This is a genomic window from Catenulispora sp. GP43, assembly GCF_041260665.1.
Lineage (GTDB): Bacteria > Actinomycetota > Actinomycetes > Streptomycetales > Catenulisporaceae > Catenulispora.
This window is the reverse complement of the sequence record NZ_JBGCCT010000006.1, coordinates 56,889-111,627: the sequence shown is the minus strand read 5'-3', so window position 1 is coordinate 111,627 and position 54,739 is coordinate 56,889. Positions and strand designations below refer to the sequence as shown.

Here is a 54,739-nt window from a genome sequence, read left to right as displayed (position 1 = left end):
GTACGACGTACAGTGTACAACGTACAACTCACGATGCGGGAGGATTGTTCCCGTGCCGACGGAACGAACCAGTGCCGGTGATCCGGCCCAGACCCTGCGGCTGCTCTGGCACGCCGCCGAGGACCCGTCCGCGACCCCCGGACCGCGCCGCGGACCCCGGCGCGCGCTGAGCGCGGACGTGGTGGTCACGGTGGCGATAGCGCTCGCCGACGCCGAGGGCCTGGAGGCGGTGACGATACGGCGCGTGGCGCAGGAAATCGGCGTGGTGCCGATGTCGCTGTACACCTACGTGCCGGGCAAGGCCGAGCTGCTGGACCTGATGATGGACACCGCCTACGCCGCGATGCCGCGCCCGGACACCGCCGGCCGTCCGTGGCGCGAGCGGGTCGCGGCGGTCGCCGAGGAGAACCGCGCGCTGTTCGAGCGGCATCCGTGGGCCGCGGAGGTCTCGACCGCGCGGCCGCCGCTGGGCCCGGGCCTGATGGGCAAGTACGAGCACGAACTCGCGGCCTTCGACGACATGGGGCTCGACGACGTGGCCCGCGACGACTGCCTGACGCACCTGCTCGCCTTCGTCCAGGGCTGGGCCCGCAGCGCCGCGGACACGCGCGCCGCGCAGGCCGAGAGCGCGATGAGCGATCGGCAGTGGTGGCAGGCGAACGCTCCGTTGTTGGAGAAGGTGTTCGACGCCGAGAAGTACCCGACGGCCGTGCGGGTGGGCTCGGCCGCCGGGGAGGCGCATGGGTCCGCGTACGACGCGGACCACGCGTACGAGTTCGGGGTGGAGCGGGTGCTGGATTCGTTCGAGGCGCTGGTCGGTTAGAGGGGCTGGCGGGTTAGCGGCCCTGGTCGGTCAGAGGATCAGTTCCAGGTCAGCTCGTCGTGCAGCTCGATGCCGTAGTCCCCGATCAGGGGGATCGTCGGCTTAAGTCGGCGCGCCCCGTCCACCGCGCCGGGGGCGACACCGACGATGCGCAGGCCGCGCCGCTGGTAGAAGCGCAGCGCGTCCAGGTTGTCGTTGGTGGTGATCAGCCAGAGGCGACGCGCACCTTCGTCGTTCCCCAGGAATCGGCCAGCAACTGAGTGACAGCCTCACGATCGGCGGCGGTGGCGCGGCGGACGATGATCTCGTTCATGGCCGCACATGCTAAGCGCGCCGCCGCACCGCCGCCGCAGGATTTTCAGCCGGTCCCGGCCAGCAGCTCCAGGTCCTGCGGCGTCAGGCTAACCGCCCCGGCGGCGATGTTCGCCTCCAGGTGCGCCACATCTCCGGTGCCGGGGATCGCCAGGACATGCGGGCCCTGAGACAGGGTCCAGGCGATGCGGATCTGTTGCGGGCTCACACCGTGGGCTTCGGCCACCTTCGCCGCGCGGTCTTCCTCGGGCTGGGCCGACTGGTCGGGTGCGGGCTCGGCTGTTTCCGCGCGGGCGCCGGCGATGGCATAGAAGGGGACGAAAGCGATGCCGAGGTCGCCGCAGGCGTGCAGGAGGTCCAGGGAGGCGGTGTCGTCCAGGCCGAACTTGTTCTGGACGGACACCACCGGCGCGATGGCGCGTGCCTCGTGCAGTTGCGCGGTGGAGATCCCGGACACGCCGAGGTGGCGGATCAGGCCCGCCTCGCGCAGCTCGGCCAGGGCGCCGAAGTGGTCGGCGATCGAGGCCCAGCGCATGTTGCGCAGGTAGACCAGGTCCAGGTGGTCGCGGCCGAGTTCGCGCAGGTTCTGTTCCACGTCGCCGCGCAGGTCCTCGGGGCGCGCGGCGGTCTCCCAGCCGCCGGCGCGGTCGCGGCGCGGGCCGACCTTGGTGGCGACCAGGACTTCGTCGGGGCCGAACGGGGCCAGGGCGGCGTTGACGATCTCGTTGGCGGAGCGCAGCGTGGAGAAGTAGAAGGCCGCGGTGTCGATATGGTTCACGCCGAGTTCGACGGCTCGACGGACCACCGCGATGGAGGCGTCGCGATCGCGGGGCGCGCCGTGGTGGAAGGCACCGGTGCCGGTCAGGCGCATGGCGCCGAAGCCGAGGCGGTGGACGGTGCGGTCGGCGAGCTGCCAGGTGCCGGAGGCGGCGGCGTTCGGGGATTCGGCGGTTCGGTCTGCGGTTCGGTCTGCGGTTCGGTCTGCGGTTCGGTCTGCGGTTCGGGCTGCTGCGTGCGGCGGGGTGTGCGGTGCGGTAGTCACAGTGACATCTATCAGATCGCGGGAGCCGGACGCCAGCCACGGAAGCGATTCCGGCCTGGAGCGAAGATGATCATGGCGGTGTGATCCCCTTGTACGCCCCTTGGCGTGGCCCTTTTCCGCAGTCGCCTGACATGGGTCTAGACCTAATGGACTAGACCAAGGTGCCGGAAACCCTTGACGCGGTCTGCGCACAGCAGTAGACCTTCCATGACGAAGGGTTCTCCGCATCACAAAACCCGTATATGCGGATCTTCACCACCTCGCCTTTCCACGTGACGTGCGGGCGACGGCGTGCTCCCTCACTGCGCGGCGCCGTCGTGGGACGTGGGGCGGCTGTCAGCGCTCTGTCCCGCTTCCGGGGCACCGCGCCATGCCATGGCACCACCCCGGTTCCCGGCATGCCGGCCGGGACCGTCCTGATTGCAGAAGGGACTCCCGCATGCAACGCATCTCCACCAGACGGGGCCTGGCCGCGGGCCTGGCCACGGCCGCGGTCGCGGCCGGGATCGCCGCGCTGGGCACCGGCGGCAGCGCGGCCGCCGACAGCAGCACCACCTCGGCGGTCTCCGCCGGGCCGGCCACGTACAGCCAGGCGGTGCCGACCGGCCAGCCGTCGCAGTACAGCTCGCCGCTGGAGCGCTGCGCCACCGGCGTGGACCACCCGATCAGCGGGGCGAACCCGGTCCTGAGCGAGCCGCTGACCACGCAGTTCACCAGCAACGTCGGGCTGTCCGAGGCGGTCTCGTACAGCGGCGACCAGTGGTACGGGGACTGGACGTTCACGTTCACCAACACCTCGTCCGAGACGCTGGCCACCGACTGCGCGGTGTTGATCTGGCGCGCGCCGTCGAGCTCCGACGACCACTCGTACACCGCTTCGGTGGCGTACGGGCATCCGCAGCAGGACTACCTGGAGGTGCCGCGCGGCGACGGAACGTCGTTCTACATCGCGCGGCTGGGCTTCCACGACGTGCCGCTGGCGCAGCGGCAGGTCGGCCCCGGGCAGACGTTCACCTACACCTGGGGCGGGGCGCCGAGCACGGCGATCACGAACCAGCAGATCCGGGACTCGCTGCGGTTCACGGCGGACCTGGACCTGAGCGGGAACCAGAGCATGGTGCTGCACTACGGCACCAACCGGCTCACGAACTGAGTGCGCGGCGGGGTGGCGGCAGCGCTCAGGGCTGCCGCCCCGCTTTCCGCTGTAGAGAGGGAGGGACTGATGCGCGCTGCGCGCCTCGGGTTGCGCGGTCGGGCCGCCGGGTGGTGGGTGCTGCTGGCGGTGGCGATCGGGGTGGTCGCGGCCAATTCGGCGTTGGCGGACTGGTCGCGGGGGTCTGCTTCGCACGAGGGCTCTGCGGGGGCGGGGGCGGCAGGCGAGTCGGGGCCGTCAGGGCCGTCAGGGCCGTCAGGGCCTTCGATGGTGCGCGCGCGGTCGGTGGCCACCCAGGAGTTCGGGCTGTTGTCCGGCGGCGGGTGGGCGCAGGCATGGGGACTGTGGTCGGCGGCGGGACAGGCGGCGCTGAGCCAAGCCGATTTCGTGCTGCTGAACACGCAGTGCCGGCCGGCCTTGGGTGAGCCGTACGTCATCGGCACGGCGACGGATGTGAACGCGACGACCGTGCGGCTGATCTGGCATCAGGGTTCGACGGCCGGCAACAGCACAGTGGTCTACGAGGGCGGAGCGTGGCGGTTCCAGCCGGACGCGGAAACGCTGGCCGGGTACCGAGGCGGGGTCGCGGCACTGGTGGCGGAGCGGAAGGCGGCGGGGGAATGTCACTGAAGCAGTCGCTGGGACGGCGGATTCTCACGGTGTGCGCGGCGGCTTTCGCGGCACTGGTCGTGGTGGCGGGGCCGGCTTCGGCACACGCGGAGTTGGTGGGGTCGACGCCTTCGCAGGGTTCTGTTGTCGCGAGCGAACCGGCGCAGATGACGCTGCGGTTCTCGGAGGAGATCGTGCTGCGGCTCAGCGCGGTGAAGGTGATCGGCCCGGACGGCCGCCGCCTGGACGCCGGGAGCCTGGACGCCGGGAGCCCGCACGCCGGCCCGTCCGGCGCCGACAGTATGGCGGTGGACTTGGCAGCCGACGCGCGGCACGGCACGTTCGTGGTGGTGTGGCAGGTGACGGCGGCCGACGACGGGCACGCCAGTTCCGGCACGGTCATGTTCGCGGTCGGCGCGGCGAGCACGCCGGCGAGTGTCGCGGGGCTCGGGCACAACCGGCTGACGAGCGCGGTCTACGACGCCGGGCAGTGGCTCGGGTTCGCCGGGCTGGCGATGATCGGCGGAGTTGCGGGGCTGCATTCGTTTCGGCAGCGGAAGCAGGACGAAGATGCGGCTGGGGACCCGCCCACCACAAACCGTCCCGCTCCTGAAGCCTCGGCCCCCACATGGCCGGCAGCATTCGGCTGGTCCCTCCTGCTCATCGGAACCCTGATCCAGGTCCTCGCCTACGCACCGGCGGCGCGCGGTCTGCCGCTCACGCATCTGCTGGACCGGTCGCTCTGGTCCGTGACACTCGCGACCCGCGAGGGCCACGCGTTCATGGCACGCCTGGTCCTGCTGGCGGTGGCGGCGGTGGTCGGGGACGCGGTGCTGCGCCGTGCCACGGGGCCGGGGCTGCCGTTGGCGTTCACCGTCGCGGTGGCGGCGACGTGGGGGGCGACCGGGCATGCGGCCACCGGCGGCGGGGCACCGGTGGCGATGGTCGCGTTGACGCTGCATGTCGCCGCGATGGCGGTGTGGGTCGGCGGGTTGTTCGTGGTGGCGGTGTTGTTGGCCGGCCGGGGTGCGGCGGTGGGTACGGCTGTGGCCTCGGCGGTGCGGCGATTCTCGCGGCTGGCGCTGGCCTCGGTCGCGCTGTTGGTGGCCACCGGGCTGTATCAGGCGTGGCGGGAAGTGGGCAGTGTCAGTGGCCTGATGGACACCACCTATGGCCGCCTCCTCCTGGCGAAAGTCGCGGTTCTGCTGTGTGTGCTCGGTGTCGCCCGGGGCTCGCGCGGGATCGTCGCGACGTGGCGCGAGGCCGGCGGGAGCGAGGGTGCGCTGCGGCGGAACGTCACGGTGGAGTTGGCGGGCGCGTCGGTGCTGCTGCTCTTGGCCGTGCTGTTGGGTGGGAACGCGCCCGCGCGGTAGGCCGGGCTCACTGCATCCGCAGCACCGTCTTCCCCGACCGCTCCCCCGCCTCGAACGCCCGGTGCACCTCGGCCACCTGCGCGATCGGCACCAGGCTCGGCGCCTCGTACGGCAGCTCCCCCGATGCCAGTGCGGCGAGCGCCGTCTCCAGGTGCCCGCCGATCGTGGCCGGGGCGCGGCGCGCCACGTCCCCGATGTTGAAGCCGCCGACCGACTTCGTGGTCTTCCACAGCTGCCACAGGTCCTCGCTCCAGTCGCCGTGCAGGCCCTGGTCGCCGAACATCACCACGCGGCCGAACGGCGCCAGCACCTCCAGGCTGGCCTTGCGCACCGGCCCGCCGATGGGGTCCAGGACCAGGTCCACGCCGCGGCCCTCGGTGGCGGCGAGGACCTGGTCGGCGAAGCCGTCGCGGGGGAAGATCGCGTCGTAGCCGGGCGGCTGCTTCGCCGGGGAGCCGACGGTGCCGAAGACGTGGCGGGCGCCGGCGGCCCGCGCGATGCGTGCCGCCGCTCCGCCGACGCCGCCGGAGGCTGAGTGGATCAGAACACTGTCTCCCGCGCGCAGCCGTCCGACGTCGGAGACGAGCCCGTACGCGGTCGGGTAGACGCAGGGCACGCCGGCTGCCACCTCCAGCGGCAGCGCGCCGACCGGCCGGACGAAGTCGGCGGAGGTGAGGGCGTACTGCGCGTACCCGCCGAACGACGGCAGATACGCGGCGACCCGCTCCCCCACCCGCAGCCCGGCCACGCCGTCGCCGACCGCGGCGACCCGCCCGGACACCTCCAGCCCCGGCACGTCGTAGCCGCCGGGGCCGTCCGGCGCGCCGAACTCGCCGCGCCGGTGCTGCACCTCGGCGAAGTTGACGCCGGCGAAGGCGACCTCGATCAGGACACGGCGATCGGCCAGGACCGGAAGCGGCAGGTCGATCTTTTCGAAGACCTCGGGGCCGCCGTTGGAGCTGAAGGCGTAGGCGCTCATCGTCGCCGGCAAGGGGTTCATGACCATTCGGCAACGAGTCGCCGGCGGTTGGTCATTCCCGGGTGGCGATGACGTGCAAAAGCGCTGCGACGTGGCGGTACGGATCGGTGCGGCCGGCTCGTTCCTCGGCGCTGAACACCGCCTGCAGCATGGCCTCGTCGGGCAGTTCCGCGTCTGAGGCGACCGGGTCGGTGAAGACGCGGACCCCGTACCACTGCGACACCGCCAGCTCTCGCCGCTCCAGCTCCGCGGTGAGCTCCTCCAGACGGTCCGCACGCGCGTCCACGCCGATGCGGTTGTGATAGCCGGTGCCCTCGAAGGCGGCGTTCGCCGTCTCCCAATCGCCGAGCAGCCCGGGGCGCATCGCGAGCGCGTCGCCGTTGCGCACCAGCAAGGACACCAGCCCGCCGGGCGCCACCACGTGGGCGATCGCGTCCAGCAGCGGTGCCGGATCCGCGAAGTACATCAGCACGCCATGGCACAGCACCACGTCGAAGGCGTCCGGCCCGAACAGCTCCGCCAGCGCCACCGCGTCGCCGCGCACCAAGTGCACGCGCGCGCGGACGTCCTCGGGTTCGTCGGCCAGGACGCCGCGGAAGTGGTCGAGCAGCTGCTCCGACGAGTCCAGTCCAGTAACCGAATGACCACGCTGTGCCAACAACAGCGCCTGAGTCCCTTGTCCGCAACCGATATCCAGCACCCGGAGGGCCGGCTGATCCGGCACATGCGCGGCGACCTGGCGGGTCACCAGTTCCTGGCGCACCACCTGCCGGAGCGTTCCTAAACGCGCGCGCCACTGTTCGGACGGAAACTCCCCGCTCATGCCAACTCCCTCAACGTCCCCGGGCTCGTTATGGTCGCTGGAACCTATCGCATGCTCTCCGCTACTACTCTCTTTAGGAGTTCTTAACGCCGTTCTTACCAAGCGGACGGCCATAATGGGACGAGCATGGCCGGTCGCGTCGCCACCCGAGGGCTGCCGGGCCTGACGTCATCAACGGCTACGACGACTCGAGAAAAACTTCATGCAACCCACCCAGGACACGGTCACCACCATGCCCCTCGGGCACCTCCTGCCGGCTTCACCAGCCTTCGCGACCGATACAGCCCATGCGGTCTGGCCGGTGGCGGGAGCCGCGCCGGCGCGGACCCTGGTCGACGTCCTCGATGCGACGGCATCCCTTCACCCCGAAGCGCCGGCTCTGGAAGCGGCGGGCTCGGCGCTGACCTACCGCGCGCTGCGCGGCGCGGTCGCGGCGCTGGCCGACACACTGCGCGGGCGCGGCATCGGGCCCGGCGACAAGGTCGGCGTGCGCGTTCCGTCCGGGACCCTCGACCTGTATGTGGCGATCCTGGCCGTGCTGGTCGCCGGGGCCGCCTATGTGCCGGTCGACGTCGACGACCCGGACGAGCGCGCGGACATGATCTGGCAGGACGCCTCGGTGTGCGCGGTGCTCGGCGAGGGCCGCTCGATCCGTCCCGGGCCCGGGACGCCCGGGCGCCGGCCGGGGCCGCCGGCGCTGAGCGACGACGCGTGGGTGATCTTCACCTCGGGGACGACCGGGCGGCCCAAGGGCGTCGCGGTCTCGCACCGTTCGGCCGCCGCGTTCGTGGACGCCGAGGCGCGGCTGTTCCTGCGCGAGCGTCCGCTGGGTCCCGGCGACCGGGTGCTGGCCGGGCTGTCGGTCGCCTTCGACGCCTCGTGCGAGGAGATGTGGCTGGCCTGGCGGCACGGCGCGTGCCTGGTCCCGGCGCCGCGTTCGCTGGTGAAGGCCGGCACCGACCTGGGGCCGTGGCTCGTCGAGCGCGGCATCACCGTGGTCTCCACGGTGCCCACGCTGGTGGCGCTGTGGCCCGCCGAGGCCCTGGAGCGGGTCCGGCTGCTGATCGTCGGCGGCGAGTCGTGCCCGCCGGAGCTGGTCGAGCGGCTGGCGGTGCCGGGCCGGGAGTTCTGGAACACGTACGGCCCGACCGAGGCCACGGTCGTGGCCTGCGCCTCGCTGATGCGCGCCGGGTCGCCGGTGCGGATCGGGACGCCGCTGGACGGCTGGGAGCTGGCCGTGGTCGACGCCCAGGGCCGGCCGGTGCCGTGGGGCCAGACCGGCGAGCTGCTGATCAGCGGTGTCGGCACCGCACGCTACCTGGACCCGGCCAAGGACGCCGAGAAGTTCGCGCCGCACCCGGCCCTGGGCAGCCCGCGCGTCTACCGCACCGGCGACCTGGTTCGCGCCGAGCGCGAAGGGCTGATCTTCGTCGGCCGGGCCGACGAGCAGGTGAAGATCGGCGGCCGGCGGATCGAGCTCGGCGAGGTGGACGCGGCGCTGCAGGCGCTGCCCGGGGTGCGCGCGGCCGCCGCGGCGGTCAAGGACAGCCCGGCCGGCGGGCAGGTGCTTGTCGGCTACCTCGTCGTCGACGGCCCGGCGCCGCAGCCGGGCGCGATCCCGCACCAGCGCTCCGCTGACAGCGGTGCCCCAAGCACCTTCGACAAGAACGCGGCGCGCGAGCTGCTGCTCCAGCGCCTCCCTCCGGCACTGGTCCCGGTGCTGGCCCTGGTCGACGACCTCCCGACCCGCACCTCCGGCAAGGTCGACCGCAAGGCTCTGCCCTGGCCGCTGCCAGGCCAGGACGCCGGCGCGGCCGGATCGGCCGCGGGCCTGGGCGGCACCGCGGGCTGGATAGCCGAACAGTGGCAACGGCTACTGGGCGTCCCGGCCGAGGCCGACAGCGACTTCTTCGGCCTGGGCGGCAGCAGTCTCACCGCGGCGCGGCTGGTCGGCGAGATGCGCGACCGGTTCCCCGGGTTCACCGTCAAGGACCTGTATCAGCACCCGAAGCTGCCGGAGCTGGCGCGGTTCCTGGACGCCTCGGACCGAGCCGGCGGCCAGGGCGGCAAGCCGCGGGTGCGGCACCGCCGCGTGCACCTGACGCCCGCCACCGCCGGGCTCTACCAGGCTGTGGTGCTGGCGGTCCTGTTCGTCGTCACGGCCATACCGTGGGTGCTCGGGATCGCCGCGATGGACGACATCATCGGCCCGGTGAAGTGGGCCCCGCACACCTCCTGGTGGCTGATCGTCGGCGGCTGGCTGGCCCTGGGCAGCGCCCCGGCGCGGGTGGTGATCAGCGGTCTGGGCGCGCGGGTGTTCACGCACAACCTGCAGCCCGGCTCCTACCACCGCGGCGGCTGGACGCACCTGCGGCTGTGGACCGCCGAGCGGCTGGTCGGCGCGTTCAGCCTGGCCGGGGTCGCCGGCACCCCGATGGCGTCCCACTACGCGCGGATACTGGGGTGCCGGGTCGGGCGCGACGTCCAGTTGCACTCGCTGCCGCCGGTGACCGGCATGGCCGCGTACGGGGACGGCGCGGTCCTGGAGCCCGAGGTGGACTGCGCGGGCTGGTGGATCGAGGGCGACCTGCTGCACGTCGGCGGCATCCGGGTCGGTCCGCACGCCTCGGTCGGGACCCGGTCGATGCTGATGCCCGGCGCGGACATCGGCGCCGGCGCGGAGGTCACGTCCGGCAGCTGCGTGTCCGGCACCGTCCCGGAAGGCGAGCGCTGGCACGGCACCCCGGCGCGGCGCGACGAGAACGCGCCGACGTTCAAGTGGCCGCCGCCGCAGTACCGCCAGTCCCGGATCTGGACCCCGGCCTACATGATCACGCTGCCGATGATGCAGCTGCTGCCCTTGTTCGCGGCGGCGCCGGCCCTGGTGGCGCTCTACCTGTGGCGCGGAGCGCATCCCGAGCCCGGCGCGCTGGCCGATCTGATACTGCTGTCGTCGGTGCCGTTCACCATAGTCACCGTGGTCTGCTACATGCTGCTGACCGCCGTGGTGGTGCGGATACTGTCGCGCAAGATCGTGCCGGGGGTGTACTCCGCGCACGGCCGCGTCGCGTGGAACGTGTGGGTGGTGCACCGGCTGATGGAGACCTCGCGGGTCGCGCTGTTCCCGCTCTACGCCAGCCTGGCCACGCCGGTGTGGCTGCGGATGCTGGGCGCGCGGATCGGGCGGCGCGTGGAGGCCTCGACGGTGCTGGCGCTGCCCAGCCTGATGGCGGTCGACGACCACGCGTTCCTGGCCGACGACACGCTGATCGCGCCGTTCGAGATCCGCGGCGGCTGGCTGCGGCTGGGACCGGCGCATGTCGGGAAGCGGGCGTTCGTCGGCAACTCCGGCATGGTCGGGCCGTTCCGGCGGGTCGCCGACGAGTCGCTGATCGGCGTGCACTCCGACACCCCGCCGCGCACCTCCCCCGGCGACTCGTGGCTGGGCCGGCCGGCGTTCACCGTGCAGCGGCAGGTGGAGGGCGGGGAGAACACGGCGCGGACCTACGACCCGCCGTTCCGGCTGGTGGCGGCGCGCGCCTTCGTGGAGCTGTGCCGCTGGCTGCCGTTGTTCCTGACGGTCCTGCTGGCGGACCTGGCGGTGATAGGGGTGCAGGCCGCGTACGACAAGCTCGGACTCTACGGCGCGCTGCCGGCCGCGATGGGGCTGCTGCTGGCCACCGGCGTGGTCGCCTGCCTGCTGACGACGCTGGCCAAGTGGGTACTCGTCGGCCGGTTCCGGGTCGGGCAGAGGCCGCTGTGGAGCTCGTTCGTGTGGCGCAACGAGCTGTTCGACACGTTCATCGAGGAGCTGGGGATGCCCTGGCTCGGGGCGTCGCTGATCGGGACGCCGTTCATGAACATGTGGATGCGCAGCCTGGGGGCCCGGATCGGGAAGGGTGTGTGGTGCGAGAGCCACTGGCTGCCCGAGACGGACCTGGTGACGTTGGGCGACGGCGCGACCGTCAACCGCGGCGTGGTGTTGCAGACGCACCTGTTCCAGGACCGTCTGATGCGGATGGACACGGTACGGCTGGGACGCGGCGCGACCCTCGGACCGCACGCCATCGCGCTGCCGGGCACGCAGCTCGACGACGCGGCGGTCGCCGGACCGTACTCACTGGTGATGCGCGGCGACCGGCTGCGTGCCGGGACCCGGTGGCACGGGAACCCCGTGGCGCACTGGGATTCCGAGGACTAGGTCGAGGATTGGGACGCCCGCCTACGCCGGCTTGCGCGCCAACACACCGTAGGTGCGCAAGATCGGCGTCTCGGCGGCGGTCGGCTCCGGCTGCCACTGGTCGACGGTGACCAGCCCGGGCGGCTGGATCTCCAGGCCGGCCAGCCACCCCTGGATCACCTCGGGCTCCCGGTTGATGAACGGCACCCGCGTGGAGCGCTGGTAGTCGTCCAGCATCTGCTGCTGCTCGCCGGGGTGCGCCAGGTCCGGGGCCGCGTGCGACAGCGCCAGGTAGCTGCCCGGCGCGACGGCGTCGACGTAGGCCGAGACGATGCCGGCCGGGTCGTCGCCGTCGGGGACGAAGTGCAGGACCGCGTTCATCAGGACGGCGACCGGCTTGGACAGGTCCAGCGTCTGCCGCAGCAGGGGATGCGCCAGCACGCTGTCGGGACGCCGCAGATCCGCCAGGATCGCCACCGCGTTGGGGGTCTGGGACAGCAGCATGCGGGCATGCGCGATGGCGACCTGGTCCACGTCCACGTAGACGACGCGCGCCTCGGGATCGAGCTCCATCGCCACCTCGTGGACGTTGCCCACGGTCGGCACACCGGACCCGAGGTCCAGGAACTGGCTGATGCCGGCCGTGCCGACCAGATGGCGCACCACCCGCCCGAGGAAGGCGCGGTTGGCCCGGATCGCCCCGACCAGCGTGGGCATGGCGTCGGCGGCCCGCCGCCCGGCCTCGCGGTCCGCCTCGAAGTTCTGGCTGCCGCCGAGCCAGAAGTCGTAGATGCGCGCCGGACTGGGCTGCGAGGGGTCAATGTCCGGAAGACTCAAGGCCAGCTCCGCAACGTCGATCGCGTCCATGGGCACCAAACTAACGTCGGCACCGGGTGAGGGGCCGTTTGAGCGGGGGCCACGGCGCGCCGCGTTGAGGAAACCCTGCGGCGGCACCGCTTCGCGGGCCAGCCTGCCTCGACGAACGCCACCGCGCAACTTCTGACCCCGGCAGGCCCCTGGGGCTGCGGTTTTGAGGTGCGTTACGGTCTGGCCCATGGCTGCAGACGGACGCAAGCACATCCTGGCTATCGGCGGCGGGGCCCTCATGCCCCGCGAGACCCTCCCGCTCTACTTCGAGCAGGCGATGAGGCTCAGCGGCAAGCCGCGGCCGAGGATGTGCGTACTGAACACCGCCGAAGGCGACAGCCCCGCCGCCACAGTGCGCTTCTACGACCGTCTCGCCGACGGCCCGGCGGAGGTCCGGCACCTGGCCCTGTTCCCGATGCCGAACGTCGCAGACCCCGAAGACTTCCTGCTGTCGCAGGACGTCATCTGGGTCGGCGGCGGGAGCGTGGCGAACATGCTGGCGGTCTGGCGCGTCCACGGCCTCGACGACGTCTTCCGCAAGGCCTGGAACGCCGGCGTGGTCCTGCTGGGCTCCAGCGCCGGCGGCATCTGCTGGTTCGAGGGCGGCACCACCGACTCCTTCGGCCCGGTCCTGCGCCCGTTCACCGACGGGCTGGGGATGTTGAAGGGCTCGTACTGCCCGCACTACGAGTCGGAGGCACGGCGGCGGCCACTGTTCCAGCGCCTGGTGCAGGACGGGACGCTGCCAGACGGGTTCGCGTGCGACGACGGGGTCGCCGTGCACTTCGTGGACGACGAGCCGGCGGAGGTCGTCGCGGACCGGCCCGAGGGGCGGGCGTACTCGGTGCGGCGGGGTCAGGACGGGGATGTGGTGGAGAGTGCGTTGCCGGTGCGGTTCTTGGGCGCGTCGGAGTAAGCACGCAGAGACTCAGCCCGAGCCGGCGAGCCCGGTGAGCACCACGTCGATCGCACCGTTCATCGTCGCCTCTGAAACCGGGGAGGCCGCCGCGGCTTGGGCGAGACCGCGAACGAGGAAGTACACCTCGTCGACGGTGACTGCGGAGCGGACAGCATTCGCCTGCTGCGCCCGCTGAAGCACCACGCCCACGGCTTCGCGAAGCCGGTGGGAGGCCTCCTCGGCGGCAGGCGGGACGGCGCCGTCGGACGAGAGCAGGGTGGCGAGGGTGATCTTCGTCGGCCCGTCCTCGATCATCGCGCGGACCAGGGTGCGCAGCGCATCCCCGGGCTCGGCGGCCGAGGCCAGCTGCCGGGCCAACTCGATGCGGCGCTCGAAGCTGCGGACCAGCGTGGCCTCGATCAGCTGGTCCTTGGTCGGGAAGTGGCGGAAGACGGTCGCGATGCCCACTTCCGCGCGCCGCGCGACCTCCTCGGTGGAGCCGGCGCTGCCCTGTGCGCCGAAGACTTCCTCGGCCGCGGTGAGGATGCGCTCGCGGTTGAGGCGGGCGTCGGTGCGCATGGGGTTCTCCCAAAAGATGACGGGTCCGGCCCGCACTATATCCGGAGTCAGGACTCTGGTACGTTAAACGGAGTCAAGACTCCGAAAAGGAGCGAGCATGATCAGCAGCGCACCGACCCCCGCCGACGTCGTCAGAACCCTGTCCGCTGAAGTGAGCCGCCTGGTCTCCCTGTCCGCCGACCCCGGCCTCGACCCCGCGCGGCGCGAAGAGCAGCTCGATCGGCTGGCCGCGCTGTACGGGGAGGCGACCGACGTCCGGCACCCCTTCTCCCCGCTCGGCGACACGCCCCGCCTGAGCCGCGCCGACGTCCGGGAGCACTTCGCCGGCGCCCGCGTCCCCGCCGAGACCTTGTCAGCGATCGATGTCCATGTGCACGAGACCGCCGACCCGGAAGTGGTCATCACCGAGTTCCGCTACGAGGGAGTATGCGGGGGCCGACCGTTCTCGTGGCCTTGCATCTTCGTGACGCGGGTGCGCGACGGCGTGATCATCGAATCGCGCGACTACACCGACCACGTCGGGGCGGCCCGAGCCTTCGGCGGGCTCGACGCGCTCGCCGCGGCGCTGACCGCCGGTTAGAACCCGGCTAGGCCCGGCTAGAACCCGGCCAACACCTCGCGCCCCTGCGGGATCGCCAGATCGAGCAGCCCCGGGAACAGCTCGTCGAGGTCGGCGCGCCGCAACCGGTTCAGCCGCCGGGTCCCCTCGTCCCGCTGGCGGATGACGCCGGCTTCGCGCAGCGTCCGGAAGTGGCCGCTCTGGGTCGACTTGCTCACCGGGAGCTGGACCTCCCCGCAGGCCATCTCACCGTCCGGCTCGACCTCGGCGAGGCGGGCGACGATCGCCAGGCGCATCGGGTCGCTCAAGGCCGCCATGACAGCGGTGAAGCGGAGTTCGGCGCGCGGCGGGTGGGTGAGCTCGGTGGCGGTGCGGCTGGCCATGGACCCATCCTAGGGCATCATGTTCGGAATCCCCGAACATCTGCTATGTTCGAGATATCCGAACATGCTGCCACGGGAGGGCTCATGGCGCTCGATCGCCTCACTGCTGCACACGCCGGGCCTTTGGAGGGCGGGGGCTCGCCGCCGGTTTCGGTGCCATCGCCTTCGGCGCCATCGCCATCGGTGCCATCGCTGTCGGCGGCGGGCAAGCGGATCCGGTTCTGGGGCACCGCGTACACGTTCCTGATCCTGCTCACCGGCACGAACCTGCCGACGCCGCTGTACAAGGGCTACGAGGCGCGGTTCGGCTTCTCGCCGCTGACGCTCACGCTGATCTTCACCGCCTATGTCGCGGTCCTGATCCCCTCGCTGCTCGTGGTCGGACCGGCCGCCGATGCCGTCGGGTATCGCGTGATGCTGCTGCCGGCGCTGGTCGTCGCCGCGGGCGGGGCGCTGGTGTTCGCGCTGGCGTCCAGCACCGCGTGGCTGTTCGCCGGACGCATCCTGCAGGGGGTCGCGATCGGGGCGGCGACCGGACCGCTGACCGCGACGCTGACCGAGCTCGAACCGCGCGGCGACCGGCGCAAGGCGGCGCTGGTCTCGACGGTGGCCACGGCCGGGGGCCTCGGGTTCGGCCCGCTGCTGGCGGGGTTCCTGGCGCAGTACGCCCCGGCGCCGCGGGTGTTCCCGTTCGTGCTGGAGATCGGGCTGCTGGTACCGGCCGTCGTCCTGGTCCTGACGCTGCCCGCGCACAGCACCCGCACGCGGTGGCGCCCGAGGCGTCCGGAGATCCCGGCCGCGCTGCGCTCGGAGTTCGCGACCAGCGGGACCGCGTGCTTCGCGGCGTTCGCGGTGGTGGGCCTGTTCCTGACGCTGATCCCGACCTACGTCGCGACCCTGTCCGGAAGCAAGAACCTGTTCCTCGGCGGCGCGGCGGTGGCGCTGCTGCTGGCCTGCTCGGCGACGGCGCAGGTCCTCGGCTATGGACGCTCGGCGCGGGGGCTGGAGATCGCGGGCCTGCCGCTGCTGGCGCTCGGGCTGGTGTCGCTGGCGATCGCCGGGAACACGTCCTCGCTGGCCCTACTGCTGGCCGCGACGGTCTTCGCCGGGCTCGGACAGGGACTGACGTTCCTCGGCGGGCTGACGGCGATCAACAGCGCGGCGCCGGCGGACCGGCGCGCGGACGTGATGTCGAGCTTCTTCGTGATCCTCTACCTCGGGGTCGGTGTGCCGGTGGTGGGCGTCGGGTTCGTCGCGACGCGGGTGGGGCTGCTCACCGCGGTGCAGTACTTCGCTTGGGGGGCCGCGGTGTTGTGTGTGGTGGTCCTGCTGGTCTTGGTGAGGCTTTCAGCCCGCCGCCGCCCGACCGCCCGGTAGACCATCGCACCGGCGTACACCGCCGTGGCGACCGCCGTGATCGAGAAACTCGGCGGCATCCGCGGCACGAAGTACGCCAGCGTCAGGCCGGCCCACATCTCCCCCACCGCCAGGGCGGCGGCCAGGGCCAGGCCGCGGAAGGGGCGGTCGGTCAGGGCCAGAGCGGTGCCGGCCGGGGCGGCCAGCAGGCCGAGCAGCAGCAGGGCGCCGACGGCCTGGGTGGCTTCGGCGGTGGCGGCGCCGACCAGGGCCAGGAACACGAAGGCCAGCACCCTGACCGGGACGCCGCGGGCGGCGGCGACGGCCTCGTCCAGGGTCGCGAACAGCAGCGGGCGGGCGATGGCCAGCAGGACCGCGACCACGCCGAGGCCGATCCACAGCGCGGTCTGGGCCTGGCCCGCGGACAGGCCCAGGATCGAGCCGAACAGGACGTTGACCGTCGCCGCGCCGTTGCCCGAACCGGAGCGGTCGGTGGTGTACATCGTCAGGAAGAACACGCCGAGGCCGAGGATCCAGGCGAAGACGTTGCCGATCACCACGTCGTCGGCCCGGCCGCGCCGGCCCAGCGCGCCGAGCAGCAGCGCCACCGCGATCGTCGCGGTGAACAGGCCGATGCGCAGGTCCACGCCGAACGCCAGCGCCGCCAGGGCACCGGTGAACGCCACGTGCGACAGGGCGTCGCCGGTGAAGACCTGGGCGCGCAGCACCAGGAAGAAGCCGACCACGCCGCAGGCCGCCGCGATGCCGGTTCCGCCGAGCAGCGCGTAGACCATGAACGGATGGCTGAACATGCTCATGAGACCCCCAAAGCTTCCGCCACATGCCGCCGGCCGGTCCCGCGCCACCGCACAACGAACCCGTACACGTTCGCCAGCAGGTAGCAACCGAACGCGAACGTGGTGATCCAGAAGCCGATCGGGTACGGCGAGAAGTACGCCGCGCCCAGCCCGAACCACGTCACAGCCAGGGCGAACAGCACCGACAGGACCAGGCTCAGCGCCGGGCGCGCAGTGAGCCGCTGCGCCGTCGCGGCCGGCATCACCAGCAGCGCGAACACCAGCAGCGAGCCGGTGATCTGCGAGACCTCGGCGGTCGTGGCGCCCAGCAGCACCAGGAACAGCACGCCCAGCATCCGCGACGGGACGCCCCGGGCCTCGGCCACGCCCGGGTCGACCGAGGCGAACAACAGCGGCCGTCCGATCAGGGCCATGACGGCCAGCACCGCGGCCGCGACCACGGCGAGCACCGCGATGTCGCCGGGCGTCACACCGAGGAAGCTGCCGAACAGCAGCGCGTTGACGCCGTTGAGGAAGCCCTTGTACAGCGCGACGAAAAGCATCCCGCAGGCCAGGGTGAAGGCCTGCACGATCCCGGTGAGCGCGGACTCCTCGGCCATCCCGCCCTTGCCGTTGCGCGCCAGCGCCGCGATGACCGCTCCGGCGCCGACGCAGAACCCGAAGTAGCCCCAGGAAGCGCTCATGCCGAGGAAGACCGCGGCCGCGGCGCCGGGGAAGCCGGCCAACGCGACGGTGTGGCCGGCGAAGGTCTGGCGTCGCAGGACCATGAACCAGCCGACGACGGCGGCCAGGACGGCGACGATGGTGCCGGCCCGGTAGGCGTTCACCATCGAGTCCAGCTGCCACATCTGCTGGATGTCGGTGATCGGGTTCCAGGACAGGCCGGAGTCAGTGGCCATGGCCGGCCTCCGCACGCCTGGCACTGACAAGGCGATCGACGTGCCGATCGGTATGCAGCGCCGGGGCCTCCGGTCCGCCGACCACCACGAGCCGTCCGTCCGAGGCCCGCAGCACCTCGACCGGCGTGCGGAACAGGTTCGACAGGGTCTCGGTGGTGATGACCTCCTCCGGGCTCCCGGAGGCCGCGCCGCCGTCGGCCAGGTACACGACCCGGTCGAGGTAGGGCAGGATCGGGTTCACGTCGTGCGCGACCATCACCACGGCCACGTCCTCCGAGCGCGATATCCGCCCGATCAGGGCCGCGACCGAGGCCTGGTTCGGCAGGTCCAGGGAGTCCAGCGGCTCGTCCAGCACCAGCAGCCGGGGCCGGCGGACCAGGGCCTGGGCGATGAGCAGGCGCTGCTGCTCGCCGCCGGAGCACTCGCCGATCGCCCGGTGCGCGTAGGCCGAGGCGCCGACCAGCTCGATGACCTCCTCGACCCGGGCTTGTCCGGCGCGGCGGCGGGCACCGAAGCGTCCGGTTCCCGGCAGCGGGACGCCCCAGCGGTCGCCGTCCAGGCCCAGGCGGACCACGTCGATGCCGCGGATGCGCAGCGAGGCGTCGAAGGAGCGGCGCTGCGGGAGATAGCCGATCTGCGCGCCGGCGCCACCGGGCCGCTGACCCAGGACCCGCACCTCGCCCGCGGCGGCCGGCAGGACGCCCAGCAGGACCTTGATGAGGGTCGACTTGCCGACGCCATTGGGGCCGAGGACGGCGACGAACTCGCCGCACTCGACGGTCAGATCGACGCCGCCCCACAGGGTGCGGCCGCCGACCGCGGCGGAGGCGCCGCGCAGCTCCACGACCGCCACCGGGTCGTTGCCCGCGGCGCACAGGCGGCTGTCGGTCATCATCAGTGTCCTGTCGCCTGCGCGAGCGCCGCCTTCAGCCCCTGCAGTTCGCCGACCATCCAGTCCTGGAAGGTGGCGGACGCCGGGGAGAGGGTCTCGGTCACGGTGGTCACCGGGATCCCGGCGGCCTTGGCCTCACTCACCTGAGCGGCGATGTCAGGGGTGGAGTTCTGGGAGTTGTAGACGTAGACCTTGATCTGCCTGCCCTTGATCTGGCCGTCGATGGCGGTCTTGTCCGCGACCGAGGGGTCGTTGCCCTCGGAGATGTCCTTCAGGAAGGAGTACGGCGTCGCCATCTTCAGGCCGAGGGAGTCGGCCAGCGGGGAGACGATGGACTCCGAGGCGCCGATCGGGGTGCCGGCGTAGGTGGCCTTGATCTCGGACTCGAGCTGGTTGTAGGGGGCCAGCGTGGTGGTCTCGAAGGTCTGCTTCTGGGTGTCGAAGTAGGCGGCGTCGGCCGGGTCGAGCTTCTTGTACTCGGCGACGATGGCGTCGATGACCTTGTAGACGCTGTCGTGGGAGTACCACTGGTGCGGGTTGTCGCCGTCCTTGAGGCCCACGACGTCGCCGACCGTCAGGACGTCGCGGCCGGAGGCGGGGTTGGCGGAGACCAGTTTGGGGGCCCAGGAGGTGTCGTAGCCGATGCCGTTCTGGATGAACAGCTGCGCGCCGGCGATGAGCTTGGCGTCGTTGGGGGTGGCCTCGTAGGAGTGCGGGTCGGTGTCGGGGTTGGTGATGATCGACGTCTCGACCACGTGCGTTCCGCCGAGTTGCAGCGCGATCGACCCCCAGAAGTTCTCCGCGGCGACCACCGCGATCTTCGACCCGCTCCCGCTCCCGCTTCCGGCCCCGCTCCCGGCCGCGGGCGCCGCAGACTTGGTCGAGCAGCCCGCGGCCAGCGCCGCCGCCGCACCGACCGCCAGCAGGCCGCCGGCCGCGCGCTTCAGGCTCGTGGACATGGCGAGCCCCCCTCCTTGATGATGAAAACCGTTTTCAAGTACTAGTAGAGAGCATATGAAAATCGTTTCCACTTGGCAAGGTCGCCTGTCACCGCCCTCCTCTACAGTTCGCCGGGTGACCGAAGAGCGCGCGAACCTCCTCCGCTACCTCCAGAACCAACGCGGGCACATCCTCGGCGCCCTGGAGGGCCTGGACGAGGAGACGCTGCGCCGGCCGATCCTGCCGTCCGGCTGGACCTGCCTGGCGCTGGTGAGCCACCTGACGTACGACGACGAGCGGTTCTGGTTCCGCGGCGTCATCGCGCGCGACCAGGAGGTCATCGACGCGGTGCAGCGCCGGGAACCCAACGGCTGGAAGCAGGACTCTGACCTCCCGGCCGAGGAGGTCTTCGCGCGCTACCGCGCCGAGGCCGCGCTCGCGGACGCGGTGCTGGCCGAGTGCGATCTGGACGCGGCGCCGACGTGGTGGCCGGAGTACGTGTTCGGGACGTGGCGGCTGGACTCGGTGCGGCAGATCGTCCTGCACCACATCACCGAGACCGCGACGCACGCGGGACACCTGGATGTGGTGCGGGAACTGGTCGACGGCACCCAGTGGGTCGTTCAGGACTGAGCAGGCGCGACCAGGCGGCGCCGTTCCACGAGCGTCCACAAGGTCGTGGTCGCCACGTAGAGGCTGCTGGCCAGCGGGAGCACGACCGCGCCCAGCACCGAGAAGTACGGCATCAGGGTCATGAACTTCGGAGCCGCGTCGGTCGTGGCGCTGTTCCGCATCCGGCGCGAAGACCACGTCGCGAGGACGGCGAGCGCCGCGATCAGCACCGCGAACACGGCGACGTGACCGAGCACCACTGAGGAGCCCGCGCCGCTGAAGGCGTCGCGCAGGTGCGAGCCGAGGCCGACGCCGAACAGCCGGTCGCCGAGCAGCGCGTTGCGGTGCCCCCCGATGGTCGGCGCCACGAAGAGCCGGTACACCACGATGAACACCGGGATCTGCACCAGCCCGAGGCCGATGCCGGGCACCAGCTTCACCCCGTTGGCCCGGTAGAGCTCGACGGTCTCGCGCTGGACGCGCAGCGGGTCGTTCTTGTACTTGCGCTGAAGCTTCGCCACGGCTGGCGCCAGCGCGGCGCGCTGCTTCTGCGCAGCCAACTGGGCGGTCATCTGCGCGCGGTTCAGCGGGTGCAGGCACAGGCGGACGGCGGCGGTGAACATGACGATCGCGGCGGCCGGTCCGAGGCCGCCGAGGACGGGGACGAGCATGAGGGACAGGCCGGTCACGGCGTGGTAGGCGGCGACGATGGCAGGCGTGAGCAGGGTGTAGAGCGACATGGTGAACCCTTCGGGCATCTTGCGGACTGGTGAGATCGGCGAGATGGACCGGCGGGCCGGTGCTGGAAAGAAGAGTGCTGCGGCGAGGAGAACCAGCAACCGGTCAGACGGTCGCGGGGTCCGATCCCGGTGCTCGGGGGTGAGGTTTGCCATCCGCGTCGGGGTCGCGTTGCGGCAGGAACGCGGTGTCGCGCAACGAGGAGCGCGCGGCGGCGGCGGTCTGCGCGGCCACGGCGGTCCCGGCCATCAGCACCGCGAAGGCGCTGCGGCGAAGTGTCGCAGCGAGCAGCGCCAGGGCGGTCGCCGAGGCGACGAGCACGGCCGTGTTCTGGCCGCCGACCAGCGCCAGGAGCGTGGCGACGGCGGCGAGCAGGCTCGCGGCGGCCGCTGCTCGGTGCGTCACAGAGGTCAGCGTACAACCGCCGGCGCGACTGCGGAGAGGATGCCGGTGCGACTGCGGAGAGGATGCCGGTGCGGTGCAACCTGCCGCCTGTCCCCGCGCATTAGGGATCCGGCAGCGTCCACCGGCGCTGCGATCGCAAGGATGAGAGGGGGGTGGACGGTTGATGAGAGAACCGGAGCGGGACGCCGAGTTCGTCGAGTTCGCCAGGGCCAGAGCCCCGTGGCTGCGCAAGGTGGCGTATCTGCTGTGCGGGGACTGGCATCGCGCCGACGACCTCGTGCAGGCGAGCATGCTGAAGCTCTACATCGGCTGGCACCGGGCCGGGCAGGTCGAGAACGTCGACGGCTACGCGCGGCGGACCTTGATCAACACGTTCCTGGCCGAGCAGCGCGGGCCGTGGTGGCAGCGGGTCGTCAACCACCAGCGGGAGCCGGATCCGGAGATGCTGGCCGACGCACGCTCGGCGACGGCCCTGGATCTGGACGCCGCTCTGGACCTGCGCACCGCGCTGGCGGCGCTGCCGCCGAAACAGCGTGCGGCGGTGGTCCTGCGCCACTACTGCGACCTGTCGGTGGAGCAGACCGCTGAGATCCTGCGGTGCTCGACAGGCACCGTCAAGAGCCAGACCGCGCGCGGGCTGAGATCGCTGCGGGTCCGTCTGGCGGCATCCGGCGACGACACCATGGAAGGACGAGGACTGTGAACGAAGATTTCCAGCGGCTGCGCACGCGGCTGGCCGACCTGGCCGACGCCCCGGCGCCGGCGAGCCCGTTCGATCCGGTCCGGACCGCCGCCGGCGGCCGCCGCCGGGTGCTGGCGCATCGCACCTCGGCGGTCGGTGGCACCGGGGCCCTGGCGGTGGCGGCGGTCTTCGGCATCGTGGCGGCGTTCGGGCCAGGCGGGACGCCGCCGCCGGCCACGCCGGTGGCCGCTTCCGGGATCGGCACGGACCCGTTGGCCAAGGACGTGGACTTCGGGTGGCTGCCCGCGGCGCTGCCGAACGTGAGCTACGCGGCCATCGGGATCGGCGCCGGCAACGACGTGGTCGCCCAGGGGGACAAGACCCCGGACGGCGCGCCGCGTCTGGACTTGCAGATGATGCAGGGAAAGGGCCCCGGCACGGTGGCCGCCACCCAGCGCCTGATCCCGGTGAAGCTGAACGACGGGCGCCAGGCGTACTGGGTCACCCAGTCCTCGGGTGGCGGCTTGTTGGGCGACTTCCAGCTGCGTTTCCCGGCCAAGGACGACCGCTGGGTCCAGATCGCCTGGAGCGTCAACTGGGGCAGCCCCGCCTCGACGAACAAGATCGCCGGGCTGCCCCCGGACGCTAAGAAATGGACAGACAGCCCCACCGCGCCGACTTCCCCTCCGGTCTCGGCGCAATGGCAGGAGTGGCTGCTGCGCATCGCGACCGAGGTGACGGACGTCCCGGACACGGTCCCGATGCCGCTGCGCGTCTCCGGGCTCCCGGCGTACTTCAGGCCGGACCGGACATTTCTATGGCGCCCAGGCGGGTTCGGCGCCGGAGCGCCGGGGACGTTCAGCGTGATGCTGGTGTTCGACTGGGGCGGCGCCAACGTCTCGATCGAGATCGGCCAGCACGGCACGCTGACCGATACGAAGGCCGTCAAGGGGATCGAGTGCAAGACGGCGGCGGGGCTGGACGCGTGCGTGGACTCCTCGGGCAGTGTCTGGGAGTACGAAGAGGTCGGCGGGGCCAAGGGCCTGCTCGACCGCATCACGCTGCTCGGCACGGACGAGAAGCAGTGGACCACCGATGTCTTCGTCCCCTGACTCAGGCCGGCACCCCCTCGATCTCCGCGACAGTCGCCGTCACCATGGCCAGCACCTCGTCCTGGGTGGGGGCGGCGGCGCGCTCGACCCAGCGCAGCGTGGAGATGATGGTGTCGAACAGGAACACGATGCCGCGGACCACCGGGTCGTCGGCGTCGGCGCCGGCCAGCACGCTGAAGGTCAGCAGGCCCCAGACACCGGGACGGTCGGGGTGCGGCAGGTAGTACGAGACCCGCACGCCGGCCGTCTCCTTGCCGTACATCTGCTGGTGGATCACCGCCGAGATCCGCGCCGCGGGGGCGCCGCCGACGTCGACGCAGGAGCCGTTCGGGCCGGCGTCGTCGAGGATCGAGGCCAGCAGGCGTTCGGGGTCCTGGGGATCCTGGTCCTCCAGGATGGTCAGCAGCAGCGAGCCCGGGATGCGGGTGCCGTTGAACTCCCGCAGGGGCAGGACCACCCAGCGGGCGCCGTTGCGCGCGGCCTCGTCGGTGGCGGTGGTCAGTTGCTTGCGCAGTTCGCGGCGCCAGGGTTCGGCACTGTCGCGGGGCAGAGTGTCGGGCAGCGCTCTGGTGATGATGCGGTCCACGGCCCACTTGCGGACGCGTTCGGTGTCCGGTGCGGTGGGCAGGACGGCCCAGCCGGCCGGGAGGACGAGTTCGACGTCGATCATCAGTCACCCCCTGGCGGGCTCGGCCCGCGGGATCTGGTTCGGCTCGGTCGGGGTCGAGGTATCAGTGTTCTGCGGTAGCGGCGCGATCGGCTGCGGATGCTCGGCGATCTGCTGCATCAGCTTGTCCACGCCGGGGCCGATCAGCGCCATCAGCTGCAGGTCCACCACGCGCGTGGTGAGCAGCACGTCCACGCGCGCCGGGGGCCGGCCGTCGGCGGCCGGCCAGTCCAGGCGCATCGCGGCGTCCAGCCGGCCGTAGGCGAAGCGGTCCGGGGTGCTGTGGACGCTGAGCACCCGGAGCCCGTCGCCGTAGGGGGTGGTGACGTACTCGATCTGCCGGCCGTAGTCGATGTCCGAGGCGGAGGTCGCGGAGGGTGAACCGGAGCTCTCTGAACCTGATCCGGCGCCCACGAGCTCCATCAGGTAGATGGGGTCGTCGGCGGCCGGCGCCCGGTACTCGACCACCACCGGCACCGGCGACCAGCGCGGCCAGCCCTTCACGAAGGCGGTGCCCCAGGCCATGCGCTGCCAGGGCGGCAGTGTGGCGGCGCGGTCGGTGAGCCAGCGCGCCACCCCGCGGCCCACGTTCTCGGCGGTGAAGGGGTAGTCCTCGGGCAGGCCGCCCTCGGCGATCCAGCTGGTGCGGAAGTCCTCGTCCCAGCCGTCGCGGGTCCACTCCCCGAACATCTCCACCACGCGGTCGGCCCAAGCGGTGCGGGCCTGATCGGTCGCGCCGTGGTCGGGGACGCGGCCCCAGAACCAGGGCACTGCGATCTCGGCGGAATCGTCGTCCGCTGTCATGGCCGTCATGGCTGTCATCTCCTCACCGCCTGTCACGGGTTCACCGCCGGGATCAGACCGGATTCCCGGCCGCCGGTATAGGAGATGCCGATGCCCAGGCCGAACAGCGCGTTGAAGCCGCCCCAGACGTACCAGCCCGGGTTCATCTTGCCGCCGACGGCGCCCAGGATCCCGGACAGCCCCTTGTAGCCGCTCCAGCCGCCGAGCACGCCGGCCCAGTCGCCGAGGCTCTTCAGGGGGTTGGAGCCCAGGCCCTTCCACATGTTCCAGGCGTCGGTGAGCTGCTGGCCGGCCGAGCCCCAGAACCCGATCTCGGGCTGGGTGCCGATCTTGCCGCCCCAGTTGCCCAGCTGGCCGGGCAGCCCGCCCAGTTTGCCGCCGAGCCAGCCCAGGGCGCTGTTGGTGACCGGGTTGTTGTACCAGTCGGACAGGTGCTGCCAGTTGGAGGCCGCGTTGCTCGCCGGGTCGAACAGCCACTGGTCGGTGACGCCCGGGTTCGGGCCCGCGGCCGGGCCGGGGCCGACGGGGCGCAGGTTGATGGCCCCGAAGTCCTCGCCGAAGGCGGTGTCGGAGAAGCCGAGCTGCGGCGCGCCGGTGTGCTCGGTCAGGCCGGCCAGGGTCTTGGCGTCGTTGGCCAGTCCCTTCGCGATCTGCGAGGCACCGACCCCGATGAAGCCCAGGCCCAACCCCACCGCGCCGAAGACGACGTCCAGGACGCTGCCCTTGCCGTCGGCGTACAGGATGGAGTTCACGATCAGGGACGCGGCGCCGACCACCACCCCCGCCAAGACGACCACGTCCAGCCCGGGGATCAGCAGCGCGATCGCGCCGAGCGCCATGCCGATGTAGCCCAGGATCTTGCTGAACCAGCCCAGGATCTCGTCCATCTTGTCTTTCCAGGTATCGCTGAGCCCGTCGTTGTAGTTCTTGCTGTTGACGGCGTCGCCGAAGCGTTTGCCGGCCGTGTTCAGCGCGTCCAGCGCGTTGTTGAGCCGGTTCTTGGCCGCGGTCAGGGCGTCGTTCGCCTGGTTCTCGGCGTTGGTCTTGTCGGTGCCCTTCTGTTGTTCCTGCGGCGAGATGGTGCCGTCGGAACCCTTCTGCGGGTCGGGCATGGAAGTGGCCTGTTTCTGCTGCCCCACGGCCGCGTTCGCGTCGTTCAAGGCGCCGGCGGTCTCGTCCAGGCCGTCCTGGAGCGGCTGCTCGTAGATCTTGATCTGGTCGGCGACGTCGTGGTAGCGGACCCCGGCCTTCTGCAGCTTGTCGTGCAGGTCGCCGGCGCTCTTGCGCAGGCCGTCGATGTACTGGCCGACGAGTCCTTCGGAGTTGTCGTCCATCACCTTCTGCAGGCGGGACACGGCGTCGTCGATGGTGGCGGCGACGTTCTGGTAGTGCGTCTGGGCGTCGGCCACCGCGTCCGGGTCGGCGTAGACCGGGTCGGAGTCCAGGCCCAGGGCGTCCCAGCTGCCGAGGTTGCGGATGCTCACGGCTCCTCCTGCCGGCTCACGAGTTCGTGTTCAGGCTGTCGCGCAGCTGCTGGTCGCCCTGCGCCCACGCCTGGTTGACCTTGTCCACCGAGTCCCGCAGCGTCTTCATGTCCTTGACCATCGCGTCGCGGTGGATGCGCCAGTTGGCCGCGAAGTCGCCCATCGAGAGATTGGCATTGTGCTGGCCCCACAGGCCCTTGTCCTCGTTCTGGACGTCCAGCGCGCCCTCGAACTCACCGATCAGCGAGTTGAGATCGCTGACCAGGCTCACCAGGTCGTCGCGGACGATGAGATCGGCCATCAGCCCTCCTTGAGTCTGTGGGTCGGAATCTCCGCCTTCACCATGGGAATCTGAGCGGTCATCAGGACGCCGTCGCCGAGGTGGACCAGGCAGGCGCCGGGCACCACGCGCGGCGCCAGCTGCGAGCGGGTCAGCCGGATGCCGACCAGGTCGCCGTTGCTCAGGTCCGGCGGGGACAGCAGCGCGCCGCGGCGGTTCTTCTTCACCTCGGCCTGCCAGCCGGAGAAGCCCATCGCCACCGAGCCGATCTCGCCGCCCAGGATCAGCCCGCGCCGGCGGCCGGCCCCGGTGCGGACGTAGGCGCGCAGCCATTCGCGGGCCCGGCACTCGCGCCAGGCCTCGCCGTCGTCGAGGATCAGCGCCACCGGGCCCTCGCCGGGATCGAGCAGCGCGGCCAGTTCGTCCTCGGTCGGGTCCGGCGAGCTCACCAGGCCGCGCACGCCCGGCCGGCCGGCCAGCGCGGCCAGCGGCGTCACGCTCGGCGAGCCGATCACGATCTCGGCGCCGGTCCGCAGCAGCGACTCGGCCATCACCGCCAGCGCGGTGCTGCGGCCCGATCCGGAGGGGCCGGCGATCAGGAACGTCGGCCGGTCGGCGAACAGCGCGGCGCCCACCGGTTCCAGCTCGTCGCCGCCGACGCCGAGCAGCGCCCAGGGCTGCTGCCGCTCCTCCTCCAGATAGCCCCAGGCCTCCTCGAACGTCAGCTGCGCGGGCAGCACGGCGATCCGGCCGGGACGCAGGCTCTTCGGGACGCCGGCCTCGCGCTCGGCGAGCCGGCCGGCCAGCTCGCGCAGCGCGGCGACCTGCGCCGGCCCCGACGGGTCGGCGGCGACCAGCGCGACCTGGGTCTCGACGGCGCCGGCGGAGCGGTAGCCGCGTCCGGGCGGCAGGTTCTCCGCGACGGTGCGCGGGTTCAGGCCGACCAGGGAGTAGTCGGAGCGGTCCGGCAACCGCAGCACCAGTTTGTCCTCGGTCAGGGAGCTGATACGGCCGGACATCAGGGTGCGGTCGCCGGCGATGACCACGTGCACGCCGACGCTGGCGCCCTCACGCATCAGGGTGTGGACGATGTCGGTCAGCGAGCCGTTGTCGTGCTCGCTGAGCGTGCCCATGAAGCCTTCCCAGCGGTCCAGCAGCAGCATGATGTGCGGCAGCTGCTCACCGGGGGCGGCGGCCCGGCGCTGTTCGGTGACGTCGGCGAAACCGCCCTCGCCGAGCACCCGCTGCCGGCTCAGCACCTCGGCGTGCAGCCGCTTGAGCAGCCGGGACGCGCGCTCGGTCTCCGAGCGCTGCACGATCGCGCCGCAGTGCGGGAACTTGCTCAGCGGCAGCAGCGCGCCGTTGCCGCAGTCCAGTCCGTACAGGTGCAGGTCGGGCACCGAGGCCGCGCACGCCGCGGCCGCGGAGATGGTCCGCAGGGCCTGCGAGCGGCCCGAGCGCGGCGCGCCGATGAGGTGGAAGTGGCCGAAGGTGGCCAGATCGATGGTGACCGGCTCCTGCTTCTGGGCCGCCGGAAGGTCCTGGAGCGCCCAGGAGAACACCGGCTCGCCGGACGCGCCGGCCGTCGGCTCGGCGGCGAGGTCCACGACCACGCAAGTCCGCAGCGGCGGCAGCCAGGGCCGGCGCGGGGCGGGCAGGCCGAGCAGGTCGGTGGCCTGCTTCAGGGCCGAGACCAGGACGGACAGGTCGGTGACCACGTCGGTCTCGGTGGCCGCGGCGGGCCGCTCGGGCGCCGGACGGCCCAGATCCAGCCAGGCGACCGGCCGCAGGAACGGCGCGGGCGCGGCCACGGAGCGGTCCTTGCTGGGACGCCGTCCGCCGACCCGGCCGGTCTGGAAGGGAAGCAGGGAGCTGTGACCCAGGCGTGCGTAGCCACGGCCGGGATGCGCCTGCGAGATGTTCGCGGCGTCGCGGGCGTCGATGACGTCGGTGCTCTCCCCGGCGTCGGTGACCCGCAGCGCCACGCGCAGGTTGGTGTTGGCGCGGATCTCGGCGGAGACCACGCCGGACGGCCTTTGGGTGGCCAGGATCAGGTGGATGCCCAGGGACCGGCCGCGCTGGGCGACGTTCACCAGGCCGGTGACGAAGTCCGGCAGCTCGCGGACCATCGAGGCGAACTCGTCGATGACGATCAGCAGCCGCGGGATCGGAGCCAGCTCCGGGTTCCGGGTCGCGTAGTCGAGGTAGTCCTCCAGGTCCTTGGCGCCGGCCGCGGCGAGCAGCCGCTCGCGGTACGTCAGCTCCGCGCCGAGCGAGGTCAGCGCCCGCTCGACCAGATGGGTGTCCAGGTCGGTGACCATGCCGACGGTGTGCGGCAGCTCGACACAGTCTTTGAACGCCGCGCCGCCCTTGTAGTCCACGAGCACGAAAGTCATCGCGTCCGGTCGGTTGGCCACCGCCAGGGAGGCCACCAGCGTCTGCAAGAACTCTGATTTGCCCGAGCCGGTGGTCCCGGCGACCAGGCCGTGCGGGCCGTGCGCGACCAGGTCCAGGGCGAAGGGGCCGTCCAGGGAGACGCCGATGACCGCCTTGGTGGCCCGGCCGCCGGCCTGCCAGCGGCCGCTGATCAAAGCCGGGCTCGGCTCGGCCAGGTCCAGCAGATCCAGCAGGCGCGCCGAGTCCGGCAGCGCCACGCCGCCGGCCACCTCGCTGACGTCCCGCAGCGGCGCCAGGCGGCGGCCGACCACCGGATACCAGTCGGCGCCGACCTCGTCGGCCAGGATCGGCTCGATCAGCGCCGCGCGCTGCTGGCGCAGGCCGACCGGCCGGCCGGGAATGCCGCCGGCCAGGATCGCGGTGCACTCCTCGGGCAGGGTGCGCTCGTCGGCGTCGACGCAGATGCTGTAGACGCCGACCGCCGGGCCCTCGCGCAGGACCGTGACGACGCCGGGCAGCGCGCGCAGCCGCAGCGCGCCGTCGAGGACGACCACGATGTCCGGGTCGGCCTGGACCGCGCCGGCGCCGGCGTCGAGGCGGGCCCGCTGCCGGGCCGCGATCAGGTCTCCGAGCTCTGCGACGCGGTGGCTGAGGGTCTCGGCGTCCGCGCCGACCAGGGTCAGGGCCCGCTGTCCCAGGCTCGGCCTGGCGTGCGGCAGCCAGGTGGCCCAGTCCCACAGGCTGTCGCCGGCGGGATCGGTGAGAACGTACAGCTGCAGGTCGCGCGGGCTCTGCAGGACCGCGATCTGGCCGACCAGCCAGCGCGCCATCCGGCGCGGCCACTGCCCGGGACCTGCCACGCCGACCACGCCGGCCTGCGCGATGGAGAAGGCCGCGGGGGTGTCGTACGCCACGCGGTGCTGCGAGGTGCGCTGCGGGCCCTCAAGCTGTTCGACGGCGACCGCGCTGTCCAGATCGGCCAGGCCGACGCGGACCAGCAGGTGGTCCGGATCGCTGCGGCGGCGCTCCCACAGCCGGCTGCGCGGTCCGGTCGCGATCAGCAGCAGCTCGGCGGCGTCGGGGCTGGAGGCCCGCAGCCGCAGGCGCTCGGACTCCAGCGCGCGGGCGATCTCCTGCTCCGCGGCGGCCAGCTGCTCGACGTACTCGGCCTGCATCCGGCGGTGGCCGATCTTGCCGGTCCGGCGGCCGTTGAGCCAGTTGCCGACCATCATCACCGGGGAGAAGAAGGCCATCAGCAGATAGCTGGGGTTCTTCATCACGGCCATCATCACCAGGCCGAGCCCAGCCGGCAGCAGGGCGGTGATCCACGGCATCGGGCTGGGCCGGGCCGGCGCGGGCGCGGCGGGCAGCCGGAAGGAGGTGCGCTGCGGCGGCGGCATCAGCCGCGGCGGCCGGTTGTAGTCGAGCCACTCGCCCTCCGGCGAGACCTCGATCATCGCGTCGGGCTGGCGGACCGCGGCCTGCTCGTAGCGGGACTCGCCGATCCGCAGCAGCGCGGTCTGCGGCCACCCGGTCTCGGCGTCGGAGAGCGGGACGCGATCCAGCTCCGGCGGCTCGCGCAGGGCGGCCGGCCGGATCCGGACCGAGGCGTCCAGGCTCACCCGGACGGTGGCCACGACGCCCGGCTGGTCCGAACCGAGCCGGACCGCGCACGCGGGGTCCGAGCCGATCTGGTGCACGCCGGCGCCGAGGTACCAGACCCGGCCGCTTTCCAGGCCGGCCACCGCGCGGACGGTGACCAGGCCGGAGCCCGGGCCGCCGGGCCGGCCGGACTCCCCCGCCGCGCCGGGGGCACCCAGCCACAGGACGGCGCCGTCGTGGATCCCGGCGGCGCTGATCGGACCGGAGAGGTCCACGCGGGCTCCGTCGAGGAACACTTCCTCCCCGACGGGGTGGCCCGCGGTGTGGCCGGTGTCGGCGCCGATGGCGTCCAGCAGCCCTTTGACGACGTCCCGGACCGGCGTCGCGGGATCGGCGTCCACGACGACGTCGTGGGACCGGCCGTCGGGCCGGGCCACCGTGATCATCATGCGCATGGCCGTCGCCTCCCGCGAGTGGTGTGATTGCGGTGATTACCTCTGTGCTGCCTCTACTTCTGTGGCAGGGACTGCGCCATCTGCGTGTCCATGTCCTGCATCGCCGAGACGGCCTTGTCCAGCCACTGCGACAGCTGGTCCAGGGAGTCCATGAGCTGGCCGGCGGAGGTGACGAACTCGTTGTGCACGTCGTCGAAGCGGCCGGAGGCCTGGTCGGTGACGAAGCCGCTGGCGGTCAGCTGGTCGACGATGCTCTTGCACTCGGCGATCTTGGCGTCGATGTCGGCCTTGTCGTTGCGCATCCGGGTCGCGGCGTCCGACATCTCCCCATAGGTGACGTTGAGGTTCGGCATCGGTGGATGCTCCCTTCGAAGTCTGTGTGCGGCGGACACTGGACACGCTAGGCGCGACGCTCGGCCGCGAGCCAGGCTCTGAACTGCGGATATGGGCCCAGGGACCCAGGGTCCTGCGTTGACACCCCGGCGCGCGCGGCGAACGATTCAAGGGTCGAAGAACCCTGTCCGCTCCCCCGCGCACCCGAGGAGGCCCCGATGTCGGTGACCACGCTGCGCCGCGCCCTGGCGTCCGTCGCCGCGGCCGCGTTCGTCCTGCTCGCCGGTCCGCACCCGGCGACGGCGGCGACGGGCTCGGCCCCGCCCGCCGTCAAGTACTACGCCGTATCCAGCAGCTATCAGGGGCAGCCGGAGTTCCTGTTCGAGATCGCGCAACGCGTCCTGGGCAACGGGAACCGCGCGACCGACATCTTCGACCTGAACAAGGGACGTCAGGAGCCCGACGGCGACACGGTCAGCGACCCGACCGTGATCCGGCCGGGCTGGTTCCTGCAACTGCCGGGCGATGCCAAGGGCGACGGGGTGATCACCGGCGTGATCCCGACGGTGCACCCCGATCCCAGCGGCACGCTCGTGAAGTACTACTGGGTCAGCGACAGCTACCAGGGGAAGCCGGAGTTCCTGGCCGAGATCGCGCAGCGGTTCCTGGGCGACCCGAACCGGGCTCAGGACCTCTTCGCGCTCAACAAGGATCGCAAGGAGCCCAACGGCGGGACGCTCACCGATCCGGCGAAGATCGCTCCCGGCTGGTTCGTGAAGCTGCCCGAAGACGCCAAGGGGGACGGGTTCATCGCCGGTCCGCTGCCGCATCTCGGACCCGCGACCGCCGGACAGCCTTCGGCATCGAAGGGTTCTGGTTCTGGCTCCGGCTCTGCCTCGGCGCCCAAGGCGTCCGGTTCGGCCGGCGCTCCTTCCGCGTCGGCCGGCGCGCCGGCGGCTTCGAGCGGTTCGAAGTCCTCGAGCGGCGCGCTGGTGCTGATCCTGGCGATCGTGCTGGCGGCCCTGATCGTGGCCGGCGCGGTGTGGTGGGCGCTGCGTGCGGGCCTTTTCGCCAAGCTCGGCACCCGGATGCGGGCCCGCCGCTCCGGCAAGCCGCGTCCGGCCGCACCCCGCGACGACGCGGCGGCCTGGACCATCGACCGGGTGCTGCGGACGCTGGCGACGGCCTGCTCGACCGGCGGGCGTCCGCTGCCGGGGGTCGCCGCGGTCGTGGTCGGCACCGACACCATCACGCTGCGCCTGGCCCGCCCGGACGAACAGCCGCCGCGGGGCTGGAGCGCCGACGACCAGGGCCGCACCTGGACCGCGCCGCTGCGGCTGCTGCAAAGCGCGGCGGTGGACGACGCGCTGCCCACGCCGTATCCGCGCCTGGTCTCCGCCGGCGACACCGACTCCGGCCGAGTGCTGCTGAACCTGGCCGAGGCGCACGGCCTGATCAGTATCGAGGGCGACGGACGGCACACCAGGCCGCTGATCGCCGACTGGATCCGCGAACTGTCCGGCAGCCCGTGGTCGCGCGGCACCACGGTCCTGCGGATCGGTTTCGGCTCCGGCGCCGAGGACCTGCCCGGCGTCGAGGACGCGCCGACCATCGAGGCCGCGGCGGCCACGCTGGAGGAGAACGACGGCGGCGTCCTGGTCCTGGCGCACGCGCCGAGCGGCCGCGAACCCGAGCGTGTCGGCGCGCTGGCCGGCGCCGGAGACGGCCGCTGGTCCGTCCTGGTCCTGGGCAGTCCGAAGAACGCCGGCTGGCGACTGGTCGCCGACGCCGCCGGGACGCTGGACACCGGCCTGCTGAACGAGCCGGTGCGGCTGCACGGGAAGCGGCCGCTGGAACACGCGTGAAGCAGTGATCGAACCGGGTCCGCCGCCCTCCGGCGGACCCGGTCGACGCACGTCAGAGCGCTGACATCTTGACCTGGCACCGATCCAAGCGTAAACAATGCGAATACCACTCCGAATCGCAAGCGAAGCAACATTCGCCGGGTGGCACGGGATCGGGCAGGGAGGGCGTGCGCATGGAAGACGGTGACCGGCTCCGTGTCGAGGTCCTGGGTCCGCTGCGGGCGTTCGCCGGGGGCCGGGAGATCGCCCTGGGGGCCCCGAAGCAGCGGGCGTTGTTCGCGGCGCTGGCGATGTGCGCGGACACCGTGGTGGCGCGCGGGGAGCTGATCGACCGGATCTGGGGCGAGGACGTCCCGATGACCGCCGCCGGGAACCTGCACACGTATGCCTCCGGGCTCCGACGGAGCTTGTCAGGGCTCGGTGATCGGCTGGTCGCCGGCGGCTCCGGCTACCTGCTGCGGCTGGATCCGCGGGCGCTGGACCTGAACCGCGCCGAGCACTCGGCCGCGCTGGCGCGGTCGGCCCGCGACCGCGGCGACCGGCAGGCCGCGATCGCCGCGTTGGACTCCGCGCTGGCGTTGTGGCGCGGCGACCGCCCCTTGGAGGCGCTGCCGGGTCCGTTCGCCGCCGAGCAGCGCGCCCGGCTGGCCGGCATGCGGCTGCGGCTGCTGGTGGACCGGACCGAGCTGATGATCGAGGCCGGCGGCGCGCGGTCGGCCGATCTCGCGGCGGCGGCCGACGAGCTGGAGATGCACGCGCGGGCGCATCCGTTCGACGAGCGGCTGCGCTCGGCGCTGATGATGGCGCTGCACCGCAGCGGGCGTACCGCCGACGCCCTGGCCCAGTACCAGATGCTGCACCGGGTGCTGGCCGAGGAGCTCGGGATCGAGCCGGAGCCCTCGACGCGCGCCGTGCAGATGGCGATCCTGGCCCAGGACGCGCCGAGTCGGCGCGGCGGGACCGGGAAGCCGCCCGCACCGGCCGATGACGCGGTGGTCGCGCGGCCGGCCGAGAACGCAGTGGTGGCACGGCCGGCCGCGCCCGCGCAGCTGCCGCACGACAGCGCCTCGTTCGTCGGCCGGGCCGACGAGCTGCGGCAGGTCCTGGAGCAGGGCCGGGCCGAGGGGGCCTCCTCGCCGCGGGTGGTGATGGTGGTCGGCGTCGGCGGCATCGGCAAGACCACGCTGGCGGTGCGGTGCGCGCACCTGCTGCGTCCGGCCTATCCGGACGGCCAGATCTACATCAACCTGCGCGGCTTCGACCCCACGCATCCGGCGCTCACCCCGTCGGCGGCGCTGCACCAGTTGCTGGCCTCGCTCGGCGTCCCGACGGTCCCGGCCGAGCACGAGCAGCGGGTGGCGCTGTGGCGGAGCCTGGTGGCCGGCCGGCGGATGGTGATCCTGCTGGACAACGCGCGCTCGGCCGAACAGGTCGAGGATCTGTTGCCGGGCACCGGATCCAGCTTCGTGATGGTCACCAGCCGGGAGCGGCTGGGACGGCTGGCCGTGAAGTACGCGGCGCGGCGCGTCACCCTGGCCCTGCTGGCCGACGCCGACGCGCTGGGCCTGCTGGCCGACGCGGTCGGCGCCGAGCGGGTGAGCGCCGAGGCGCCGGCGGCGCGAAGGCTGGCGCAGCTGTGCGACCACCTGCCGTTCGCGCTGCGGATCGCGGCCGAGCAGCTGGTGACGGCCTGCGGCGGCAGCATCGCGGACCTGGTCGGGAACCTGGAGGACGCGCATCAGCGGTTGGACACGCTGCGGCTGGAGAACGACGACCTGTGTTCGGTGCGCAGCGTCATGGCGTGTTCGTTCGACGCGCTGGACCCGGACACGGCGCGCGCCTGCCGGATGCTCGGCGCGTTTCCCGGCGCGAGCATCACGCGCCACTGCGCGGCGGCGTTGCTGGACGTGCCGGTCGCGCGGGCCTCGGAGCTGTTGCAGCGGCTCAGCGCGCAGCATCTGCTGGAGCAGCACGGCGACCGGTACACCATGCACGACCTGACGCGCACCTATATCAGGGAGCTGGCTCGATCCCTGCGGGACGAGGACGTCCGGGCTGCGCGGGATCGGGTGAGCGCGTGGTACACGGCGACGCTTTCGCGCATGGTGGGCGAGGGGCGGCGGCGGGTCGTGGACGTGGGAGCGGACGCCGGTTCACGGTGTCATGAGCCGCAGCCGTTCGGCGGGCAGGAGGAGTTCCTGCGGTGGTGCGCGCAGGAATCGCCGAATATCAGTGCCCTCATCCGCAGCACGGCGCGGTCGGCGGACCACCTGTCGACGTGGCGGCTGACGTATCTGATGTTCGACTACTTCTATGCCAGCGGTTCGGCGGCGGACTGGCTGGACCTGCTGCGGATCGCGACGCGCTCGGCGCAGGCCTCGGGCGAGCGCCGGGCGCGTGCGGTGCTGCTGAACCACACGGCTGTCGCGCACTGCCGGACGGGGCGGACCGATGTCGCGCTGGCGGATCTGCGCCAGGGGCTGGATCTGCTGGAGCCGGCCGACGATCCGCTGCTGCGTATCAGCCTGCTGGGGACGCTGGCCTCGGTATCGCGGGTGGCGAAGGAGTACGAGCGGGCCCTGGCCGCCGCGTTGGAGGCGGTGGCGCTGGCCGAGGGGTGCGGGGACGGGTATCACCGCGCGGCGGCCGAGGACGCGCTGTGCGAGCTGTACGCCGAGACGGGGCGCTGGAGCGAGGCGGTCGCGCACGCCGAGGCCGGGCTGACCGACGCCCGGGCCTGCGCGAGCCCGCTGCTGGAGGCGAACCTGCTGATCAACCTGGGGTTGGCGCGCAACGGGCTGGGCGATGCCGCTGCCGCGCAGGGGTGTTTGGCGCGTGCGCTGCGGGTCACGCAGGCTGCCGGCGACCGGTATCACGAAGGGCTGGCGCTGTTGGCGCTGGCGCGGGTGCGGGCGGCGGAGCACGAGGCGGCCGCGGCGATGGCCAAGCGGGCGCTGGCGCAGTTCCAGGAGCTGGCGGCCGAGGAGGCGAAGGACGTGCTGGAGTTCTTGGGGGATCTGCAGCTGGCTGGAAGCGCTGCCGCCGCCTGAGCGGTGGTTTGCGGATGCCAGGATCCGCCGCACGCACTAGCCTCGGCAAAGTGGGCGAAGTCAGTGACTACTACGCGACCTTGCCGCCGGATGTCGGCGAGCTGTTCGAGGGTATGCGCCGCCGGGCGCTGAAGCTGGTCCCCGACGTGGTCGAGGGGCGCAGCTACGGGATGCCGGCGCTGCTGTATCAGGGCAAAGGGCTGATGGCGACCATGCAGACCGCGAAGCATCTCGCGCTGTATCCGTTCAGCGGGAAGGTGGTCGCGCAGGTCGCCGAGCGACTGCCCGGTTTCTCGCTGTCGAGCGGGACGATCCGGTTCAGCGTCGGGCAGCCGGTCCCGGACGATGTGCTCGACGACATCGTGCGGTTGCGGGCCGCCGAGATCGACGCCGCTCAGTAGGGCCGCGCCGCCTCCGCACCCGTCCCCGCGCCCCTCACGCCGCGGCGGTCTCGCGCCCCTGCCACATCAGCACCGCCTCGACGCGGCTGCGCGCGCCGAGCTTGGCGAAGATGTGGTTGACGTGGTTCTTGACCGTCTTCTGGCTCAGGGCCATGCGCTCAGCGATGGCGGCATTCGGCATGCCGCGGCTGATGCAGGTCATGACCTCGGCTTCGCGCGGGGAGAGGTTGTGCGCGCGGGGGCGCGGCGGGCGGCGGTGGTCGGGGGCCGTCGGCGGGTGCCGGGGGTGGTCCGAGCGGCTCGGCGCGGGCTCGGGGCGCGCGGGCTCGGCGACCAGGGTCAGCTGGTAGTGCGCGCTGGCCGCCGGGCCCTTGTGCGCGGCCGGGCCCGCCAGCCGGCTCAGGACGTCGGCCAGGGCCGCCGCGGCCGGCGGGGCACCGGGGCCGGGTTCGACGGTGAGCTCCAGCGCGGGCAGGCGGTCGATGCTCACCGACAGGCCCTTGCTGGCGAACTCCTGGCGGATGCGGGCCAGGATGTCAGGGCTCACGATCGCGATGCGGACCCGTCCGCGCGGGGCCGGTGCCGTCGTCGTCTCGGTCGCGGTTACGGTCATGTTTCCAGGGTCTACGCCCCCGCTTCAGGTTTCCTCCAGACGGGCTCCAGACGGCGCTGGCACCAGGTGCGGAAGTCAGTGGGCTGCGACAGGCGAGTGGGCTGTGACAGGCGCGGCGGGAGGTGGCGTTCGGCGTCGTAGATGCCGGCGTTCTGGGCGCGCACCATGGTGGCGACGTCCCGGGCCCAGCCCGCGGCGACGCCGTGGCCGAGCAGCATGGCATGGAAGTCCTCGACGCTGCTCTGCCGGTAGCGCACCGGGCTGCCCAGGACCTGCGCCATGACCGCGGACAGCTGGTCGGGGGTGAGGTCCTCTGGGCTGCTCACCGGCACCATGGCCTGGTCGCTCCAGGCGGGGTCGAGCAGCAGCTCGGCCGCGAGGGTGGCGATGTCGTCGACGGCGACGGCGGCCAGCGGCCGGGCGGCGTCCAGGGCCATCGTGAACTCGCCGCGGTCGCGGATGGCGGCGGCCTGGCCGAGCAGGTTCTCCAGGAAGAACGGGGCGGCCAGGCCGCGGTAGCCGACGCCGGTGCGGCCGAAGGCGGCGTCCATGGCGAAGGCGGCGGACAGGGTGCCGGCGTCGTGCGGGTAGCCGTGGCCGAGGCTGGTGACGGCCACGACCCGGCGGACCCGGTGCCGCCGCAGCGCCTCGCACGCCGGGTCGGTGAAGGCGAGATAGTGCTCGGTCGCGGTGCCGGGGGTGCGGGGGTCCGGCGGGACGAGCCAGAAGACCGAGTCAGCGCCGTCGAAGGCCTCGCGCAGCACCGCGGGGTCGCGGTGGGAGCCGGCGACGGCCTGGACCCGGTCGCGGACCCCGGGGTCCAGCGCGTCCGGATCGCGGGTGACGACCCGGACGGCCGCCGGTTCCGGGGCCGCCAGCAGCAGGTCGACGACCCGGCGCCCGATCTGGCCGGTGGGGGTGGTGACGACGATCATCGCGGGAGGTCCGCCTTTCGGGCTTTCGGGCTTACGATCTTTCGAGCTTTCAGGGAGGTACGGGATCTTGACGCGGTCTCCAGTCAACGCGGCTGGCGTCCAGGGCTGAAGGTCCGATCCGGCAGCGATTGATACCGTGGTGGCATGAATGGCCTGGACCTGCGGCGCCTGGAGTACTTCGTCGCGGTCGCCGAGGAGCGGCACTTCGGGCGTGCGGCCGAGCGGCTGCGCATGACGCAGCCCCCGCTGTCGCGAGCGGTCCAGCAGTTGGAGGACCAGCTCGGCGTACGGCTCCTGACCCGCACCACCCGCCGGGTCGAGCTGACCCCGGCCGGCGAGGTGCTGCTGCGCGACGCCCGGACCGCGCTGGACGCGGTCGCCGCCGCCGAACGCCGGACCCGGCACGCCGCGGCGCCCTCGCCGACCCTGCGCGTCGCGCTGAAGGCGGACCTGGACGCCGGGCTGCTCCCCGCGATCCTGGCCGCGTTCGCCGGGGAACCCGAGGCCTGCGAGGTGGAGCTGGTGCTGGTCGGCATCGGCGAGCAGGCGCAGGCGCTGCGCGACGGCCGGGCGGACGCGGCGATCGTGCCGGCCCCGTACGACGCGGCCGGACTGGACGCCGAGCCGCTGGCCGCCGAGCCGACTCTGCTGGCCCTGGCGGCCGCGGACCCGCTCGCGGCGCTGGACCCGCTGCGCCTGGCCGATCTGGCCGGGTATGTGCTGCCGGGCGGCCGGCCGGCGGATCAGTTCCCTGCCGAGCCCGGCTCTGCTCGGACATCCGCCCGGCCCTCCCGCCGCCACACGGTGGCCGACCTGACCGAGATCCTGCGGCTGGTCGAGGTCGGCAGCATGGTCGCCTTCCTCCCGCGGTCGGTGACGCGCAGGTATCCGAGGCCTGAGATCGCCTACCGGGCGGTGGCGGACGTGCCGGACTCGGAGTTCTCGCTGGCCTGGCCGCAGCAGGCGACGTCGCGCACGGTGGTGGCGTTCGTGCGCGCGGCGGAGAAGGCCGCCGCCTCGGCCCCGGTCGCCTAGGTTCTAAGACGCGACCTGGATGGACACCTAGACCCCGCCCTCCCGCGCCAGCTCCGCCACCGCCCCGGCCGCCACGTCGAGCTGCGCCTCGGTCACGAAGTAGTGCGGCGAGGCGCGCACGATCTCGCTCAGCCCGCGCCTGGTCATGTCGTAGACCGTCGAGGACCGGTGGCTGACGCTCACCGCGATGTCCCGCCGGGCCAGCGCGGCCTGCACGTCCGCCGCCGCCTTGCCGGCGACGCTGAAGGTGACCAGGCCGCTCTTGCGCGCGCCGAGGTCGTGCACGGTGACGCCGGGGATCTCGGCCAGCGCCGCGCGCAGGTGCGCGCCGCGCCGCGTGACCTCGTGCTCCACCGCGGCGGGGCCGAGCTCCAGCAGATAGCGGGCGGCGGCGATCAGGCCGAGGCGGCCGGCGTTGTCGCACTCCCAGAGCTCGTACACCCGCGCGTCGTCGCGCAGGACGTAGCTGTCGGGGCCGGTCCAGGTGCCGCCCTGCAGGTCGGCGAGCTTGGGCCGCAGGATCGCCTTCGCGCGGTCGCGGACCACCAGGAAGCCGGTGCCGCGCGGGGCGCGCAGCCACTTGCGGCCGGTGCCGGTGAGGATGTCGGCGTCCAGGGCCTCGGCGTCCACGGCGAGCTGGCCGACGGCCTGGCAGGCGTCGAGCAGGACCAGGGCGTCGGAGTTCGCGTGCACGGTGTCGCTGATGCGGCGCACGTCGGCGATGATGCCGCCGTTGGTGGGGACGTGCACGACCGACACCAGCTTGACGCGCTCGTCGAGCATGGCCTTCAGGGCTTCGTCGGAGAACGTGCCGTCGGCGTCGCTGGGCACCACCTCGACCGTGGCGCCGACGGCCTGGGCGCGCATCAGGAGCGCGATGGCGTTGCCGCCGTATTCGACCTCGCCGACCAGGATCCGGTCGCCGGCGGCCAGCGGGACCGCGTCCAGCGCGGCCAGCCAGGAGCGGGTCGCGCTGTCGGTGAAGGCGACCTGGTCGGGGCGGCAGCCGAGCAGCTCGGCGAAGACGCCGTAGCCGGCCTCGCGGTCGGCTTCGCGTTCGTCGGCGGCCTCGTAGCCGCCGATCTCGGTCTCGCGGCGCAGGTGGCCGAGCACCTCGGCGAGGACCGGTGCGGGCATGAGCGAGCTGCCGGCGCTGTTCAGGAAGATCCGTCCCGCGGCGCCCGGGGTGTCCGCCAGGACCCTGGTCATATCGATCATGGCTCTGAGGTTATCCGCCGACAGTCAGGACGATCTTCCCGACCTGCGGGGTGAAGCTGCGCATGTTCAGCGCGGGCAGTCCGAGGGTCAGACCGGGGTAGGGCGTGCGCTCGCCGCTGAGGCCGCCGTAGACGAGCAGCGTGCCGCCGGGCGCGACGGCGCGCGCCAGGTCGGTGACACCGGGACCGGCGACCGCGTCCAGGATCAGCTCGACGCCCCGGCCGCCGGTCGCGCCGCGCAACCGGTCGAGCGTGTCCTGCTCGTCGGTCACGACGACCTCGGCAGCACCCTGCTTGAGCAGGGCGTCCCTCTTCTCCGCGGTGCGGGTCAGGGCGATCGGGCGCAGGCCGAGGTAGTTCGCGACGTCGATGGCGGCCAGGCCGGCGCTGCTGGAGGCGGCGTTCAGGGCGATGGTGTCGCCGGGCAGCAGACCGGCGGTCTCGATCAGGGCGCTGTAGGCGGTCAGGTAGGGCATCCAGACCGCGGCGGACCGCCGTATTCGTGGAAGACGACCGTCTTGGCCATGTCCCGCCCCTCTCTCATGATCGTCCGCGTCGATCCTCCGATGATCGGCGCGACTATGCTTCGAAGGCGTGGCACCCGTCGACGATTCCCCGCAGCCCTCGCAACCCCCGCAGCCGTTCCGCATCGCGATCCCCGAGGCCGACCTGGACGACCTCCGCGCCAGGCTGGACCGCACGCGGTGGCCGGACGAGCTGCCGGGGGTCGGCTGGGCCTACGGCGTGCCCCGCGACTACCTGCGCGAGCTGGTGCGCTACTGGCGGCACGAGTACGACTGGCGGGCCGCCGAGGCGCGGCTGAACCAGTGGCCGCAGTTCCTGACCACGATCGACGGCGCGACGGTGCACTTCGCACACATCCGCTCGCCGGAACCGGACGCCACGCCGCTGATCATCACGCACGGCTGGCCCGGTTCCTTCGCCGAGTTCGAACACATCGCGGGGCCGCTCACCGACCCGCGCGCGCACGGCGGCGATCCGGCGGACGCCTTCCACCTGGTGCTGCCGAGCATCCCCGGGTTCGGGTTCTCCGGGCCCACGCGCGAGACCGGCTGGGACCACCTGCGGGTGGCGCGCGCGTTCGCCGAACTGATGCGGCGCCTGGGCTACGAGCGGTACGGCGCACAGGGCGGGGACTGGGGGTCGGCGATCTCGCGGGAGCTGGGGCGGCTGTTCCCGGAGCAGGTCTTCGGGGTACACCTGAATCTCATCCCCGGCGCGGCGGCCTCATCGGAGCCCACGGCCGAGGAACTGGCCGCGCTGAGCCCGGCCGAGCAGGAGCGGACGCTGGCCTCGTGGGCGCGCACGAAGGCGTGGCTGAAGGAGCAGCAGGGCTACGCCGATCTGCAGTCCACCCGGCCGCAGACGCTCTCCTACGCGCTGACCGACTCGCCGGTCGGGCAGCTGGCCTGGATCGCGGAGAAGTTCAAGGAGTGGACCGACTCCCGGGACCGGCCCGAGGACGCCGTCGATCGCGACCACCTGCTGACGAACGTGATGCTGTACTGGCTCACCGCGACGGCGGGGTCCTCGGCGCGGATCTACTACGAGCGTGCGCACGCGCCGTACTGGGGCTCGGCGCCGGAGCCGTCGCGGACGCCGACGGGGCTGGCGTGCTTCCCGGCCGAGAACTTCATCGTCCTGCGACACATCGCCGAACGGAGCAACAATCTGGTCCGCTGGACCGAGTTCGACCGGGGCGGGCACTTCGCGGCGATGGAGGCGCCGGAGCTGTTGGTCGGCGACATCCGGGCGTTCTTCCGGCAGTTGCGAAAGTCCTGATCGCGGCCTCACCCGTTCGGCTGCCAACATCCCCGAACCTTAAGATCCCCTGAACTCGAGCCCTGACCTGCGACTTCGAGGTCGCCGCGAGGGAGCATCGATGAGTTCGATCATCAGACTTCACGCATCATCCGCCCGGATAGCGGCTATTGCCTCTTTCGTGACACGGGGCTCCAGCAGCGACGCACCAGGCGCCGCGGCCCGTGAACGAAAGGGCTGACAGATGCGCTCCATCAAGACCACCGTGACCGCCGCCGCGTTGCTGACCGCGGGCATGGTCATCGCCGCCCCGGCGGCCAGCGCGGCGACGGCCACGCACGACGACCACGACAGGGGCACCTGCCAGTCGGCGATCGCCGACGCGCAGAAGGCGCGGCACGACTACGAGAGGGCGGTCGACGATCTGAAGAACCAGGACGCAGACGGCGACCACCACGGCACCGCCGGGGAGCAGAGCGCCGACGGCGACCAGCACGGCACCGCCGGGGAGCAGAGCGCCGACGGCGACCAGCACGGCACCGCCGACGACCCGAGCGCCGACGGCGACCACCACGGCACCGCCGACGACCAGAAGGTCTCCGACCTGATGATCGAGGCCAAGTCCGCGGTCTGGGAAGCCGTCCGGGCGTGCAAGGACATGGACCACCGCCACATGCGCCGCCACCCGCACGGTGCGATGCACACCGGCGTGGGCAGCACCAGCCAGGGTGCGAACGGCGGCGAGATGGCCGCCGGCATGGGCATGCTGGGCGCGGCCGGGGCCGGCGCGCTGGCGCTGCGCCGCCGCCGCGCGGGCAGCGAGAGCTGAGCCTGCGCACGGCGCTGTCCGCTCCGCCGTGACCGCCGTTACCGCCGCCCCGTCGGCGAACCAACGACCGTGCCGATCGGCACGAACCTCCTGGTCGAGCGCGCCCCGTGTTCTCGGGTCGGGGCGCGCTGGGGCCGGGGTTTCTTTTGACCGCTCGAAATCTTGATTTCCCGGACACCACGAAGGGCGCACCATGAAGGACGCGGACAAGACTCGGCTCGGGATCTCGGCGCGCGGCGTGGTGACAGCCTCGCTGGTGTCGCTCGGACTGTGCGTCGGCATCGTGATGGTGGCCGACAGCCTGCACACCCCGGCTCCCCCGCCGCAGCCGACCGCCGCGCAGGGCTTCGGCAAGACCGCGAGCCCGGCCCAGGCCCCGGCCGCCGCGGACGCGCAGCCCGCCCCGGCCGCCGGCAAGCTCCAGCCACTGGACCTCCCGCCGATCCTCGGATCCGCCGCCCCGACCCGGGTGCGCATCCCGGCGATCAACGTCAACGCGCCGCTGGTGTCGCTGGCCCTGGACTCCACCGGCACCCTGGCCGCACCGCCGGAGCAGAACCGGAACCTCGCCGGCTGGTACGGCGACGGGGCCTCCCCCGGCACGATCGGCACGGCGGTGATCGCAGGACACGTCGACAACAGCCAGGGCCCCGCGGTGTTCTTCAACCTCGGCACGCTGAAGAAAGGCGCGGAGGTGGACGTCGACCGCGCCGACGGGGTGACGGCGGTGTTCACGGTCGACGCCGTCGAGGCCTACGACGCGCGAGCGTTCCCGAACGACAAGGTGTACGGCGACTCAACGCGCGCCGAACTGCGCGTCATCACGTGCGGGGCGGGCTTCGACAAGAAGCACTATGAGTACAGGGGGAACGTCGTGGTGTTCGCGCATCTGACGGCGTCCCAGGGCCCCGGGCAGTAAGACTGTTAAGGAGCGTCCGTGAGGCTGGGATGCAGCGGCCGGTCTGCGGCGAGCAGGCCGGTCTCCGCGACGATGCGCTCGACAGTGTCCTGCTCCGTACTCTCCGGCCCGATGACGCGGTCCACTCCGCCGGGCAGTACATCGCCCTCGACGTACCAGCCGCGCATGTCTTCGACGGTCCAGTCGCCGTGGTTCGGCTTGGTGAAGTGCCGCTCGACGGTCACGTCGAAGGGGATGTCGAAGTAGTAGGAGTGCGCGGCGCCGGCGTGGTCGGCCAGCAGCGCGGTGAGCATGGCGCCGTAGCGTTCGGCGTGCATGATGCCCTCCACCACGCAGGGCACACCCTGGGCCAGGATGTGGCGGGCCATGGAGTCGATGAGCCCGACGTTCACCGCCCCGGCCAGGTCCCGCTCCCGCAGGATGTCGCGCCGGACCACGTCCTGCCGGACGATCGCCAGCCCGCGGCCGTAGCGCTCGCGCAGCGCGGTGGCGGTGCGGCTCTTGCCGGATCCGGAGGGGCCGCGCAGGACGATCAGGAGGCTGGACATGGTGGACGAGGATAGTGCGGCCCGGCCGCTCAGCGCAGCGGCCGGTTCCTGGGTGCGCGCGGCGCACGACGGGGCGCGGCTCCGGGCGTGAGTTCGAGGAGCCGGACGACGCGGTAGCGGTGCGGGCGCCACTGCTCGTAGTAGTCCTCGACTTCGTCGTCCGCAAGCGGGCGGCCCAGCAGGGCGACGCCGGTCATGCGGCCGAGGTGGTAGTCGCCGACGGGCAGGGCGTCGGCGTCGCCGAGAGCGCGGTGCCCGACTTGGGCGGCGGTCCAGGCCCCGATGCCGGGCAGCGCGGCCAGCAGGCGGTAGGCCGCCGCGGGGTCGGCGGCGGCCCGGTCCAGGCGCGCCGCGTGCCGCGCGGCGAGGGTGACGGTGCGCGAGCGCTGCAGGTCGATGCCCGCCTGCCGCCAGTCCCAACTGGGGATCCGCTGCCACACCGCCGGTGGCGGGGGAACGATCATCCCGGCCGGCGCCGGACCGGGCGCGGGCGCGGGGCTGCCGTGGATGCGGACCAGCCGGGTCCACCCTGCGACGGCGTCCAGCCCGACGACCCGCTGCTCGAGCACAGCCGGCACGACGGCTTCGAACACCCGCCGCGTGGCCGGGACCCGCAGCCCGACCAGGCGCCGCTGCGCCTCCCGCAGCAGCGGATGCGCCGGCTCGAACTCCTCGGGACGGTCGCCGGCACCGAGTTCGTCGCGGACGGACTCGGCGAGTTCGGCCGCGCCCGGCCCCCAGGCCTGGATGAGCAGATCGTCCAGTCGTTGCTGGCGGATGCGGTAGGTGACCGGGCCGGTGGCGGTCAGCGCGGCGCGCCACAGCGTGCCGTCGGGCTCGACGCGGTGGGCTGGGTCGTGCGCCCCGTGGCGCAGGCTCGCCAGGGTCAGCCGGGCGTTCACCGGGAAGTCCGGCTGCCAGTGCACGGTGCGGTCGGGGGGCTGTTCCATCGCTGGATTCAGTATGTGTCAAGGTGGTGACCGTCACTACCGGCGCGCGCCGCGGGCGGGAACGTCCACGAGCGCTCAGTGCGCGCCGAAGAAGATTTCCCTCACCTCGCGCACCGCGTAGTAGACAAGCACGAACCCGGCCACCGGATCGGCCCACCACCAACCCAGCGCCGCGTTGAGCACCAGCCCGAGCATGACCGCCGCGGCCAGCAAGCCGTCGATCAGGGTGACCCGGCCCTCGGTCTTCAACACCGGGTTGTCCAAAGCGGCGCCGGTACGCGCCTTGCCCAACGCGAGACCGACCATGAAAGCGGCAGTGATCGCGGTCCAGACGATCCCCAGCACCGAGTGATGCGGGTGGAACCCCACGACCAACACCCAGACGGACTGGACGAACAGATAGCCGGCCAAGGCGGCGAACCCCACGCCGATCAGCCGCAGCGCGCGCCGCTGCCGATCCTCGCCGGTGCCGGACAACTCCCAGATCACCACGCTGGAAGCACCGATCTCGATCAGGGAGTCCAGGCCGAACCCGGCCAGCGCCACCGACCGCGCGCCGATCGCCGCGACCGCCAGGACCACGATTCCGATCACGTTCCACACCAGCGTCGCGTACTCCAGCAGGAATCCCCGGCGCAGCAGGGCGCTCCGGGGAGCTTCGGCGCTCGTCTCGGTCACCGGACCATCCTGGCAGCGCGAGATCACGAGGTCGTCTCATCACTGCCGGCGAACCAGCGACCAGGACGTGACTCCGGACCACCCGCCCTTGCGCATCGATCGAACATCCGTTCTATAGTGGCTCCCATGAGATGGTCCGGCCAGCTGATCAGCGGAAACACCGACGCGGCGGACGCCGGCGGGCCCGACCCCGGCTCCGGCCCCGTGCAGCCGGGCCTGTTCGCGGCGTCCGACACCGTCGTGCGCACCTTCGACACGCCGGGGTTCCGGGGCGCCACGTTCTACGAGGTGCGCGCCAAGTCGGTGCTGAACAAGGTGCCGGGAGCCTCGCCGATGTTCGGGTGGACGATCAATCCCTACCGGGGGTGCGGCCATCGCTGCGTCTACTGCTTCGCGCGGCAGACGCACACGTACCTGGACTTCGATGCCGGGCTCGACTTCGACACGCGCATCGTCGTCAAGGTGAACGCGCCGGAGGTACTGCGGCGGGAGTTGGCGCGGCCGTCCTGGCAGCGGGAGCCGGTGGCGATGGGGACCAATGTGGACTGCTATCAGCGGGCCGAGGGGCGGTATCGGCTGATGCCGGAGATCATCGGGGCGTTGGCCGGGTCGGGGACCCCGTTCTCCATCCTGACCAAGGGCACGCTGATGTTGCGTGACCTGCCGCTGCTCGAGGCCGCCGCGCGGGACGTGCCGGTGAACCTGGCGATGTCGATCGGGTCGCTGGACGAGGACGTGTGGCGGACCGTCGAGCCCGGGACGCCGAGTCCCGCGCGCCGCCTGGACGCCGTCCGCACGCTGGCCGAGGCCGGCCTCGGGTGCTCGGTGCTGATGGCGCCGATCCTGCCGTTCCTCACCGATTCGCCGGAGCAGTTGCGCGCCACCGTCGCGGCGATCGCGGACGCCGGGGCCCGGTCGGTGACGCCGATCGTGCTGCATCTGCGGACCGGCGCCCGCGAGTGGTACTACGAGTGGCTGCAGGCCACCTATCCGCGCCTGGTGCCTCGCTACCGCGCGCTCTATCGCGGCGGTTCCTACGTGCCGTCGTGGTACCAGGAGCGGATCACGAACACAGTGCGCGAGTTCGCGAAGGCTTACGGCCTGGTCCGGCCGAAGGCGGGCGCCGGGCAGGAAGCGGAGACGGAGAGCTTCCGCGCCGTGGGCAAGCCGGCAGCGCGGGCTGTCGAAACCCAGCCCGCGCTGTGGGACGAGGACGAACTCAGTCCGAGCTGACCACGGCGGTGCCCCTACGCGAACTCGTTCGCAACGATGCCGCCGACCGTCGCGCACCACGTGTCGGTGTCGACCTTGCCGTTCGGCTCCAGGCTGTGCAGCCGCTGCATGTCCTGCACGGCCTTGTGCGTGTCGTGGTCGAAGTCGCCGCTCTGGGTGAGCGGGTAGCCCTTGTTGATCAGGATGTACTGCAGCGCCTGAACCGCGTTCCCGCTGTCGCCCTGGCGGATCGGCACGCCCAGGGCCTCCCAGGTGGGATCGGTGACGGTGCCGTCGGAGGCCACCACGGCGCCGAGCTTGCCCTGCAGGTCCTGGATCGCGGCGACGGTGGTCGGGTCGAAGCCGCCGTCGGTGGGCACGGTGTAGCCCTGGTTCAGCAGCAGCCACTGCACGACGCGGATCACCGGTCCGGCGTTGCCGTCGTAGACGTCGGGCCAGGTGCGGTCCGGGAACGTGTGCTGCCCCAGGCACCGCGCGACGGTACGGCGCAGGGCCGGGAACTCGCGGTAGAAGGCGACACCGGGACAGTCCGTGTCGTTGTAGTCCCAGTGCCCGAAGATGTTGTTCGCGCCCAGGCCGTACTGCTGGCAGATGGTGACGCACAGGTGGATCAGCGACTGGAACTGGATCGCCGGCGGCGTCTCGGTGAAGTACGTGCCCTCGTTCTCGATCCCGATGCCCTGCGAGTTCTCGCCGATGCAGTGCGCGCCCTGGACCTGCTCCGTGCCGGCGGCCAGGGCCTCCAGGCTGCGGTGGCGGCCCTCCAGGACGTAGCCGCCGCGACTGACCGTGAAGTGCTGACCGGTGTCGATCCAGCCGTCGGTGTCCATGTGCAGGTTCTGGATCTCCTGGGCCAGGTGGACCGCCTGCGCGCGGGAGTAGTCGGTGACGTTCGGGAACTCCGTGTGGTGCACGATGATCTTGCGTGTCGTGCCGACCCGCATCGACACCGGCGCCGACGGCGGCCGGGCGTCCCAGTCCGCGCAGTCGATGATGAACGACAGGTCAGCGCCCCCGGTGGCGGCGGAGGCCGAAGCGGGCGCGGCGAGTTGGGGCAGCAGGCCGAAGCCCGCCGCGGCGGTGGCGCCGAGGGTCGCGCGCAGGGCGGTGCGCCGGGTGACAGAGCGGTCCAGGTGGGCCATCAGGGTCGGGGTCCTCTCGAGCGGGGGTCGCGGTGAAACCACAAGATCCCTAGCAGAATTTCGCGGAGAGATGTGGATTGTTTTCTACTCTCGCGAGTTCGGCTTGTCCAGAGCCCGGAAGACAGTTCACTGAGACGACATGCGAAAACCGCCCGCGCTCCGTGGGGAGCACGAGCGGTTCGGACCTTCACAGCATCGGCGGGGCCCGGAGCCCTACCGGCAGCGCCTCAGGAGCGTCAGCGCCCCCGCCGCGAACCCGGCTTCGCGCCGGACTTCGAACCGGGCTTCGCACCGGACTTCGCACCGGACTTCGCAGCCGGCCGCGCCGCCGCCCGCCGCTCCTCGGCCGCCTTGTTCTCAGCCTTCTTCTTCTCCTGGGCCTGCTTGTCCTTCACCCGCACCGCCTCGCGGCGCACCTCGGCCTGGATCGCCCGCTCGGTGCGCAGCCACTCGGGCTGGTCGGCCTTCAGCGCGTCGATCTGCGCGGTGGTCAGCGGCTCCTCAACGCCGCCGCGGGCCAGGCCGGAGATGGAGACGCCGAGTTTCGCGGCGACCACGGGACGCGGGTGCGGCCCGTCGCGGCGCAGGTCGCGCAGCCACTCCGGCGGTTCGGCCTGGAGCGCGTCGAGCTCGTCGCGGGAGACGACCCCTTCCTGGAACTCCGCCGGGGTGGCCTCAAGGTATACGCCCAGCTTCTTCGCCGCGGTCGCGGGCTTCATCGTCTGGGGGGACTTCTGCGACGTCATGGGTCCAACCCTACCGAGGAGCGCGGCGGCGCTGATCTCGGCAGGTACCCTGACCGGGTGACAGGCACGCAGGACTCCCCGACTTTCCGGCTCGCCTACGTTCCCGGCGTGACGCCGGCGAAGTGGGTGCGCACGTGGGGCGAACGACTGCCGGAGGTGCCGCTGGAGCTGGTCGCGGTGACGGCGGCGGAGGCGGCCGGGGCCCTGGTCGCCGGGGAGGCCGACGCCGGGCTGGTGCGGCTGCCGGTGGACCGGGACCTGCTCAGCGCCATCCCGCTCTACGCCGAGACCACCGTGGTCGTGGTGCCCAAGGACCACGAGCTGACCGCCGCCGAGGAGGTCGCGGCCGAGGAGCTGGACGGCTACATCGTGCAGCACCCGATGGACGACTGCCTGGAGTGGGAGAAGCTGCCGGGACAACCGGCGATCTCCCGGCCGGAGACCACCGCCGACGCGATCGAGCTGGTGGCCGCCGGGGTCGGGCTGCTGCTGGTGCCGCAGTCGCTGGCCCGGCTGCACCACCGCAAGGACCTCGCGTACCGGCCGGTCAACGACGTGCCGCAGTCGCAGGTCGCGCTTTCCTGGCCCGAGGGCCAGACGACCGATCTGGTGGAGGAGTTCATCGGGATCGTGCGGGGGCGGACCGTGAACAGTACGCGGGGACGCGGGGCGCCGGCGGCGGCCGCGGCCGCGAAGGAGAAGGCGAAAGACAGGGCGAAGGGCAACGCGAAGCCCAAGACGAACGCGGGGCCGAACCGCACCGAGCCCGGCGGTCGGGGCAAGGCCGCCAGGACAGCCAAGACAGCCAAGCCCCGCCGCCGGAAATAGCGTCGTCTAATCCCACATCTGGTAGCTGTCGCTCCCGTTGCACGTCCACTGCCAGATCGGCGCGCCGTTGGCGTGGTTCGTCCCGTCGGCGTCCACGCACGTGCCGTCATGACTGTTCTGCATCAGCGCCTGGGCCTGCCCGTCGGTGTTCATCCGGCCGCTGCCGAGGAACCAGAACTGCTGGCTCCCGTCGGAGGCGTCGCAGCTCCACTGGAAGATCGGCTGCGCGTTGCCGACCTTGGTGCCGTCCCAGTCCAGGCAGGTGCCGGAGCCGACGTTGCGCAGGATCGGCAGCGCGCCGACGTTGGAGACGACGGTCCACTGCTGGAAGGCGTCACCGCTGTTGCAGGCCCACTGGAAGACCGGGGCGCCGTTCGCATGGTTGGAGCCGTCGGCGTCCAGGCAGGTTCCGCCGCCGGAGCTGACGATCTGGAAGCTGAAGCCGCCGGAGATCGCGGCCTGGGCGTCGGCGAGGTAGGTCCGCCAGGCGCCGGAGTTGAAGGTGCTCCACGGGCTCCAGTCGGTGCCGTGGTTGGAGATGTTCCAGGCGGCGTCGGCATTGCACTGGATCTGGAAGGCGCAGGCGTCGGAGACCTCGGAGTGGTAGACGTTGTTGATCTGCCACAGGCCGCGGTCCTCCGAGCCGCCGGAGTTGATGTTCACCGCGCTCGGATCGCAGCTGGACTCGGCCATCGCCACCGCGATCGCGACCACGATCTGCGGCTCCTGGCCGGCCGAGGTCGCCACGGTGCGGTTGAAGGAGAAGCCGGCCTTGGCGGCCACCTTCGCGCACAGGATCGTCGAGGCGGGGGCCGCGGCGTAGGTCAGGCCGGCGGTGTGGGGCGAGCGGTGCGAGCCGCCGTCGGCGTGGCGGGCGGCGTCAGCGGCGGAGGCGGTGGCCGCCGTCGCGGACGCGGTCGCAGTCGCGGTCAGGCTCAGGGCCACGCCGAGCGCCGCGGCCAGGGTGCTGCGGAGGATGCGCAAGTTCCACCTGCTTCGTAGGAGAGGACACGGAAGGGGCGGCCGTTCGGAGAACCATTGAATACGAGCTCTGATATCAAGTCTATGGTTCACGGCCCGCGGATCCGGCCCGCCCCGCCGGGGCGCGAACGGCGGGCGAACAGTGGACGACCGACGTGCACAGCCGGGCCCGGCGTGGTCTGCTGGAGTCGAGGCGGTGATCGCGATGGTGTACGTCGTCTACTTGCAGGGCGGCCCCGAGCCCCTCGGGGTGCGTACCGACAACCGCGTCGTGACCACGACCGAGGCGGTTCCGGAGATGAGGGTCCCGTGCGAGGGCGGGGTGGGGCTCTGGCGCTACGCCGAGGAGCACATCACGATCGGCACGGGGCAGGCCGCGGTGTTCGAGTTCGCGCGGATGGTGGAGGAGGACCCGCCGCCGCGCTGATACAAAAACGGCCCGGGTCCGGCGGATTCCTCCGCCGGACCCGGGCCGTTGGTCGACCGCGTGGCTCAGCCCATGTGGACCGCGCCGCCGGTCGGCAGGTCGTCCTTGCGGGCCTTGACCAGCGTCGCGACCACCAGGGTGGCCGCGCCGAGGATCGCGGCGCTCCAGATGAAGGCGGTCACGTAGCCGTGCACCGAGGCCTGCGCCACCAGCAGCTGCTGGTTCGTGGCGTGGGCGGCGTGCGAGCCGAAGTAGTTCGTCGTCGCGGTGGTCGCGAACGTCACCAGCATCGCGGTGCCCAGGGCGCCGCCGATCTGCTGCGTGGTGTTCACCAGCGCCGAGGCCACGCCGGCGTCGTGGTCGGCGACCCCGATCAGCGAGGTCGAGGACAGCGGGACGAAGAACAGGCCGATGCCGAAGGCCATGACCAGCTCGGCCGGGACCACGTGGGTGGCGTAGGAGGTGCTCACGCCGATGCCGGTGAACAGCACCATGCCGACCGTGGCCAGCCCGAAGCCGACGGCCATCAGCAGACGCGGGCCGATGCGGGGCAGGAAGCGCGTCGCCACGCCGGCGCCGGCGACCACGCCGAAGGTGAACGGCAGGAACGCGAAGCCGGACTTCAGCGCCGAGTAGCCCAGGATCTGCTGCAGGTAGTAGGTCAGGAAGATGAAGACCCCGAACATGCCCACACCCATCAGCAGAGAGCTGAGGAAGGAGCCGCCGCGGTTGCGGTCCAGGATGACGCGCATCGGCAGCAGCGGGTGCGTGGTGCGCAGCTCGATGACCAGGAACGCGGCCAGCAGCAGCACACCCACGCCGAGCAGGCTCAGGGTGGTCGTGGAGCCCCAGCCGTCGGTGTTGGCCTTGTTGAAGCCGTAGACCAGCGCGGCCAGGCCGGCGGTGGAGGTCAGCGCGCCGGGGATGTCGTACTTGGTGTTGCCCTCGGCCTTGCTCTCGGTCAGCACGCGGGTGGCGAAGAAGGCGGCCAGGATCGCGATCGGCACGTTCACCAGCAGCGTCCAGCGCCAGGAGGCGTACTCGGTGAGCACACCGCCCATGATCAGGCCGATCGCGGTGCCGCCGCCGGCGATGGCGCCGTAGACGCCGAACGCCCGGGCGCGCTCCTTCTCCTCGGTGAAGGTGACGGTCAGCAGCGACAGCGCGGCCGGGGCCATCAGCGCGCCGAACACGCCCTGCACGGCGCGGGCGCCGAAGAGCATGGCCTCGTTGGTCGCGGCGCCGCCCAGGGCGGAGGCCGCGGCGAAGCCGAGCAGACCGATGACGAAGGCCCGCTTGCGGCCGGTGTAGTCCGCGACCCGGCCGCCGAGCAGCAGCATGGAGCCGAAGGCCAGGGCGTAGGCCGTGATGACCCACTGCTTGTTCACGTCGGAGATGTGCAGGTTGCGCTGCATGGTCGGCAGCGCGATGTTCACGATGGTGCCGTCCAGCACGATCATCAGCTGGGCGATGGCGATCACGATCAGGGCGGCCCAGCGGCGCGGATTGAGGACCGAGCCTTCTACCTCGGCGCCGGCACCGGCCGGCGACAAACTCTCTGTGGTGGTTGACATTGCGCTTCTTCTCGCTTTCGACGCCGAGGCCGTTTTCGGCAGCACTCGATCGGCGCGCGGCCCCCTCGAGTCGCGCGAGTCTTCTGTTGGAAAGGCTGGTCCGGCGCGCCTAGCGGCTTCGGACCATCAGAGGAATGAGGATGTTGTCCGTCAGGTGGATCAGGAACGGATCGTCGACGGGCTGGCCGTTGACGAAGATCCGCATGAACATGACCGCCGGGGCGATCTCGGGGAAGACGGTGGGGTCGGTGTCGGCCGGCAGCTCGCCCCGGGCGATCGCCCGGGCCAGCATCCCCTGGGTGACCTGCTGCTTGTCCTCGACCATCGAGGAGCGCACAGCGGCGGCCAGGTCCGGATCCTTCTGCAGGGCGGCCATCAGCCCGGCCATCAGCTGGCCGAGGTCCCCGGTCAGCAGGTCGCGGATCCCGGTGAGCGTGGCCAGGATGTCCCCGCGCAGCGTGCCGGTGTCGGCGTCCTTGGACAGGTCGTCCTGCTCGTAGCACTGGATGGCGTCCACGACCAGCTCGGCTTTGCCGGGCCAGTGCCGGTACAGGGTCGCCTTGCTGGCCTTGGCCCGGGAGGCGACGGCGTCCAGCCGCAGCGCCTCGTAACCGGTCTCGGCCAGCAGTTCGAGCGTGGCGCCGAGGATGGCCTGCTCCCGCTCGGGATCGAGCTTGGGCCCGGCTTCCATGGCCGCTCCTTTCGCCTTGCGATACAGCGTGATGTACGAAACTGTTTCGTACAGTAGCACGGTTCGCGCGCGAAACGAAACTGTTTCGTACACCACGGGGGCCGATCGGGTGGTGATGTCCGCCACAGGGTCGCGAGAGGTTCGCGACAGGGCCGCCACATGTCGCCACAGGGGGCCCGTGGCCGGACATCGACACTCCCCCACTCACCGGCCAGTTGACGTTGACGCCGGCGCGCGCCGCCCCTAGTTTCCGTGCTGCCTTCTCGCCGAACCGCCCCACCGTTTCAGCGTTCTGATTCAGGAGGCCCACATGCCCCACTCCCCCACCGCCCGCCGCCGCGCCGCCGCGACCGCGCTCGCGCTCGGCACGGCCCTCGTACCGGTCCTCACCGCGGCGGGAGCCGCAGCCCAGGACCCGCTCCCCATCACCCCGAACACGGCCTTCGTCGGCCTGGTCAACGGCAAGACCGCGGACGCGGTCGTGACCGTCGTGTGCCCGGGACCGGTCACCTCGACCTCCGTCGGCCACCCGATCGCGGGCCAGACCGCGGAGGTGCGCAGCATCGTGCCGCCGGTGACGCCGGCCGGCTTCACCGGCAGCCAGGGGCGCCAGATCTTGGCCGGCTTCACTCCGGCCTCGGCGACGACCCAGGCCATCGTGTTCGACTCCTACTTCGCCCCGGCCGCGATCCCCACGACGTGGCTGGTGCCGTGCGGCGGCTCCGGGACGATGACGTTCACGCCGGAGCCGACGAGCCCCACGGCCCGGAGCTACACGGTGACGGTCACGTTCCTGAACATCGCGACCTGAGCCACAGTCGCAGCGGCGCCCGCCCGGCTTCCCGGGCGGGCGCCGCTGTTTCAGCACTCAGCGTCCGGCGCTCACTATTTGCCACGCAGCCCGATCGCGTTGCCGTCCTTGTCCAGCAGCACGCACACCCGCGCCTCCGGCGCGACCTGCCGCGGCGCGTCCCGCTCGGTGGCGCCGGCGGCGAGCAGCGTCTCCCGGGTCGCGTCCAGGTCGTCGACGTCGGCGTAGGCCACCGGCCCGCCCGAGACGTCGCCCGGGGTCAGCGCCACCTCAAAGCCGGCGACGTTGTAGCCGACGTAGTAGGGCGTGTCGGTGTGCGGGTCACCGAGCAGGGCGGTGTAGACCGACTTGGCGGCGTCCAGATCGGAGACCGGGATCACCTGGCTGCGGATCGCTGTGGGCATGGGGAGTCCTTCCGGGGCGCGGTTC

Annotated in this window: 51 protein-coding genes and 2 pseudogenes; 22 read left to right on the top strand and 31 right to left on the bottom strand. The window is 72.1% G+C overall.

Going from position 1 to position 54,739, the window contains the following annotated elements; all coding sequences use genetic code 11:
- Positions 1–52: 52 nt before the first annotated feature.
- Positions 53–823, top strand: coding sequence for a TetR/AcrR family transcriptional regulator (locus ABH926_RS14620; RefSeq protein ID WP_370366070.1), 771 nt, complete (start codon positions 53–55; stop codon positions 821–823).
- 358 nt (positions 824–1,181) lie between these two features.
- Here the strand turns inward: ABH926_RS14620 and ABH926_RS14615 are convergent, their stop codons facing one another.
- On the bottom strand, positions 1,182–2,177 hold the full coding sequence (locus ABH926_RS14615) for an aldo/keto reductase (protein ID WP_370366069.1): 996 nt from the start codon (positions 2,175–2,177) through the stop codon (positions 1,182–1,184).
- A 439-nt stretch (positions 2,178–2,616) separates the two neighbouring features.
- On the opposite strand from ABH926_RS14615, the gene ABH926_RS14610 reads away from it, so the two are divergent.
- The 3 genes from ABH926_RS14610 (at position 2,617) to ABH926_RS14600 (ending at position 5,312) form a co-directional block, all read left to right on the top strand.
- Positions 2,617–3,330 (top strand): hypothetical protein, encoded by a 714-nt coding sequence (locus ABH926_RS14610; protein WP_370366068.1) that lies wholly within the window; start codon positions 2,617–2,619, stop codon positions 3,328–3,330.
- Positions 3,331–3,399: 69 nt separating this feature from the next.
- A complete protein-coding gene (locus ABH926_RS14605) occupies positions 3,400–3,960 on the top strand; it encodes a hypothetical protein (protein ID WP_370366067.1) in 561 nt (186 codons plus the stop codon).
- Positions 3,951–5,312, top strand: a complete 1,362-nt coding sequence (locus tag ABH926_RS14600; protein WP_370366066.1) for a copper resistance CopC/CopD family protein — start codon at positions 3,951–3,953, stop codon at positions 5,310–5,312. The genes ABH926_RS14605 and ABH926_RS14600 overlap by 10 nt, the downstream gene beginning before the upstream one ends.
- Positions 5,313–5,319: 7 nt before the next feature.
- Here ABH926_RS14600 and ABH926_RS14595 read toward each other — a convergent pair whose 3' ends face one another.
- Positions 5,320–6,312 (bottom strand): zinc-binding alcohol dehydrogenase family protein, encoded by a 993-nt coding sequence (locus tag ABH926_RS14595; RefSeq protein ID WP_370366065.1) that lies wholly within the window; start codon positions 6,310–6,312, stop codon positions 5,320–5,322.
- 31 nt (positions 6,313–6,343) lie between these two features.
- On the bottom strand, positions 6,344–7,114 hold the full coding sequence (locus ABH926_RS14590; RefSeq protein ID WP_370366064.1) for a class I SAM-dependent methyltransferase: 771 nt from the start codon (positions 7,112–7,114) through the stop codon (positions 6,344–6,346).
- Positions 7,115–7,316: 202 nt separating this feature from the next.
- Here ABH926_RS14590 and ABH926_RS14585 point away from each other — a divergent pair, with 202 nt between their 5' ends.
- The gene (locus ABH926_RS14585; protein WP_370366062.1) at positions 7,317–11,315 is read left to right on the top strand and encodes a Pls/PosA family non-ribosomal peptide synthetase; all 3,999 of its coding nucleotides are present in this window, start codon (positions 7,317–7,319) and stop codon (positions 11,313–11,315) included.
- A gap of 21 nt (positions 11,316–11,336) precedes the next feature.
- Here ABH926_RS14585 and ABH926_RS14580 read toward each other — a convergent pair whose 3' ends face one another.
- Positions 11,337–12,161 carry an SAM-dependent methyltransferase gene (locus ABH926_RS14580; RefSeq protein ID WP_370366061.1) on the bottom strand — a complete coding sequence of 275 codons (825 nt, stop codon included), beginning with the start codon at positions 12,159–12,161 and terminating at the stop codon, positions 11,337–11,339.
- A 187-nt stretch (positions 12,162–12,348) separates the two neighbouring features.
- Between ABH926_RS14580 and ABH926_RS14575 the strand changes: the two genes are divergently transcribed.
- Complete coding sequence (locus ABH926_RS14575; protein ID WP_370366060.1) at positions 12,349–13,077, top strand: Type 1 glutamine amidotransferase-like domain-containing protein; 729 nt, start codon at positions 12,349–12,351, stop codon at positions 13,075–13,077.
- Positions 13,078–13,089: 12 nt separating this feature from the next.
- On the opposite strand, the gene ABH926_RS14570 is transcribed toward ABH926_RS14575, so the two are convergent.
- On the bottom strand, positions 13,090–13,638 hold the full coding sequence (locus ABH926_RS14570) for a TetR/AcrR family transcriptional regulator (RefSeq protein WP_370366059.1): 549 nt from the start codon (positions 13,636–13,638) through the stop codon (positions 13,090–13,092).
- Between the two features lie 97 nt (positions 13,639–13,735).
- Here ABH926_RS14570 and ABH926_RS14565 point away from each other — a divergent pair, with 97 nt between their 5' ends.
- Positions 13,736–14,218 carry a nuclear transport factor 2 family protein gene (locus ABH926_RS14565; protein ID WP_370366057.1) on the top strand — a complete coding sequence of 161 codons (483 nt, stop codon included), beginning with the start codon at positions 13,736–13,738 and terminating at the stop codon, positions 14,216–14,218.
- Positions 14,219–14,235: 17 nt separating this feature from the next.
- On the opposite strand, the gene ABH926_RS14560 is transcribed toward ABH926_RS14565, so the two are convergent.
- A complete protein-coding gene (locus ABH926_RS14560) occupies positions 14,236–14,580 on the bottom strand; it encodes an ArsR/SmtB family transcription factor (RefSeq protein WP_370366056.1) in 345 nt (114 codons plus the stop codon).
- 45 nt (positions 14,581–14,625) lie between these two features.
- Between ABH926_RS14560 and ABH926_RS14555 the strand changes: the two are divergent.
- Positions 14,626–15,747 (top strand): annotated as a pseudogene (locus tag ABH926_RS14555) (MFS transporter); the annotation flags it as partial.
- A 44-nt stretch (positions 15,748–15,791) separates the two neighbouring features.
- On the opposite strand, the gene ABH926_RS14550 reads toward ABH926_RS14555, so the two are convergent.
- Genes ABH926_RS14550 through ABH926_RS14535 form a run of 4 tightly spaced genes read right to left on the bottom strand, consistent with a single transcriptional unit; the run spans position 15,792 to position 19,504 of the window.
- Complete coding sequence (locus ABH926_RS14550; RefSeq protein WP_370366055.1) at positions 15,792–16,754, bottom strand: metal ABC transporter permease; 963 nt, start codon at positions 16,752–16,754, stop codon at positions 15,792–15,794.
- Positions 16,751–17,653 (bottom strand): metal ABC transporter permease, encoded by a 903-nt coding sequence (locus ABH926_RS14545; protein ID WP_370366053.1) that lies wholly within the window; start codon positions 17,651–17,653, stop codon positions 16,751–16,753. Before ABH926_RS14545 ends, ABH926_RS14550 begins: the two co-directional genes overlap by 4 nt.
- The gene (locus tag ABH926_RS14540) at positions 17,643–18,545 is read right to left on the bottom strand and encodes a metal ABC transporter ATP-binding protein (RefSeq protein ID WP_370366324.1); all 903 of its coding nucleotides are present in this window, start codon (positions 18,543–18,545) and stop codon (positions 17,643–17,645) included. Before ABH926_RS14540 ends, ABH926_RS14545 begins: the two co-directional genes overlap by 11 nt.
- 2 nt (positions 18,546–18,547) lie before the next feature.
- Positions 18,548–19,504: a metal ABC transporter solute-binding protein, Zn/Mn family gene (locus ABH926_RS14535; protein WP_370366052.1), complete on the bottom strand. Its 957-nt coding sequence runs from the start codon at positions 19,502–19,504 to the stop codon at positions 18,548–18,550.
- A 115-nt stretch (positions 19,505–19,619) separates the two neighbouring features.
- On the opposite strand from ABH926_RS14535, the gene ABH926_RS14530 reads away from it, so the two are divergent.
- Positions 19,620–20,117 carry a DinB family protein gene (locus ABH926_RS14530; protein WP_370366051.1) on the top strand — a complete coding sequence of 166 codons (498 nt, stop codon included), beginning with the start codon at positions 19,620–19,622 and terminating at the stop codon, positions 20,115–20,117.
- Here the strand turns inward: ABH926_RS14530 and ABH926_RS14525 are convergent.
- Entirely contained in the window at positions 20,108–20,836 is a 729-nt protein-coding gene (locus tag ABH926_RS14525) for a YidC/Oxa1 family membrane protein insertase (protein ID WP_370366050.1), read from the bottom strand. The genes ABH926_RS14530 and ABH926_RS14525 overlap by 10 nt on opposite strands.
- Positions 20,837–20,939: 103 nt before the next feature.
- Entirely contained in the window at positions 20,940–21,239 is a 300-nt protein-coding gene (locus ABH926_RS14520; protein ID WP_370366049.1) for a DUF6412 domain-containing protein, read from the bottom strand.
- Positions 21,240–21,402: 163 nt separating this feature from the next.
- Here ABH926_RS14520 and ABH926_RS14515 point away from each other — a divergent pair, with 163 nt between their 5' ends.
- Positions 21,403–21,942, top strand: a complete 540-nt coding sequence (locus tag ABH926_RS14515) for a SigE family RNA polymerase sigma factor (protein ID WP_370366048.1) — start codon at positions 21,403–21,405, stop codon at positions 21,940–21,942.
- Positions 21,939–23,033, top strand: coding sequence for a hypothetical protein (locus ABH926_RS14510; protein ID WP_370366047.1), 1,095 nt, complete (start codon positions 21,939–21,941; stop codon positions 23,031–23,033). Before ABH926_RS14515 ends, ABH926_RS14510 begins: the two co-directional genes overlap by 4 nt.
- 1 nt (position 23,034) lies before the next feature.
- On the opposite strand, the gene ABH926_RS14505 is transcribed toward ABH926_RS14510, so the two are convergent.
- From ABH926_RS14505 to ABH926_RS14480, 6 genes are read right to left on the bottom strand one after another with little or no spacing between them, the layout of a single operon-like run.
- Positions 23,035–23,703, bottom strand: coding sequence for a hypothetical protein (locus ABH926_RS14505; RefSeq protein WP_370366046.1), 669 nt, complete (start codon positions 23,701–23,703; stop codon positions 23,035–23,037).
- A 3-nt stretch (positions 23,704–23,706) separates the two neighbouring features.
- Entirely contained in the window at positions 23,707–24,513 is an 807-nt protein-coding gene (locus tag ABH926_RS14500; protein WP_370366045.1) for a hypothetical protein, read from the bottom strand.
- 23 nt (positions 24,514–24,536) lie between these two features.
- On the bottom strand, positions 24,537–25,988 hold the full coding sequence (locus ABH926_RS14495) for a WXG100 family type VII secretion target (RefSeq protein WP_370366043.1): 1,452 nt from the start codon (positions 25,986–25,988) through the stop codon (positions 24,537–24,539).
- Positions 25,989–26,004: 16 nt separating this feature from the next.
- A complete protein-coding gene (locus ABH926_RS14490; protein ID WP_370366042.1) occupies positions 26,005–26,289 on the bottom strand; it encodes a hypothetical protein in 285 nt (94 codons plus the stop codon).
- A complete protein-coding gene (locus ABH926_RS14485) occupies positions 26,289–30,722 on the bottom strand; it encodes an FtsK/SpoIIIE domain-containing protein (protein WP_370366041.1) in 4,434 nt (1,477 codons plus the stop codon). The genes ABH926_RS14490 and ABH926_RS14485 overlap by 1 nt, the downstream gene beginning before the upstream one ends.
- A gap of 53 nt (positions 30,723–30,775) precedes the next feature.
- Positions 30,776–31,075: a WXG100 family type VII secretion target gene (locus ABH926_RS14480; RefSeq protein ID WP_370340253.1), complete on the bottom strand. Its 300-nt coding sequence runs from the start codon at positions 31,073–31,075 to the stop codon at positions 30,776–30,778.
- A gap of 198 nt (positions 31,076–31,273) precedes the next feature.
- Between ABH926_RS14480 and ABH926_RS14475 the strand changes: the two genes are divergently transcribed.
- From ABH926_RS14475 to ABH926_RS14465, 3 genes are all read left to right on the top strand, one after another.
- Positions 31,274–32,920: a hypothetical protein gene (locus ABH926_RS14475; RefSeq protein ID WP_370366040.1), complete on the top strand. Its 1,647-nt coding sequence runs from the start codon at positions 31,274–31,276 to the stop codon at positions 32,918–32,920.
- A 173-nt stretch (positions 32,921–33,093) separates the two neighbouring features.
- Positions 33,094–35,970 carry a BTAD domain-containing putative transcriptional regulator gene (locus ABH926_RS14470; RefSeq protein ID WP_370366039.1) on the top strand — a complete coding sequence of 959 codons (2,877 nt, stop codon included), beginning with the start codon at positions 33,094–33,096 and terminating at the stop codon, positions 35,968–35,970.
- 50 nt (positions 35,971–36,020) lie between these two features.
- Positions 36,021–36,371: an iron chaperone gene (locus ABH926_RS14465; RefSeq protein ID WP_370366038.1), complete on the top strand. Its 351-nt coding sequence runs from the start codon at positions 36,021–36,023 to the stop codon at positions 36,369–36,371.
- A 34-nt stretch (positions 36,372–36,405) separates the two neighbouring features.
- On the opposite strand, the gene ABH926_RS14460 is transcribed toward ABH926_RS14465, so the two are convergent.
- A complete protein-coding gene (locus ABH926_RS14460; RefSeq protein WP_370366037.1) occupies positions 36,406–36,984 on the bottom strand; it encodes a LuxR C-terminal-related transcriptional regulator in 579 nt (192 codons plus the stop codon).
- 11 nt (positions 36,985–36,995) lie between these two features.
- A complete protein-coding gene (locus ABH926_RS14455) occupies positions 36,996–37,919 on the bottom strand; it encodes an NAD(P)H-binding protein (protein ID WP_370366036.1) in 924 nt (307 codons plus the stop codon).
- Between the two features lie 144 nt (positions 37,920–38,063).
- Here ABH926_RS14455 and ABH926_RS14450 point away from each other — a divergent pair, with 144 nt between their 5' ends.
- Complete coding sequence (locus ABH926_RS14450) at positions 38,064–38,954, top strand: LysR family transcriptional regulator (RefSeq protein WP_370366035.1); 891 nt, start codon at positions 38,064–38,066, stop codon at positions 38,952–38,954.
- Between the two features lie 27 nt (positions 38,955–38,981).
- Here ABH926_RS14450 and ABH926_RS14445 read toward each other — a convergent pair whose 3' ends face one another.
- Positions 38,982–40,172, bottom strand: coding sequence for an aminotransferase class V-fold PLP-dependent enzyme (locus tag ABH926_RS14445; RefSeq protein WP_370366034.1), 1,191 nt, complete (start codon positions 40,170–40,172; stop codon positions 38,982–38,984).
- Between the two features lie 10 nt (positions 40,173–40,182).
- Positions 40,183–40,647 carry a zinc-binding dehydrogenase gene (locus ABH926_RS14440; protein ID WP_370366033.1) on the bottom strand — a complete coding sequence of 155 codons (465 nt, stop codon included), beginning with the start codon at positions 40,645–40,647 and terminating at the stop codon, positions 40,183–40,185.
- A gap of 118 nt (positions 40,648–40,765) precedes the next feature.
- On the opposite strand from ABH926_RS14440, the gene ABH926_RS14435 reads away from it, so the two are divergent.
- From ABH926_RS14435 to ABH926_RS14425, 3 genes are all read left to right on the top strand, one after another.
- Positions 40,766–41,974, top strand: coding sequence for an epoxide hydrolase family protein (locus ABH926_RS14435; protein WP_370366032.1), 1,209 nt, complete (start codon positions 40,766–40,768; stop codon positions 41,972–41,974).
- 223 nt (positions 41,975–42,197) lie between these two features.
- Entirely contained in the window at positions 42,198–42,782 is a 585-nt protein-coding gene (locus ABH926_RS14430) for a hypothetical protein (RefSeq protein ID WP_370366031.1), read from the top strand.
- A 193-nt stretch (positions 42,783–42,975) separates the two neighbouring features.
- Positions 42,976–43,701, top strand: coding sequence for a class F sortase (locus tag ABH926_RS14425; protein ID WP_370366030.1), 726 nt, complete (start codon positions 42,976–42,978; stop codon positions 43,699–43,701).
- 5 nt (positions 43,702–43,706) lie between these two features.
- Here the strand turns inward: ABH926_RS14425 and ABH926_RS14420 are convergent, their stop codons facing one another.
- From ABH926_RS14420 to ABH926_RS14410, 3 genes are all read right to left on the bottom strand, one after another.
- A complete protein-coding gene (locus ABH926_RS14420) occupies positions 43,707–44,249 on the bottom strand; it encodes an AAA family ATPase (protein ID WP_370366029.1) in 543 nt (180 codons plus the stop codon).
- A gap of 29 nt (positions 44,250–44,278) precedes the next feature.
- On the bottom strand, positions 44,279–45,199 hold the full coding sequence (locus tag ABH926_RS14415) for a DNA-3-methyladenine glycosylase (protein ID WP_370366028.1): 921 nt from the start codon (positions 45,197–45,199) through the stop codon (positions 44,279–44,281).
- A 75-nt stretch (positions 45,200–45,274) separates the two neighbouring features.
- A complete protein-coding gene (locus ABH926_RS14410) occupies positions 45,275–45,877 on the bottom strand; it encodes a cation transporter (RefSeq protein WP_370366027.1) in 603 nt (200 codons plus the stop codon).
- A 126-nt stretch (positions 45,878–46,003) separates the two neighbouring features.
- On the opposite strand from ABH926_RS14410, the gene ABH926_RS14405 reads away from it, so the two are divergent.
- Complete coding sequence (locus ABH926_RS14405; protein WP_370366026.1) at positions 46,004–47,110, top strand: Rv2578c family radical SAM protein; 1,107 nt, start codon at positions 46,004–46,006, stop codon at positions 47,108–47,110.
- A gap of 14 nt (positions 47,111–47,124) precedes the next feature.
- Here the strand turns inward: ABH926_RS14405 and ABH926_RS14400 are convergent, their stop codons facing one another.
- The gene (locus tag ABH926_RS14400) at positions 47,125–48,252 is read right to left on the bottom strand and encodes an N-acetylmuramoyl-L-alanine amidase (RefSeq protein ID WP_370366025.1); all 1,128 of its coding nucleotides are present in this window, start codon (positions 48,250–48,252) and stop codon (positions 47,125–47,127) included.
- Between the two features lie 356 nt (positions 48,253–48,608).
- A pseudogene (locus ABH926_RS14395) lies at positions 48,609–48,998 on the bottom strand (DUF5997 family protein); the annotation flags it as partial.
- Positions 48,999–49,055: 57 nt separating this feature from the next.
- Between ABH926_RS14395 and ABH926_RS14390 the strand changes: the two are divergent.
- Complete coding sequence (locus tag ABH926_RS14390; RefSeq protein ID WP_370366024.1) at positions 49,056–49,826, top strand: LysR family transcriptional regulator substrate-binding protein; 771 nt, start codon at positions 49,056–49,058, stop codon at positions 49,824–49,826.
- A gap of 6 nt (positions 49,827–49,832) precedes the next feature.
- Here the strand turns inward: ABH926_RS14390 and ABH926_RS14385 are convergent, their stop codons facing one another.
- Positions 49,833–50,810 carry an RICIN domain-containing protein gene (locus ABH926_RS14385; protein WP_370366023.1) on the bottom strand — a complete coding sequence of 326 codons (978 nt, stop codon included), beginning with the start codon at positions 50,808–50,810 and terminating at the stop codon, positions 49,833–49,835.
- 139 nt (positions 50,811–50,949) lie between these two features.
- On the opposite strand from ABH926_RS14385, the gene ABH926_RS14380 reads away from it, so the two are divergent.
- Positions 50,950–51,234 (top strand): hypothetical protein, encoded by a 285-nt coding sequence (locus ABH926_RS14380; RefSeq protein WP_370366022.1) that lies wholly within the window; start codon positions 50,950–50,952, stop codon positions 51,232–51,234.
- 65 nt (positions 51,235–51,299) lie between these two features.
- Here ABH926_RS14380 and ABH926_RS14375 read toward each other — a convergent pair whose 3' ends face one another.
- Both ABH926_RS14375 and ABH926_RS14370 read right to left on the bottom strand, forming a co-directional pair.
- Entirely contained in the window at positions 51,300–52,808 is a 1,509-nt protein-coding gene (locus ABH926_RS14375; RefSeq protein ID WP_370366020.1) for an MFS transporter, read from the bottom strand.
- Between the two features lie 109 nt (positions 52,809–52,917).
- Positions 52,918–53,499, bottom strand: a complete 582-nt coding sequence (locus ABH926_RS14370; protein WP_370366019.1) for a TetR/AcrR family transcriptional regulator — start codon at positions 53,497–53,499, stop codon at positions 52,918–52,920.
- A gap of 310 nt (positions 53,500–53,809) precedes the next feature.
- Here ABH926_RS14370 and ABH926_RS14365 point away from each other — a divergent pair, with 310 nt between their 5' ends.
- Positions 53,810–54,310 (top strand): hypothetical protein, encoded by a 501-nt coding sequence (locus tag ABH926_RS14365; protein ID WP_370366018.1) that lies wholly within the window; start codon positions 53,810–53,812, stop codon positions 54,308–54,310.
- Positions 54,311–54,384: 74 nt separating this feature from the next.
- On the opposite strand, the gene ABH926_RS14360 is transcribed toward ABH926_RS14365, so the two are convergent.
- Positions 54,385–54,714, bottom strand: coding sequence for a VOC family protein (locus ABH926_RS14360; protein WP_370366017.1), 330 nt, complete (start codon positions 54,712–54,714; stop codon positions 54,385–54,387).
- Positions 54,715–54,739: the final 25 nt, after the last annotated feature.

Excerpts from the sequence above, each read along its gene's own strand:
- ABH926_RS14610 (WP_370366068.1), top strand. The coding sequence starts at position 2,617 with ATGCAACGCATCTCCACCAGACGGGGCCTGGCCGCGGGCCTGGCCACG.
- ABH926_RS14605 (WP_370366067.1), top strand. The coding sequence starts at position 3,400 with ATGCGCGCTGCGCGCCTCGGGTTGCGCGGTCGGGCCGCCGGGTGGTGG.
- ABH926_RS14600 (WP_370366066.1), top strand. The coding sequence starts at position 3,951 with ATGTCACTGAAGCAGTCGCTGGGACGGCGGATTCTCACGGTGTGCGCG.
- ABH926_RS14595 (WP_370366065.1), bottom strand. The coding sequence starts at position 6,312 with ATGAACCCCTTGCCGGCGACGATGAGCGCCTACGCCTTCAGCTCCAAC.
- ABH926_RS14590 (WP_370366064.1), bottom strand. The coding sequence starts at position 7,114 with ATGAGCGGGGAGTTTCCGTCCGAACAGTGGCGCGCGCGTTTAGGAACG.
- ABH926_RS14585 (WP_370366062.1), top strand. The coding sequence starts at position 7,317 with ATGCAACCCACCCAGGACACGGTCACCACCATGCCCCTCGGGCACCTC.
- ABH926_RS14580 (WP_370366061.1), bottom strand. The coding sequence starts at position 12,161 with ATGGACGCGATCGACGTTGCGGAGCTGGCCTTGAGTCTTCCGGACATT.
- ABH926_RS14575 (WP_370366060.1), top strand. The coding sequence starts at position 12,349 with ATGGCTGCAGACGGACGCAAGCACATCCTGGCTATCGGCGGCGGGGCC.
- ABH926_RS14570 (WP_370366059.1), bottom strand. The coding sequence starts at position 13,638 with ATGCGCACCGACGCCCGCCTCAACCGCGAGCGCATCCTCACCGCGGCC.
- ABH926_RS14565 (WP_370366057.1), top strand. The coding sequence starts at position 13,736 with ATGATCAGCAGCGCACCGACCCCCGCCGACGTCGTCAGAACCCTGTCC.
- ABH926_RS14560 (WP_370366056.1), bottom strand. The coding sequence starts at position 14,580 with ATGGCCAGCCGCACCGCCACCGAGCTCACCCACCCGCCGCGCGCCGAA.
- ABH926_RS14550 (WP_370366055.1), bottom strand. The coding sequence starts at position 16,754 with ATGAGCATGTTCAGCCATCCGTTCATGGTCTACGCGCTGCTCGGCGGA.
- ABH926_RS14545 (WP_370366053.1), bottom strand. The coding sequence starts at position 17,653 with ATGGCCACTGACTCCGGCCTGTCCTGGAACCCGATCACCGACATCCAG.
- ABH926_RS14540 (WP_370366324.1), bottom strand. The coding sequence starts at position 18,545 with ATGACCGACAGCCGCCTGTGCGCCGCGGGCAACGACCCGGTGGCGGTC.
- ABH926_RS14535 (WP_370366052.1), bottom strand. The coding sequence starts at position 19,504 with ATGTCCACGAGCCTGAAGCGCGCGGCCGGCGGCCTGCTGGCGGTCGGT.
- ABH926_RS14525 (WP_370366050.1), bottom strand. The coding sequence starts at position 20,836 with ATGTCGCTCTACACCCTGCTCACGCCTGCCATCGTCGCCGCCTACCAC.
- ABH926_RS14515 (WP_370366048.1), top strand. The coding sequence starts at position 21,403 with ATGAGAGAACCGGAGCGGGACGCCGAGTTCGTCGAGTTCGCCAGGGCC.
- ABH926_RS14505 (WP_370366046.1), bottom strand. The coding sequence starts at position 23,703 with ATGATCGACGTCGAACTCGTCCTCCCGGCCGGCTGGGCCGTCCTGCCC.
- ABH926_RS14500 (WP_370366045.1), bottom strand. The coding sequence starts at position 24,513 with ATGACGGCCATGACAGCGGACGACGATTCCGCCGAGATCGCAGTGCCC.
- ABH926_RS14490 (WP_370366042.1), bottom strand. The coding sequence starts at position 26,289 with ATGGCCGATCTCATCGTCCGCGACGACCTGGTGAGCCTGGTCAGCGAT.
- ABH926_RS14485 (WP_370366041.1), bottom strand. The coding sequence starts at position 30,722 with ATGCGCATGATGATCACGGTGGCCCGGCCCGACGGCCGGTCCCACGAC.
- ABH926_RS14480 (WP_370340253.1), bottom strand. The coding sequence starts at position 31,075 with ATGCCGAACCTCAACGTCACCTATGGGGAGATGTCGGACGCCGCGACC.
- ABH926_RS14475 (WP_370366040.1), top strand. The coding sequence starts at position 31,274 with ATGTCGGTGACCACGCTGCGCCGCGCCCTGGCGTCCGTCGCCGCGGCC.
- ABH926_RS14470 (WP_370366039.1), top strand. The coding sequence starts at position 33,094 with ATGGAAGACGGTGACCGGCTCCGTGTCGAGGTCCTGGGTCCGCTGCGG.
- ABH926_RS14460 (WP_370366037.1), bottom strand. The coding sequence starts at position 36,984 with ATGACCGTAACCGCGACCGAGACGACGACGGCACCGGCCCCGCGCGGA.
- ABH926_RS14455 (WP_370366036.1), bottom strand. The coding sequence starts at position 37,919 with ATGATCGTCGTCACCACCCCCACCGGCCAGATCGGGCGCCGGGTCGTC.
- ABH926_RS14450 (WP_370366035.1), top strand. The coding sequence starts at position 38,064 with ATGAATGGCCTGGACCTGCGGCGCCTGGAGTACTTCGTCGCGGTCGCC.
- ABH926_RS14445 (WP_370366034.1), bottom strand. The coding sequence starts at position 40,172 with ATGATCGATATGACCAGGGTCCTGGCGGACACCCCGGGCGCCGCGGGA.
- ABH926_RS14440 (WP_370366033.1), bottom strand. The coding sequence starts at position 40,647 with ATGCCCTACCTGACCGCCTACAGCGCCCTGATCGAGACCGCCGGTCTG.
- ABH926_RS14430 (WP_370366031.1), top strand. The coding sequence starts at position 42,198 with ATGCGCTCCATCAAGACCACCGTGACCGCCGCCGCGTTGCTGACCGCG.
- ABH926_RS14425 (WP_370366030.1), top strand. The coding sequence starts at position 42,976 with ATGAAGGACGCGGACAAGACTCGGCTCGGGATCTCGGCGCGCGGCGTG.
- ABH926_RS14420 (WP_370366029.1), bottom strand. The coding sequence starts at position 44,249 with ATGTCCAGCCTCCTGATCGTCCTGCGCGGCCCCTCCGGATCCGGCAAG.
- ABH926_RS14415 (WP_370366028.1), bottom strand. The coding sequence starts at position 45,199 with ATGGAACAGCCCCCCGACCGCACCGTGCACTGGCAGCCGGACTTCCCG.
- ABH926_RS14405 (WP_370366026.1), top strand. The coding sequence starts at position 46,004 with ATGAGATGGTCCGGCCAGCTGATCAGCGGAAACACCGACGCGGCGGAC.
- ABH926_RS14400 (WP_370366025.1), bottom strand. The coding sequence starts at position 48,252 with ATGGCCCACCTGGACCGCTCTGTCACCCGGCGCACCGCCCTGCGCGCG.
- ABH926_RS14375 (WP_370366020.1), bottom strand. The coding sequence starts at position 52,808 with ATGTCAACCACCACAGAGAGTTTGTCGCCGGCCGGTGCCGGCGCCGAG.
- ABH926_RS14370 (WP_370366019.1), bottom strand. The coding sequence starts at position 53,499 with ATGGAAGCCGGGCCCAAGCTCGATCCCGAGCGGGAGCAGGCCATCCTC.
- ABH926_RS14365 (WP_370366018.1), top strand. The coding sequence starts at position 53,810 with ATGCCCCACTCCCCCACCGCCCGCCGCCGCGCCGCCGCGACCGCGCTC.
- ABH926_RS14360 (WP_370366017.1), bottom strand. The coding sequence starts at position 54,714 with ATGCCCACAGCGATCCGCAGCCAGGTGATCCCGGTCTCCGATCTGGAC.